The following is a 57671-nucleotide window of genomic DNA, read 5'->3' as shown; positions in this document are numbered from 1 at the left end:
ATCGTGGAACCTACCTCAGTAGAAGAGACCATCGAAATCCTTCACAATATCAAAGGAAAATACGAAGAGCATCACAATGTGACCTATACCGATGAAGCCATCGAATCCTGCGTGAAGCTCACCAACAGATATCTCACAGACCGTTTTCTTCCGGACAAGGCGATCGATGCACTTGACGAAGCAGGTTCCCGTGTACATATCACCAATATGGAAGTGCCGAAGCAGATCCTCGAACTCGAAAAACAACTCGAAGCGGTTAAGGAACTCAAGAATTCTGTCGTTAAAAAACAGAAATACGAAGAGGCTGCTAAATTGAGAGACGATGAAAAACGCCTGGAAAAAGACCTTCAGGTTGCTCAGGATAAATGGGAAGAAGATTCCAAACTTCACAGAGAAACCGTTTCCAGCGAAAACGTAGCCGATGTGGTTTCCATGATGAGTGGCGTTCCGGTAAGCCGAATCGCTCAAGCGGAAAGTTCTAAACTCGCCGAACTGCCTAACCTTATCAAAGGAAGGGTGATCGGTCAGGATCAGGCGGTTGCCAAAGTCGTGAAAGCGATACAACGTAACCGTGCCGGACTAAAAGACCCGGATAAACCGATCGGATCTTTCATCTTCCTTGGACAGACCGGCGTCGGTAAAACCCAGCTCGCTAAAGTATTGGCCAGTAAACTATTCGATTCTGAAGACGCATTGATCCGAATCGATATGAGTGAATACATGGAGAAATTCGCCGTTTCCAGACTGATCGGTGCACCTCCGGGATACGTAGGTTATGAAGAAGGCGGACAGCTTACTGAAAAAGTAAGGAGAAAGCCTTATTCTGTTATTCTGCTGGATGAAGTTGAAAAAGCGCACCCGGATGTATTCAACATGTTGCTTCAGGTTCTCGATGACGGTTATCTGACTGATAGCCTGGGCAGAAAAATCGATTTCAGGAATACGATCATCATCATGACCTCGAATATCGGAGCTCGACAGCTTAAAGACTTCGGTCAGGGTGTCGGATTCGGTACGGCAGCGAAAAAAGCTCAGGCAGACGATCACTCGAAAAGCGTGATCGAAAATGCATTGAAAAAAGCTTTCGCTCCCGAGTTTCTGAACAGGATCGATGATGTGGTGGTCTTCAACCCACTCGAAAGAGAAGATATCCACAAGATCATCGATATCGAACTCGATAAACTATATAACAGGATCAAAGGCCTGGGATACAATCTGGAACTCACCAAAAAAGCTAAGGACTATATCGCAGATAAAGGTTTCGATAAGCAATATGGTGCCAGACCGCTGAAACGAGCGATCCAGAAATATATCGAAGATGCACTTGCTGAAGAGATCATTACTGCTAAGCTTGTAGAAGGCGACAGTATTATGATGGATCTGAACGAAGCAAATGACGAACTCACGATCAATATCAAGAAAGCAGAAGAATCTGCAGAATCCTGATAATGAATCACCATATTTCAATTAAAAGCTGTCTTATTTCAAAGGCAGCTTTTTTTTATTTAATTTAATGTTCAACAATAAGTATTCTGCTTAATTTCGCAACTCAATACACAAAATAATGTCAGATAACAAGATCATAATAGGCAGTGAGGAATGGGTCTCCCTTCCTGAATTAAAGATCCCGGCAATAAAAGTTCGGGTTGACAGTGGAGCGAAAACTTCCGCCCTGCACGCAGTAAATATCCAGCCATTTCAAAGAAACAATGAAACCTGGGTTTCCTTTGATGTGTATCCGTTACAGAACAACGGAAAACATATGATTCACTGCGAAGCCTATGTTATCGACAAAAGAGTGATCAAAAGTTCGACCGGAAATCGCGAGAACCGATACATTATCAGATCTTCCTTTGCAGTTGGCGATGTATCCTGGGATATCGAAGTCTCTCTGACCAATCGTGATTCTATGGGGTATCGCATGCTCTTCGGAAGAGAAGCGATGAAAGGAAGAATGCTGGTCGATCCGGATCACAGTTTTATGCTCGGCAACCTGTCTAATGACGAACTCGAACAAAAATATAAGGCTCCGGTAAAGAAATCTAACGGACTTAAGATCGGACTCCTCGCGAGTAATCCTGACCTCTATAGCAATCGTCGTATCATTGAGGCAGGCGAAAGCATGGGCCACGAGATCGAATTCTACAACCTCAGACAATGCTACATAAAACTGGACGCACAATCGCCCGAAATTCATTACCGGGGAGGAAAACTCCTGAATGAACTCGATGCAGTTATTCCACGTATCCGCCCCAGCATGACCTATTACGGCTGTGCACTGACCCGGCAATTCGAATCGATGAATATATTCTGTCTGAACAAAGCAACTGCGATCAGTAACTCCAGAGACAAACTTTACTCCCTGCAGCTTTTATTACAACAGGGCGTTGAAATTCCAACTACCGGGTTTGCCAATTCACCGCTGGACACCAACGATCTGATCAAAATGGTAGGCGGCTCACCACTCATCATCAAGTTACTGGAAGGTACTCAGGGTAAAGGTGTCGTTCTTGCGGAAACCAAAAAGGCGGCAGAAAGCGTAATTAATGCCTTTAAAAGCCTTAACGCCAACATTCTGGTACAGGAGTTCATCAAGGAGGCGAACGGTAAGGATATCCGCTGTTTTGTGATCGATGGCAAAGTTGTAGCTGCCATGCAAAGAACCGCACCTCCCGGAGAATTCCGGGCAAACGTACACCTTGGTGGAGTGGCCTCTCTGGTTAAGGTTACTTCTGAAGAAAAAAGAATCGCTGTTAAGGCAACAAAAGCCATGGGACTGCATGTAGCAGGCGTTGACATTATCCGCTCTTCCAAAGGTCCCCTTTTACTGGAAGTGAATTCGTCTCCGGGATTGGAGGGAATCGAATCTGCCACAGACAAAGATATTGCAGCTTTAATGATACGTTCTATCGAAAAACACCTGAATTGGAAAGGAATATCTGAGTAATTTTTAGAGTTGTATCTAAAATTTTATACCTTAGGGTATTGAAAAACGAACTGAAAAGTTCCGAATCGGTATCGGAACATAAATGAATTATGAACACAACTCCCCCAATTCTCGAAAACCTTATAAAGACTTATAAGACAGATTTTGGTATCTTTCATATTTACCCGGATTATGTAGTCGGGCAATTCTATGAAGGTACCGCATTGGAGATCGATCAGATCTTCGAACTATCAACTATCGCAGAAGTCCATTATGAAAATAAGGACTATGCATATATATCCTATCGCGTCAATAGTTACGCCCTTGATCCAACACTTTATTCACACATCAAGGAATTAGAAAACCTCAAAGGAATCGCCATTGTTACCAAGCGGGAAAATGACCGGCACAATTTTAAAATTGAGCAGTATTTTTACGCTAAAAATATGGAAATTTTTTACAACTTAAGTGAGGCAATTGACTGGGTATATACCATTATCGATTAAATTAACCTGATATTCGAATTCATTTTACACAATCGATTTAAACACAGACATTTGCCTGATTTAATTCCTCCAGAATCCTATGTCTAAAACGATAAATCTCGGCTTTTGTAAACTATGCTGTCATGACGACTATGTAGTAAGTGAGATCAACGAAGGTGTGGATATGACTAAAGAACAACATGTGCATATCCTTGAGGCTCTCACAGAATGCTACAAGGATCGCCCGTTTGGCTATATATCCAACAGAAAATATTCATTTTCCTTAAACCCTATCCATCTGACTGAATATGTAAATCTGGCAGAGAACCTGATCGTTTATGGTGTTGTCGCCAATAACCCGGCACAACGTTTAAGCTATGCGATCGAAAAGATATTCTTCTCCAAACCCCTGCACTATTTTACGTCATATGATAACGCGGTGAAATGGGCTAAAGAATCGGTTCAAAAATATAAGGATAGTGACTTGAAAGCGCAAAAGTCTGCCTGACTCCTAAAACCAACGCCATATCTCGGGAAGCCCTAGGCTGTCTGCCTGATAAATTCAGAACGACCCGCCATGTACTATATACTGCTTTTCTGCGAACTGCGTTTTATCAATCCTGGAACATTTCCGGAGTGAATTCGATGGAATGCATGAATGCTTTGGTAGCTTCTATATCATCGTGTAATACCCGGTCTTTTTCCACAAAGGGAACTTTTTCCACAAAAGCCGCATAGAAATCCTCCAACACAGGCGATGTCTTCAAAGGTCTTCTGAAATTCAGAGCCTGCGCTGCATTCAGCAACTCGATCGCGAGAATAGATCTTAAATTCTCAACGATCCGGTACGTTTTAGTAGCTCCATTCGCCCCCATACTTACATGATCCTCTTGTCCGTTGGAAGAAACAATACTATCGATGCTCGCCGGTGTAGCCAACTGCTTGTTCTGACTCGCGATACTGGCAGCGGTATATTGAGGGATCATAAGACCGGAATTAAGCCCGGGATCATTTACAAGAAATGCAGGCAATCCGCGAAGTCCGGCGATTAACTGGTAGGTGCGCCTTTCCGAGATACTACCCAGCTCAGATAGGGATATTCCCAGAAAATCCAAGGCCAGCGCCAAAGGCTGCCCATGGAAATTACCTCCTGAAATGATCATATCTTCATTTTCAAAGATATTCGGATTATCCGTAACCGAATTTATTTCTGTCTTGAATACTTTCCTTACATAACACAAGGCATCCTTGGATGCTCCATGAACCTGTGGTATACAGCGGAATGAATAAGGATCCTGAACATGTTTTTTCTCCTGAACTGCCAATTCACTGCCTTCGGTAAACTTAAGAATACGCTCGGCAGTCTTTACCTGTCCCCGATGCGGTCTGATCAAATGTATCAGCTTATTGAAAGGCTCGAGTCTACCGTCGAAGGCCTCCAGCGAAAGCGCCCCGATCATATCAGCAAGCCAGGATAATTTATAGGATTGAAGAATACACCATATTCCATAGGCACTCATGAACTGAGTTCCATTGAGCAAGGCTAGCCCTTCTTTCGATTGTAACGTAATAGGATCCCATTGAAAACGTTCATTAACTGCAGCAGCAGCACAAACCTCCCCTTCGAAAGATACCATGCCCTTACCGATAAGCGGAAGTGCCAGATGAGCCAGTGGCGCCAAATCTCCTGAAGCCCCTAAAGATCCCTGCGTATAAACGATCGGGAAGACCTCATGATTATAGAAATCTATAAGCCGGTTCACCGTTGCCAGCTGCACTCCTGAATGTCCGTAACTCAAAGACTGTATCTTTAGCAACAACATTAGTTTAACCACCTCATTAGGCACCGTCTCACCTGTACCACAGGCATGCGACATAACGAGATTTTCCTGTAGTTGGCTCAGATTATCACCCGATATCTTAATATTGCAAAGTGATCCAAACCCCGTATTGATCCCATAAACCGGTGAGGCATCGGCTGCGATCTTACGATCGAGATAACTTCTGCAGTTCTCGATATTTACCCGCGCTTCATCCGATAATTTCAACTTTAGATCATCCTTTAAAATCGAATGTACGGTTTGCAGATCCAGTACATCTGACGAGATGTAATAATATTCACTCATGTAATTATTATTTCAATGTGGAATCTCTGCCGGGCCTGATCATAACAGCCTCCACTACATTAAACTATATATTATTTCCGGTTCGAAGCCGGAATTCAATTTTTCAGGCTGCGAAATAAAGAATAATAGTGAATAAAATCAAGGTTAAATTTATGATTATTAAATTTCGAGGCTGTTTTTTATCTGTTTTCAAAAAATTCCTTCAATTCTACTAATAATCATCAATTAACAGATCGATGAATGCCTCACCGAGATGTGCTATTATGTCTGTAGCTACCATCGCCTCCTCCCCCTGCCTTTCGGCAGCAAAATCTCCTGCAAGTCCGTGAAGATATACACCGAGCATCGCCGCCTGTTTCCCCTTATAACCCTGCGCAATAAGTCCGGCGATCACCCCGGTAAGAATATCACCGCTGCCACCGGTAGCCATTCCCGGATTTCCCGTAGAATTGAAATATAACTTTTTACCATCTGTAATCATGGTATGCGCTCCCTTAACAACGACCACCACTGCATAGTTCTTGCTGAACTCTTTGACTTTTGAGATCTTTTGCAGGTCGTCATCCCAATTCCCTATCAGCCTTTTCAGCTCTCCTGGGTGCGGTGTCAGTACCGACCCGGCAGGGAGCTCTCTTAATAATTCCGGATGAGTGGCAAGTATATTGAGTGCATCTGCGTCGATCACAATTGGTTTATTCAAAGTTCTTATAAAATCAGCAAACGCGACAGCCGTTTTCTCATCGGTGCCCATCCCCGGACCAATAGCCACAGAAGAATATGCTGAGGCAGGGATTATCGAAGTGATCTTTTTAGAATCTTCGTCGGTAAAGACCATAATCTCCGGAATCGCGATCTGAAGTACCAGATAACCACACTCGGGGACATAAGCACTTACCAGCCCGGAACCACTGCGCAAAGCAGCCTCTCCCGTCATTCGTATAGCCCCCATTTTACCGTAACTTCCCCCTACTACCAGGGTGTGTCCCTGGTCTCCTTTATGCGAGAATCGGTCGCGCTCATGAAAAACACGCTTCAGATATCCTTTATCGACATAGAATGCCAAAGGCTCAGTTTCTTCTATATAGCGTTCATCGAGTCCGATCGGAACTATTTCCCAGGAAAGGCAATATTTCCCAAAACCCGGAAGCAAAAAAACCAGTTTAGGAAATTGAAAACTAAGACAATGATCAGCACGAATCACCTGATCATCAAAATCCGGCACTCTGTCGAGGTAGAGTCCGGAAGGAACATCGATTGAGATCACCTCTGCCGGATGCTTGTTCACCAGGTCAAAGATCTCCCGGATCCAGGATGCCGGAGGTCGGCTCAATCCTGAACCAAAAACGGCATCGATAATGAATTCTGTAAATAATGGAAATTCAGGTCGCTCCCCTTCAGCGATAGTGACCGGATTTACCCCAAGCCTTTTTAAACGTTCGAGATTTCGTGTAAAATCATGCGAATGATCTTTTGAGAATTCAAGAATGAATATATAGGCATCATAACCTTCTTCCAATAAATAACGACCGATTACCAATCCGTCACCACCGTTGTTCCCTACTCCACAAATGACCACAACCCGGGATTTCTTTGAAGGAATTCTTGTCAGAATACGTTCAAATGCATGTTTTGCAGCTCTCTCCATAAGGGAAAGACTGGTGATACCCTGTCGCTCAATTGTTAATTTATCAGCGGTTCTGATCTGTTCCGTGGAGAAGACCTTCATTTTTTAACAAATCTTACAAATTAGTGTGAAATCGATAATTATTTAATAATTGTTTGATTAATAAATCTATTACTCCTACATTTGACCTTCATTATTGAAAATGCACCAGGATCAAAAGTACATATCTGCACTTACTAACTTCTCAACCGGGAAGGATCTTGCTATTTGCATTACCATTATCTCTACCATTATTACCCCTTTTGGGGTTTAATTATTTCATATCGTCCGCATACCATATCCTGTTTGAAAATTTAACTAGGAGCTAAAAACACATCATTTCAAACCGTCATATTATCATTTATGAAAGTATTAAAATTTGGTGGAACTTCCGTTGCCAACTCAGAAAATATAAATAAAGTTAAGGCTATCGTTAGTGAGGCCGCCAAGAAAGACAAACTGGTCGTTGTAGTATCCGCTCTCGGCGGCGTAACCGATAAACTGGTAGAAGCCAATAAATTGGCTTCCTCTCAAAACGAATCCTACCTTACCGTACTGAAGGAGATCGAAGAGCGTCACCTCAATACGATTCAGGCGTTGTTACCGGTACAGTCTCAAAGTGGTGTGATCAGCGCTGTGAAACGAGAGCTCAATGTTCTGGAAACGCTACTCGAAGGTGCATTTCTTATCGGTGAAACTACACCCCGATTATTGGATAAGATTTTGGGATACGGTGAATTATTGTCATCCTACATCGTAAGCGAATATTTTATCGCTGAAAAACTGAACAGCGTTCTTAAAGACGGAAGACTTTTGATTCGTACCGATGAAAACTTCGGTCGGGCTGCAGTTGATTTTAAACACACGAACGAGATCTGCCAGAATTATTTCGGAACAGTCAATTATGATGTGGTAGTGGTACCCGGTTTTGTAGCTTCTTCTGAACGACAGAACTCAACCACACTGGGACGCGGAGGATCAGATTATACTGCTGCAATTATCGCCGCAGCAGTGAATGCTTCAATACTTGAAATCTGGACCGATGTCAGTGGAATGTACACAGCAAATCCGAAACTTGTAAAACAGGCTTTTGCCATCCCGCACATCTCCTATGAAGAAGCTATGGAGCTTTCACATTTTGGAGCCAAAGTTTTATATCCGCCTACCATTCAACCGGTACTTACCAAACATATTCCTATCCTGATCAAAAACACCTTTGCTCCGGAGGAAGAAGGCACGCTGATCACCCGAAACACCAATGGACAAGAACGTGCAGTACGGGGAATCAGTCATATTGAAAACATGGCATTGCTTTCATTGGAAGGAAGTGGCATGGTTGGTATCCCCGGAATTTCAAAGCGATTCTTCGAAGTACTTTCAGAGGCGAAGGTTAGCGTTGTTTTCATCACCCAGGCATCTTCCGAACATTCGATCTGCATCGGTATTGCTGAAAGTGATGTATTGAAAGCCAAGGCTGCTCTCGAATCAGCCTTTGAATATGAAATGCAACAAGGAAAGATCAATCCTGTCTCTATCGAAACCCATATGGCTATCATCGCTCTGGTGGGTGACAATATGAAAAGTCACCAGGGACTTAGCGGAAGGATGTTCAGTGCACTCGGAAAGAACAATGTTAATATCCGAGCTATCGCCCAGGGAGCCTCAGAAAGAAACATTTCTGCCGTGATCGACAAGAATGACGTAAAAAAAGCACTTAACACGCTTCATGAGCAATTCTTTGAGGAGCACATCAAACAGCTGAACCTCTTTGTAATGGGTGTTGGAAATGTCGGAAACAAGTTCCTGAAGCAGATAGAACAACAACAAAAATTCCTCAAAAAACACCTGAAATTAAATTTACGTGTTATCGCGCTTTCCAATTCCAGAACCATGGTCTTTGAACAGGGCGGTATGGATCTGAGCAACTGGGAAGAACAACTTAAGCAAGGAGAACCTGCCAATCCGGATGAATTCTTTAAGAAGGTAATGAACCTCAACCTGAGAAACAGCATCTTTGTAGATAATACGGCAAATGAAAAGATCGCCGCCACTTATAAGAATTACCTCAAGGAAAGTATCTCCGTAGTAACCTGTAACAAGATCGCTGCTTCTTCAGATTATGGCAATTATAAAGAGCACAAGGAGCTCTCCAGAAAATACAATGCACCCTTTTTATTCGAAACGAATGTAGGGGCAGGATTACCGATTATCGACACGCTCAAGAACCTTATCGCTTCCGGAGATAAGGTTAATAAGATACAGGCAGTGCTATCGGGAAGTCTGAACTTCGTTTTTAACAACTTCGATCTGGATACACCCTTTGACAAAGTGGTGCATCAGGCAGGGGTTGAAGGATACACTGAACCGGACCCTAAGATCGATCTGAGTGGTATAGATGTTATGAGAAAGATTCTCATCCTTGCCCGTGAAAGCGGCTACACTATGGAACTTTCGGACATTAAAAACGAGTCTTTTCTTCCTCAGGAATCTCTGGACACAGATAACGTAGCGGATTTCTTCAATAGTCTGGTAAAACACAAAGACCACTTTGATGCATTGTATAAAAGTGCCAGCGAGAAAGGATGCAGATTAAAATATGTCGCTTCCTTTGAAAATGGAGAAGCCAGCGTTGGCTTACAGGAAATACCGGAAGGTCATCCGTTCTACAACCTGGAAGGAAAAGACAATATCGTTTTGTTCTTTACCGATCGTTATGTAGACCAGCCATTACTTATCAAAGGTGCCGGTGCCGGTGCTGATGTAACGGCATCAGGAATTTTTGCAGATATCATCAGGATCGGTAATTTTTAAATATGAAAGAAATAAGAATATTCAGTCCGGCTACCATCGCCAATGTTTCCTGCGGGTTTGACGTTCTCGGTCTTTGTCTCGATAATACCGGTGATGAAATGGTTATCCGAAAAGTTACCGAACCCGGTATCAGGATCACAAAAATTGAGGGGCAGCAACTTCCGATGGAAGCGGAAAAGAACGTAGCCGGAGTTGCAGCAATAAAGCTGTTACAAGCCGTGGAACACACTGGTGGATTTGAGATCGAGATCTATAAAAAGATAAAACCGGGAAGCGGAATCGGTAGTAGTGCGGCAAGTGCAGCCGGAGCAGTATTCGGAATCAATAAATTACTGAACGAACCCTTCAACGCCAATGAACTGGTAGGTTTCGCGATGGAAGGAGAGGCGCTTGCGAGTGGTGCTAAACATGCTGATAATGTCGCTCCTGCCCTTTTAGGCGGTTTTACACTGGTAAAGGGTTACGAACCTTTGGAAACCTTAAAATTAAATACCCCTTCTGAATTGTATGCAGCAGTCATACATCCACAGATCGAAGTAAAGACTGCCGACGCCCGTTCGGTACTAAAGCAAACGGTTAGTCTGAAACTGGCTGTAAAGCAATGGGGAAATCTGGCTGCTCTGGTAAGCGCCCTGTATACAGAGGATTATGACCTGATCAGCCGAAGCCTTACCGATGAGATCGTCGAACCTATGCGTAGTCCGCTTATACCCGGCTACAGCAAGGTCAAGGAAGCTGCAAAACTTGCCGGAGCACTGGGTAGTGGTATCTCAGGTTCCGGACCATCGATATTTGCTCTCACCAAGGGACGTAAGTCAGCTGAAGCGGTTGCCGCTGCCATGGGAGAAGTCTACCAGGAGATCGGTGTCGATTTCGATCTCCATGTATCAGCGATAAATCAGGAAGGAATTAAAATATTAGCAACAAAATAGAAATGAAATATTACAGCTTGAATAACCCCGAATCTAAAGATGCTGCAAATACGAGTTTTCGGGAAGCAGTGATCAATGGCCTTGCGCCTGACCGTGGACTATATTTCCCGGAAAAGATCACGCCATTGGATAAGGATTTCATCGAGCATCTGGAATTATATGAAAATGACGAGATCGCCTTCAGAGTCATACAACAATTCGTGGGCGGGGAAATTCCCGACGATGAGCTTAGAAAGATCGTATCAGAAACACTTTCATTTGACTTCCCCCTGAATAAGGTTGAAGAAGACGTCTATGCACTGGAACTCTATCATGGTCCAACCATGGCCTTTAAGGACGTCGGAGCAAGGTTTATGGCAAGATGTCTCGGTTATTTCAACAAAGACAAGGATCAGGAGACGGTACGTGTACTGGTTGCAACTTCGGGCGATACCGGTGGAGCTGTAGCCAGTGGATTCCTCGGGGTGGAAGGTGTCGAAGTGATCATTCTGTACCCATCCGGAAAAGTAAGCGATATTCAGGAAAAACAACTCACCACACTCGGACAAAATATTACGGCTCTTGAGGTAGATGGAGTTTTCGATGACTGTCAGGATATGGTAAAGACCGCGTTCCTCGACCCAGAACTGAATGCATGCAACCTGACTTCGGCAAATTCGATAAATGTCGCACGATGGTTGCCACAGATGTTCTATTTCTTCATCGCTGCAAGGGAACTTAAGAAACAAGGCAAAGAACCCGTATTTGCGGTTCCAAGTGGAAATTTCGGAAATATATGTGCAGGTATTATGGCGTACCGTCTGGGACTGCCGATCAAACATTTTGTGGCTGCAACCAATATAAATCGCACGGTACCCGATTTTATGAATTCAGGGAAATATGAACCCCGACCTTCAAAAGCGACCATATCCAATGCAATGGATGTCGGTAATCCGAGCAACTTCATCAGGATTCAAACCTTGTTCGAAAATGATTTCGATCTTCTGAAAGCCATGTTCACTTCAGAAAGTTATACCGATGAAGAAACACGGACAGCGATGAAAGCCATCTATGATCGTTCGGAATATATCGCAGATCCCCACGGAGCTGTTGGATATCTCGGCCTAAAAGATTACCAGAAAAATGTACCCGGCACCACCGGGGTATTTCTGGAAACCGCCCATCCAGTAAAGTTTCTGGATACGGTGGAGGAAACACTCAACACAAAAATCACGATCCCTGAACAGATCGTTTCCATAATCGATAAGCAGAAAAAAAGTGTACTTATCAGCAATTATGACCAATTGAAAACTTTCCTTTTGAAAGACAGTCATTAAAATCTAAGACCCCGTCAAGGCCATTACAGCCGTAAGACGGGGTTTTCTTCTCCTTATTCTCTTTACTTTCCTTTCTTTCTCCTGATATTTTGAATAATTTTGCGCGAAACCAAGTAAACACAGGATGAAGAATACAGCATTAACTGAAAAGCATATCGCTTTGGGTGCCAAAATGGTACCATTCGCAGGGTATAACATGCCCGTTCAATACGAAGGGGTGAACATCGAACATGAGACCGTTAGAGAAAAGGTCGGTGTTTTTGATGTAAGCCACATGGGAGAGTTTTTTATCAGTGGTCCCAAAGCACTGGACCTTATACAAAAGGTAACCAGTAATGATGCTTCTAAACTCACTATTGGAAGAGCGCAGTATTCTTGTCTTCCAAACGCTGAGGGAGGGATTGTAGATGATCTGATCGTTTACAAGCTCGAAGAGGAGAAATACCTTCTTGTGGTTAATGCTTCCAATATCGAAAAAGACTGGAACTGGATCTCATCTCATAATGAAGTTTTCGGAGCGGCGATGACCAATGTTTCTGATGATTATTCCTTATTGGCGATTCAGGGACCAAAGGCGGTGGAAGCGATGCAATCCCTGACACAAACCGATCTTTCGGCAATCAAGTTCTATCATTTCGAAGTCGGTGAATTTGCCGGGGTCTCAGACGTGATCATATCCGCTACCGGATATACCGGAAGCGGAGGATTTGAGATCTATGTAAAAAATGAGGACGCAGCAGTGGTTTGGGACAGGGTTTTCGAAGCAGGAGCTGCCTTTGGAATCAAACCTATCGGACTCGCAGCACGGGATACCTTGCGACTGGAAATGGGTTATTGCCTGTACGGAAACGATATTGATGACACTACCTCTCCCATCGAGGCAGGCTTAGGATGGATCACAAAGTTCACCAAGGACTTTGTTAATTCAGAGGCGCTTAAAGCCGAAAAAGAAGCAGGCGCTGCACGTAAACTTATAGGATTCACAATGAGTGAGCGTGGAATTCCAAGAAAAGGTTACACCATCCTGAATGAAAATGATGAAGAGATCGGAGAGGTCACCAGCGGAACCATGGCACCTTCACTCGGTCAAGGGATCGGTATGGGATATGTTAAAACTGAATTTTCCGGAGAAGGTACTTCTGTGAAGATCAGCATAAGAAACAAAGCCATCCCTGCTACCGTTGTTAAATTCCCATTTTACAAACAATAATTAACCGCTGATATAGTTTCAGCTATATAGATTGAAAAGGAGATTATTTGAATAGGATATTAATTTTAGGAGCCAGTGGGTTTATCGGTGGAGCACTTTATAAAGAGCTTTGCAATTACTTTGATACCTATGGCACTTATCACACCGGTAGGATCTATTCAGGAAATAAACATTTTTTCCATTTCGATATGGAAACAGATGACGTTTTCAGTTTACTGATCAAATTACGTCCCAATCTGATAATCTCCTCCCTTAGGGGAGACTTCGATGCCCAGGTAGAAACCCATGAGCTCATCGCTGAATATTGCAAAGCAACCGGAGCCAAAGTAATCTTCCTTTCTTCTGCAAATGTTTTTGATGCTTTTAGCAACTACCCCTCCTATGAATACGACAAAACGCTTTCCGAGAGTCCTTACGGCAAACTGAAAATCCGTATTGAAAATATGTTCATGCGCCTCCCTGAAAAGCAATTCACCATTGTTAGATTGCCGATGGTTTTTGGAAGTAAATCACCACGGATAAAGGAACTCAGATATTTTCTTGAAAATAAAGAAGCTTATGAAGTATTTCCGGACCTGGTGATGAACGTCACCAATGTCGATATGTTAACCCGACAAATTCACTACATCATCAACCGTAAAAGAAGAGGTATTTTTCATTTGGGTTCTTCCGATCTGGTTCATCATGATGAGTTCATATTCGAAGCCTGTCTTAAAATGGGCTATGAACATCCTTTGTTCAAAAATGTATACACTTCAAATTTCGACCGCTTTCTGGCAGTGCTTCCCAAAGACAATAAATTACCCAAACATCTGCAATTTACACAATCGGATATTATCGAAGCATTATAGGCTTATTACCAACTTAATTTTTATATATTTAAGTATCTGTTAAACTGTTATCCCCCGGACAAATCTTTTTTACAAAAGGTACGAACTGAGGGGTTTCATATAACCGCTAAAAGAGTAAACATGTGTGAAATGAGCTATAGCGATCAGGATGAACCTCACCCCGTTCGTTACATGGCGAATTCCATCTGATCTATTAAAAACAAATAAATCAAAACAGATGAAACTTACCAAAGAAGAAATCGAAGAACAACTCAAAGAATTGCAATACTGGGATCTTGAAGACAATATGCTCGTGACCTCCCTCGACTTCAAGAATTTTGTGGATGCATTTTCTATGATGACGAGAATTGCTTTCGAAGCAGAAGCGATGAGTCATCATCCTGAATGGAGTAATGTTTACAACAATCTTACGATTCGCCTGAGTACGCATGATGCGGGAGGAATTACGATCAAAGACTTCAAGCTCGCTAAAAAGATCGAACAAATAATCACCGGCAACTAATCTTTGCTTTTTTTGAAAATTACCTATTTTTGCGGGTAAATCAAACTTATTAAATCGTATGGGAAGAGCTTTCGAATTCAGAAAGGCCAGAAAACTTAAACGTTGGTCAACTATGGCCAAAACTTTTACACGTATTGGCAAAGACATTGTAATGGCTGTAAAAGAAGGTGGTCCTGATCCCGAAGCAAATGCGAAGTTAAGAGCTGTTATTCAGAATGCGAAGACCGCTAATATGCCTAAAGAGAATATCGAAAGGGCTATAAAACGAGCTTCTGACAAGAACACAGAAAACTACAAAGAGGTATTGTTTGAAGGATATGCACCACACGGAATCGCAATTCTGATCGAAACTGCTACGGATAACAACAACAGAACTGTCGCGAACATCCGAAGTTATTTCAACAAATGCAACGGAAGCCTTGGCACCAGTGGATCGGTTGAATTTATGTTCGATCACACCTGCAATTTCAGGATCAGCAGTGAAGGTATCGATCCGGAAGAACTCGAACTTGAGATGATCGATTTCGGTGCAGAAGAGATCTTCGTTGACGAAGACGGCGTATTGATCTATGCCCCGTTTGAGAATTTCGGAGCTATTCAGAAGGAATTAGAGAACCGGGGTATTGAAATACTTTCCTCCGGATTTGAAAGAATACCACAGGTCACCAAAGAACTCAATGCCGAAGAAGTGGCCGACGTTGAAAAACTACTCGAAAAGATCGAAGAGGACGATGATGTGCAGAACGTATATCACTCCATGAAAGAAAATGAAAGCGAAGGCTAACTCTCAAAAGAGTTTGCCTTCACTTTTCCTTCTACGCCTTTAAACCAGGCATAAAGATATCTTATATCCTTATCCGAATCAGCTGTCGGATAAAAAGGTTCAGATAGCCGCACTTCTTTTCTCCCGTAATCAAAGGCAGCCATAATAATAGGCACCCCTGCTCCTTTTGCGATGTAATAGAAGCCTGTCTTCCAGGAAGACACCTTTTTTCGGGTACCTTCCGGAGCCAGAGCCAGACGGAACTCTTCACGCTTTTCAAAGATATCAACCACTGCATCCACGGTATTGGAATTCTTGCTTCGGTCAACACCTTCTCCTCCCATCCAACGGAAATACCATCCAAACGGAGAATTGAATAATTCCTTTTTACCCACAAAGTTCATGGGAATTCCCACCATACTTCTTACCAGCACTCCGATATAAAAATCATGCCAGCTCGTATGCGGAACCACAATAATGATATATTTCTTAAGATCAGGGAATTCCCCTATTAACCTCCAACCGAGTATCTGGTTAAATATAAAACGGGACAGACCTTTCATCTTTTACATTTTCTCGTACATTCCCCTCAGTTTCTCCGGCGTGATCACCTGCTGCCAATCCTTACCCAAAGCATTCTCCCATAAAGGCACCATCCCCATAGAAACTCTGATCATGGTATCGAAATCTGCATCTGTAAGAGCTGCACATAACCCTTTGGCAAGTTCGATTTCATGAATATCCTTCATAGCCTTGAACAATTTCACCCCGTCAGGATAGAATTCCTCCAGATGATCAAATACGATACAATTCCCTTCTCCATGATGCGTACCCAAGACATAGGAAAGTCCATAACTCATGGCATGAGCAACCCCTACTTGTGAATATGCAATACTCATTCCTCCATGCCATGAAGCCATCATGAGTTTGTCACGAGACATCTCTTCATCAAGACTCTGGTCATAGAAGACCTCTTTACACAATTCATAGGATTTCTCTCCATAGCTCTGACTGAACGCATTAAGATAGGTACCGTTGAGTGATTCTATACAGTGAATATAACAATCCATTCCGGTATAGAACCATTGATGCTTAGGCACTCCTGCCGTGAGTTCAGGATCGAGTAATACCTGATCGAAAGGTGTATAATCAGAATTGATCCCCAGCTTCATAACCGGACCGGTAAGTACGGTGGTACGACTTACTTCCGCACCAGTACCACTGATGGTAGGGATTCCTACATGATATACAGCATCTTTTTTAACCAGATCCCATCCCTGATACTGATCTGCAGTTCCTTTGTTATTGAGCATGATCGCTACGGCCTTCGCCAGATCGAGCAATGTTCCTCCTCCTATCCCGATGATTCCGCTAGGTTTTTCATCAAAAGCTTCATTGATTCTGGAAACCAGGGCATCGACCTGTACGGTCTTGGGCTCTGTATCTGAAGAGATAAAGATGATCTGATCATCGAATATAAGAGGAATACGGGAAATTATTTCCGGATTATTCTCAAATACATCATCGATCAGAAATATGAATGGTGCTTTGTCGTTCCGGCGTTTCGGTAACAGGATTTCGTTGAGTTGATCAAAACTTCCTCTTCCGAAGACCACCCTTGGAACCATTGGAAAATTTTTGAATTTCATTTATGCTTTTTGAGTTAGTAAATTATGCGGTCGTTTCCAACCGGGGTGTCAGACTATTAAACAGCCGACTTCATTTCTTTGTTTTTAAGACACCAATAGATGCTGCCTGTAGGGTTCATCGATTACAGATACTTCAAAATCTCCCGGATATTATCCAGCGTATGATAACCACCGTTATCATCATTTTCCTTTACTTGCTCGTGAGCCCAGGTCGTATGAAAGGGCACATGGACTGCAGAGGCTCCGATATTGATCAGAGGAAGCACATCTGACTTCAGAGAATTCCCAATCATCAGAAATTCATCTACCGGAATTTCAAGATGACTCAGCAGATTACTGTAATTTTCTTCCTTTTTATCGCTGAGTACCTCGATATGATGAAAGTACTTGGATAATCCGGAACGATCAAGTTTTCTTTCCTGATCCAGCAGATCCCCTTTAGTGAGCAATATCAATCGATATTTACCGTTTAAACTTTTTAAAACCTCCTCCACACCATCCAGAATTTCGACAGGCTTAAGAATCATCTCCTTACCCATGTCCAATATTTTGGAAATGGTCTTGCTATCGATTTTACCATTGCTGAGATCTATAGCACTTTCGATCATCGACAACATAAAACCTTTGATTCCGTAACCATAGATTCCAAGGTTCTGCATCTCCATTTTGAAAAGTTCCTGATCGATCTTGTTTTCGGTCTCATAGGCCGAAAGCAGTCGGGCAAATTCATGCTCGGTATCCCTGAAATAGGTTTCATTGACCCAAAGTGTATCATCGGCATCGAAACCGATCACCCGGATATGACTCAAATCTATTTCCATATCTTGTTTGCTTTTACCAGGTCTTCAGGAGTATCGATCTCGATTCCTTCAGTATAGGTTTCCACCATTTTTATCTTTTTACCGTATTCCAGAAAGCGAATCGCCTCTATCTTCTCAGTAGCTTCCAGTGGGAGCATCGGTAATCTGGTGAAATCCAGAATGGCATTCTTACGAAATGCATAGATGCCTTTATGTTTATAATAATGTACTCCGGTGTCCTTGGCACGCGGGTACGGGATGGGTGATCTCGAAAAATACATGGCAAAATTTCGATTATCCACGATCACCTTTACCGTGTTGGGGTCACTGATTTCTTCCCAGTCGGTAATCGGAGTCATCAGCGATGCCAGATCGATCTCCTTTTCGGCATCATCCCTGAACACCTCGATCACCTTGGCAAGACTATCCCTATCGGTCATAGGCTCATCCCCTTGCACATTTACGACGATATCTATATCCAGGTCTGCTACAGCTTCAGCAATACGATCACTCCCACATTCATGAACAGCCTTGCTCATGATCGCCTTCCCTCCATTTGATGTGATCGTCTGATAGATCTCATCACTATCGGTAACCACAAAGACCTCATCAAAAAGTCCAGTATTTACCGTAGCCTCATAAGTTCTTAAAATAACCGGTTTCCCCTGAAGGTCTTGCATTAACTTCCCGGGAAAACGGGAAGCAGCATAGCGTGCCGGTATCATTGAAATTATTTTCATGAATCGTATTTATCTTCTATAGAAATAACAAAAGTAGTGCTAAAATTTTAGAAATCAACCGCGTCTCGGACGCAGTTTCCGGTAAAACCAATAGACAAATATTAAGACTATGATTACCAGTATCATCGCCAGAACAGGGACAAAAATGGAAGCAGCGCTCATCACCATAGCACCACCGGTTTCTACGGTGGAAACAACCGGATTACCAAGTCCTGCGGTAGAGACTGAAGAGGTAAGTCGGCTACCTGCTGAAGCTCCTTTAACCACCATTGCGGTTCCTCCTCCTGCAATAATGGCAAGTGACCAGGTTACTAAGGGATCCAGATTTGCTGCCGTGGATACCATCACAGCCGTTCCGGCAATAGCTGCCAGCGGTATCGCAATCGTATCGAGAAGATTATCGATAAACGGAATATAATACGCAAAAATTTCGAGCACCATGGCTATTCCCAGTGTGATCAAAGCCGGCATCGAGCCGATCCATTGCCAGTTAGGATTCAGGTCCCATAAGCCGAACCAGGCAGCAAGACTTAAGGCGAACAATGGCAAAAACACGCGCATACCAGCAGAGGCTGCCAATCCGATTCCTAAAAATATACTCAATATAGTGGTTGAATCCATATTATTTAAATAAGGTTTCCTATAAGCGTTATAAAAATACTAAAAATCTGAATTCACACCCCGGTTTGGAATACGATCACTGAAAAAACTCATTCTTAAAGCCAATGAGATACAATTTCTTACGCGCCCGGGTCACCGCGGTATACAACCACCTGAGGTATTCCCGATCAACACCGTTTGGTGCATAGGGCTGTTCGATAAATACCGTACTCCATTGACCACCCTGACTCTTATGTCCGGTTACCGCATAAGAGAATTTGACCTGTAAGGCATTGAAGAATTTATTATTCTTGACACTGAGGAATTTCTTATAATTCGAAGTCTCATCTTCATAATCCTTCATAACCTCCTGATACAAACGATTGCTATCTTCATAGGTAAGTGCCGGAGTATCGGCGGTAAGTGTATCGAGTAAAAGCACTGTTTCAAAGGGCTGCATTTTAGGATAATCGACCATTCGCACCTTTACTTCTGCAAATCTGAAGCCATACAATTCTTTAAAAGCGAAGATCTCGAGTACTTCGATGATATCACCATTAGCGATAAAACCGGCATCTGAAGTAGTTTTAAGCCAAAAATAATTATTGCGTACGACCATCAGAAAATCACCGGTGGCGAGTTCATTCTCCAGGAAAAGGATCCTGCCACGAATCTGCTGATTGTAAAGGTTTGCCCTCTTATTCGATCGCACAACGATGGCGGTCTCCTCGAGTCCGTCATCACTGAATGCCTGATTGATAGCATCCTGAATCTCATACCCATCGGTCAGCCGTACAATATCATCATAACCCCTGATATCAAATTGAAACGCCTCATGATATTCGGACTGAATTTGCTCTCTGAGAAGGGTAGCATTAAGGAGAATTCCGGAATCCAGCTGTTGACGCATCACTTCGTCGAGCTCTATTTGTTTCACCTCCTTATTATAATTAAGGTATAGGGTATCTTCATTCAATGCAGGAGATAAACTCAGGTTCACCGGTGGTAACTGAGCGGTATCCCCGATGAGAATAAGTTTACACCGATGCCCGGAATACACATATTGCATCAGGTCATCGAGCAGTGATCCATTCTCAAAAAGTTTGGAATCCGCCGGGGAATCAGGAATCATCGAAGCTTCGTCCACAATGAAGATCGTATCTTTACTTTTATTTGGAGAAAGGACGAACTTAACCGCACCGCCCTTTTGCTTACGCGGCACATAAATATGCTTGTGAATCGTAAAAGCTGTTCTTCCGGAATAACCAGAGATCACTTTTGCTGCCCTACCGGTGGGTGCAAGGAGCACAGATTTCTTCATAGTTTTCCACAAATTATTAACAAGTGTGCCTATGATGGTGGTTTTTCCGGTCCCTGCATACCCTTTCAAAATGAAAATATCATCTCTGGTATCCGACAATATAAATTCAGAAAGCTGCTGTAAAACAATATCTTGCTTCAGCGTTGGCTGGTGAGGAAAATTATTTTTCAGTAAATTGTAAAAAGAAACAGCGTCCATGGAGTCCTATTCTGATTCAAAAATAGGAATGTTTTTTCAGGGCAGAACTTTCGTGAAAGAAAAAAAATTGTAGATTTGCGTAAAACCACTTTAATTCAAAAAACAAACAATGAAGACAGTAATACAGATTGTTCTTTGGGCTTTAAGCATCTTCTTTGCTTATAAGATCTACACCTCCATCATGGAGCCTATAAAGTTTGATAAAGTTAAGAAGGAGCGTTATACGGCAGTAATCAATAAATTAAAAAAGATTAGAGATGCTCAGGAAGCACACCGTATAATCGATAATTCTTATGCCAAAGACTTCGAATCATTAGCGAAATTCCTGGATACTGCTCAGTTCACCATACTGGAAAAAAGAGATTCTTCCTTTATGCGTTATAACAGAACCTACCGCATCGATATGCCTGTAGATACTGTTGTGGTTGACACCCTTGGATTCATCCCCGTAAAGGATTCCCTGTTCAAAAACACGAATATCAATTATAAGGATTTGGGAACTATTCCTTATGCACAGAATAATGCTAAGTTTGATATGAAGACCGATATCCTCGACAAAAACGGATTCAGAGCTCCTGTATTCGAAGTTAAGGTAGACAAATCTTCACTACTGTATGATCAACCAGCGGACCTCGTAGCTAATGAGAAACAAATGATCGACGTAGAAGAAGTAAACGGTCCTGAAATCAAAGTTGGTAGTCTTACAGACGTAAGTACCAGCGGTAACTGGCCTCCATACTATGATACAAAAGGAGAAAAGTAATATATTACAAAAAACATTTTTGGAATTGTCCATTCAGGTTAGCTTGAGTGGACTTTCTTTTTGTATACTGGATACTGCTCATGATAAGATCCTGGAACTGGGTTCAACAGAATTCCCTCAGGCAGTTACTCCGGATATACAACTTCGAAGGCTTCGGGAATTGCTCGATACTGAGGTGTTCGAACAATATAGTTTCAGGGATATCAGAGTTATCCATGAAAATGAATTATCTTCATTTGTACCCCGATCACTCTTCAATGAGAGTCAGCTTCCGGATTACCTTAAATACAACGTCAAGATTCTTGAAAATGATTTTATCAATTATGATGAGATCAAAAGTCATGATATGGTAAACGTATACATTCCTTTTACCCATATCAACAATTATCTGTTTGAATCCTTTGGAAGTTTCGAGTACAAACATGCCTCAACGGTTCTGGTGGAAACCCTGATCAATAAAAGCCGAAATGGTATTGACAAAAAGGTATTCATCAACATATCGAAGAATCATTTTGAAATCGTCGTTACCCATCAGAAACAATTGTTGCTCTATAATCAATATCATTATCAGACTGCAGCAGATTTCATCTATTACCTCATGTTCACAATCGAGCAGTTACAACTGAATCCTGAACTCACAGACGTGATTTTATTAGGAAATACAGATCGTGACGATGAGCTCTATAAATATGCTTACAAATACATTCGCAACGTTCATATCGGAAATAACTTCAACCCTTATAAAGTTGGAAAGCAAGCCAGAGAACACTATGCGGATCATAAAAATCTAATTCTGTTAAATAGTTTCTGATGCGCATCATTTCGGGAAAATATAAAGGTAAGCGGTTGACCGCTCCATCAAAGTTACCGGTAAGACCGACTACTGATTTTGCAAAAGAAGCGTTGTTCAATGTATTGAATAACCACTACTATTTCAACGAACTTACAGTGACTGATCTTTTTGCAGGCACTGGAAATATTTCTTTTGAATTTGCCAGCCGCGGATGCGAACATCTTAAAGCGGTCGATGCGCACTCCGGATGTGTACAATACATCCGAAAGATCTCGGAAGAACTGGAGTTCAATATTCAATGTATCAAAAGTGATGTCTTTGTTTATCTTGAGAAAGCTACCGGAGAATCGGATATCATCTTCGCAGATCCACCTTACGACATGCCAGCAGAAAAACTGATGGAAATGGCAGATCTGGTCTTTAAAAATGAATTACTCGGTGAAGAAGGAATGCTGATCATTGAGCACAGCAAGCACGTCGCTCTCGAAACGCATCCATATTTCAACAATGCCCGTAAATATGGCGGGAGTGTCTTCAGTTTCTTTGAATGGCCTGATGAAGAATCTTAAAAAAGGCAGGCCATAAGCCGGATTCTGTCGAGCCTTATCATTTATCTAGTCTGAACATTACTGTAAAGATCAATCCGCCTACCCTCCAGCATCAGACGCGCAATCCTCTGCGCTGGTATACATGGCGTTTCACCGCATAGAGTTTACCTGGTTTCACTACAGCATTACCTGTACATACTTTCTGTTGCACTTGTCCTCGCCTTTCGACGGACGGCCGTTAGCCGCTATGCTGCGCTGTGGTGTCCGGACTTTCCTTCTCCGAAGAGACGATAAGGTAGCCTGCCGGCGGCAAAAATACTATTTTAATTATGAATTATAGATTATGGATTATGGATTATTGAGGAACGGTAAAAATGCCAAAATTCTTACGGAGGGTTACACTGCGATAACAAAACAGAGTAACAGCGTAACCCCGTAACAACGTTGTTAATAAAAATGTACAATTCGCTTTTTTAAAAAGGACATATTAGTGCGCAATTTTTATCTTTGTCCTGTATGGAACATTTCGTAGTATCAGCTAGAAAATACAGGCCAAAAACCTTCAGAGATGTGGTGGGACAACAAGCGATCACCAATACATTACTGAACGCGATCGAGAACAATCATCTCGCTCAGGCACTGCTTTTCTGTGGTCCTCGCGGGGTAGGCAAAACCACTTGTGCACGTATTCTGGCAAAGAAGATCAACGAAGAAGGCAATGAAAGAGAAGATGAAGATTTTGCGTTCAACATCTTTGAACTCGATGCTGCTTCCAACAATTCAGTAGAAGATATCCGAAACCTGATCGATCAGGTGCGGATCCCGCCTCAGGTAGGCAAATACAAAGTCTATATCATCGATGAGGTCCATATGTTATCTTCATCGGCATTTAATGCCTTCCTGAAGACGCTGGAAGAACCGCCGAAACATGCGATCTTCATCCTCGCTACTACAGAGAAACACAAGATCATCCCTACGATCCTATCGCGTTGTCAGATCTTTGACTTTAAACGAATCACCGTCGGAGATGCCAAGGAATATTTGAAATACATCGCAGAAAGTCAAGGCATCAATGCAGAAGATGACGCATTGCACATCATCGCTCAAAAAGCAGATGGCGCCATGCGTGATGCACTGTCTATATTTGACAGAGTGGTGAGTTTTTCCGGAAAGGAACTGACCAGACAGGCCGTTACCGAAAACCTGAACGTTCTCGATTACCAGACCTATCTGGAAGTGACTGATCTCATTCTTAAGAATGATATCCCGTCCTTACTGCTCTATTTCAACAATGTGCTCTCCATAGGTTTTGACGGCCACCATTTTATCAGTGATCTCGCATCACATTTCCGGGATCTGATGGTTTGTACCAATCCGAATACCATTCAATTACTGGAGGTAGGCGATGATACCAAAGCAAAATATCTGGAGCAAAGCAACCATACTTCCTTACCCTTTCTCCTGAAGGCACTGGAAATCGCCAATGAGTGCGACCTAAAATATAAGAGCAGCAAAAATCAGCGTTTGCTGGTTGAATTATGCCTTATGCAGTTAGCCTCCATCAATTACGATGGAGAAAAAAAAAATGACCCATACTTCATAATTCCACCGAATTATTTTCGGGAAAGCACGACCGAAAGAATTGACAGCACCTTAGCACCGAAGAAAGAAGTACGACAACCCGCTCCTGTTGCAGAAGTTGCAGTTGCAGAAACTAAAACTACGGTCAAGGCTGAAACGACAGCGCCTTACACTGATAAGCCATCAATTCAATCTACTCCTACTCCGTCCGGAACACCTAGAAAACCGATCCTGGAGATGAAAAACGCTCCCGTTTCCGGAACTTCCTTAAAATCATTAGCGGAACAAAGAAAACATAAGGAAAAAAAGGATCAGCAAAAAAGAGTGTATACTGAAGAAAATCTCCCTTCCGATGAATTCACTGAAGCTGAAATGCAAAAAATCTGGACGGATTATGTCAACATGATCGATAAGGATGGTAAGAAAATCATGAGCTCGAATCTTACAACAGGTACGCCTACTCTTAAAGACAAGCATACGATCTATATCGAATTACCCAATGACACTATGAAAAAAGAGGTGGAAAGAGACAAGAATCCGCTCATGACCTACATGAAGGAAAAGCTCAACAATTTCCACATCGAATTGTTCATACAGGTGAATGAAGCTACTGAAAAGGAATATGCCTTTACACCTCAGGAAAAATACGAGAAATTATGCACTCGAAATCCGTATCTGGAACTGCTCAGGAAAGAATTTGATCTTGATGTTTAATGCGCTTTGCGTTTCTGATCCGCAAGGCCAGTAACAACATCACAAATGCGATAATAAAAAGTCCGAGCGACTCCCTTCCTTCTTCGATATTCCTGATGTCACCATCGCCTATCTGCACCCCTTCGAAAGTTTCAGGCCAGGCGAAGATTCCTCCGATTATAAAACCTACCGCCGCCAGTGTTGCAAGCCAGAATGGAAGCTTTCCAAAGATGAACAAGACGCATAATACTGCAGCAAACAGATAAATTGCATACCAGAAATAAGGATCCGGATCGTTGTATTGTAACGCCGCAGAAACGATAAAAAGTAAAGCAAAGATCGAAGCAAGAATTTTAAAGAATGGTTTCATGGATTTTAGAATTGGTTATATGTTGTTTTATAATATCATAAACTTCAACACCGCTAACGGATTCTCCCGCAGCACCATCCTTTACATTGGAAACCAATACCGGGTAATCTAATTTACTTTCCGGGATTCTTCCGTGTGACCCTTTAACAAGTTTGGCATCCAATGGAATAACATCCATAAGTACCCGGAAACCCAGTTTCTTTTTAAACAATTTCCACAGAACCCTTGCCATTATAAAAGGCTTCCCGGGGTCTGTGAACATCTCTACGGGATCATATCCCGGTTTTTTATGAATGTCGACGATGCGTGCAAAATCCGGTGCTTTGGAATCATCCAGCCAGAAATAATACGTGAACCATGAATTTTCATCAGAAACTAACACAAGGTCTCCACTTCTTTCATGAGAAATATGATTCAATTGCTGATCATGTTTTCCCATGATCTCCTTAATTCCGGTCGTTTTTCGAAGCGCTGAAATCACAGCATTCTTGATCTTTGGATCATTAAGGTACACATGACAAACCTGATGATCGGCAACTGCAAAAGCTTTGGAAGCACCTGCATCCAGCAATTCCAACCCTCTTTCCTCCCGAATAGCCAGCCAACCGTTCTCTCTGAGGATACGATTGACATGTACCGGATTTGAAACATCTGTGATCCCGTATTCCGACAATAAGATAACATTTGCATTCTTACGCTCATAATAAGTTACCAACTCTTCCACCACGGCATCGATCTCCTGAAGGTCTGAGGCTATCTTTTCCATATCATGACCATAGCGTTGCAGATTATAATCAAGATGCGGTAAATAGACAAGAGTGAGTGTTGGATCATATTTCTTATCGGTAAGGATACTGGCATCGGCGATCCATTTACTGGATTTGATCGAGGTACGCGGCCCCCAGAAATCAAATAAGGGAAAAGTCCCTAATTCCTCCTGTAACTCGTCCCGAAGACCTGCAGGGAAGGAATAAATATCCGGTAATTTCCTGCCGTCAGCCAGATAATTAGGTCTGGGAGTTACACTATAATCGGCCGTGGAATACATATTATACCACCAAAACATATTAGCACAGGTAAATTCAGGATCCTGCTTTTTTAATTCATCCCAGATTTTCGGACTTTCCACCAATCGGTTTGACTGACGCCAGAACTTAACCTCAAGTTCATCCTTAAAATACCAACCATTTCCCACTACACCATGGGTTTCGGGCCACTTACCAGTCAGGTAGGTAGATTGAACCGAGCAGGTTACCGCCGGTAATACCGGCTCAATAATCGTTGATTTTCCGCGTTGAACAAATTTCTGAATAAAAGGTGTGTCCCTGCCTATCAGTCTGGGGGTAAGACCTACGACATTAAGAACTACAGTCTTCTTCATATACATTGAGTAAATTAGTTTTTAGCCAGGTTAATTCCCGATGGATCGATTCGGTAAGTTCCAGTTTCAGATCCTGGGGAAGAACTTCCCAGGTATAGGTTTCCACCTCGATATGCTCACATAATCCAGGGTGAGCCGCTAAATATTTTATCGTTTGCAATATCTGTTCCTGAGTTGACATGAGATTTCCATACTTTTCGAGAAATATCGGAACATGAAAATGTGCCCTGAGCTCTTTAAATTTTCTTTTTGAATTCACCACCGCCGGCAGATCAGAATAGGTTCGCACCCCATTATCAGTTTTTTCGGTTACCTGGTGAAGGTACACCGGCTCGATGAATTTAGACAATTCCTCCATTAATTGTCTGTCATTATCCCCGCTAAACTGTACTTTAAGGGCCGAACTGATCTGAATTTTACCAATGCGTATTCCGGTTTGTGCAAATCGCTTAAAGGTTCGGTCCGGATTTTCATACGCCAGCGCAAAATGACAAGTATCGTAGCAAACCTGAATATAACGCAAGACCATTTCCTCCGCTTCTACCGGATTCTTATCGAGTTCCTTTCTAAGATATTCCGCAGCAGCAGGAATCAGGTATGCCCGATAATAATTGATCAACTCGAAGCTATTCTCTATGAGTCCGTCTGGCTCCGGTTCAATATCGAGATGCATATATTTACCAGTCACACATTCGAGGTCATAAAGACGGTGAACGACTCTGGCCATATTAAATGCAGCTTTTTCAAAGCTCTTTTCCCGCAACTCCTCTGTTGTATGCCAGTGCTTATAACTTACGGGAGAAGTCGAGATTCCACCAGATACTCCTTTAGGTAAAAGATAATTGAGCTGATCGAACAAACGCAGTGTATACTCAAGCCGATCTTCCTTAGTCCAGTCAGGAGCATGTACAAGATCTTTGACTTCGCTGAAATGAAAATTACCATACGGAAATCCGTTCATGGTAAAGACATACATATCATTGGCTTCCAGCCATTGTTTAAACCGGTACAGATTGGTTCCGGTATGGAGTTCTTCACTTGCCTTGTTCGACAGACGTAACCCTATTCCAAACGGGGTTTCCGGAGACATTTTCTTTTTGACCTCCGGAAGGTAGATCCTTAGATTCGCAAACGTCTGAGCCCAATTCTCACCCGGGTGAATATTGGTACAATACGACAAATGATACTTATCGTTAATTAACATTCTTTCTACTTTAACTGTGGTAACTCTTTTAACATTTTCATAGCTACAGTCATAAGTTCGGGGTCGATATGGTGAACGTCTTTGCGCTCTCCGATCCCGGTAAGTAAAGGAATGGTCAACTTTCCACCGAGATGTTCTCTGAATTCGTCTAGTCCGTTTAACAGATCGGACTCTCTTACCCCTTCGGGTATTGAGATATCAAAACCTGCATTCAGTAAGGTCTGTTTTATGTCCTTCATTACGTCTTCCTCCAACATACCGCAAAGATGACTGTAGGTTACATCCAGAGCGATCCCTATGGCAACAGCTTCACCATGCCGGCATTCAAATTCAGTGATTTGTTCTATTTTATGTGCAGCCCAGTGTCCGAAATCCAATGGTCTGGAAGAACCAGACTCAAACGGATCCCCCTGTTCTGCAATATGTTCCATATGCAATTCAGCACAGCGGTAAATAAGTCTTTTCATCGGTTCCCATTCCCGGTTCTTCAGGGCATGGGCTTCCTTCCTTAGAAAAGAGTAAAATTCGGCATCTCTGATCAATGCTACTTTAACCGCCTCTGAGATTCCGCCCCTCCAGTCACGATCTTCAAGTGTTGAAAGGAAATTCCAATCATTGATCACTGCAAAAGGGGGTGCAAAGGTTCCCAGAAAATTCTTTTTTCCCAGATAATTAAAACTGTTCTTAACCCCAACTCCCGAATCATTCTGTGATAATACGGTAGTAGGGATCCTGATAAAGCGAACACCCCTGTGCGCCGTTGCCGCTGCAAAACCAACCATATCCAAAATAGCTCCTCCACCGATAGCGATCACAAAGGAATGTCTGCAGATACTATTCTTTTCGATCGCTTCCAGGACTTTATTCAAATGCTTACTATCGTTCTTACATTGTTCTCCACCCGGAATTACCAGTTTTTGGGTAAGCCGGATCACATCGCTGAACTTTTTACAATAAGCGTTGATCTCATCTGATAAGTATTCATGACTTTGATAAACATTCTCATCGATCACAAACATCACCTTTTTAGGGAATTCTCCTTCAGACCGAAGCAAAAGATCCTTTAAAAGGTCATTGCTGAAATCAAAAAGACTATCGGTGAAAAGCAATGAATATTCATAGCTTACCTTAAATGACTTAGTAATGGTTCCGAAATTTTTCATAACAATAGTTTCAGGTTACTGCAAATTGTTTAGACAGTACAAAGGATAAGGGAAGCAGCAAAAGCATACCCAGACTAAACCACCATTGAGAAAAGCCTGCAGCGATACATGCATCCATCACGATCAAGGCGATGACACCTGCTTTTACAGCTCCCTTGATATTCAAGGGCGAATTATCTTTAAAAGCCTTCAAAAGAGGCTTGTATATCATGACAGCGAACACCACAATAAAAGGTATAACCTGTAGGATGTGATGTTTTCCGAAAATTGCCAGTTGCAGGATCATCAGGATCACAAGTCCGTAAATAATACTAGCCAGCGCAATATTAGACCGATTATTTCCATGAACCTCACCTCTGCTGATCATGGTAATTGCCGCGATATAAAAGACCGGGATCACCATGATCCACCATTGTTCGAAATGCCCCAGAATGGCCATTCCCAGCAACAGATTCAGTCCGCGGCATAACCCCATATTCAGAGGTCCGAATAGTTTATGATGTTTTGCCCATGCATCATAAGACAGGATACTGCAAACCAACAAAATAGAAATAATACCGCATTTGTTATTCACCAGAAAGCTCAGTACCACTCCTAAAAAAAGCAACAGGTTTCCAAAAAGCATAGCACCCTTCAAAGAAACCTTTCCGGAAGGTATGGGCCTTTCGGGGCGCTCTTTAAGGTCAAGCTCGAAATCGAATACATCGTTGAGCACAACGCCACCGGCATACAGGCAGATCGAGGCCAGAACTAAAAAAAGTAAAGGTTTCAAGATCAGAACCGGTTCTGTGTCTGATGAAAGAAATAAATCGGCAGCCCCTGCCACAGTAGCTCCGGCCAAAATATCAGCCATTGCCGTGGGAAGATTTGCCGGCCTCATCAACCGAATGTACCCTAAAACGGTTTCCTTTTTCATCAAACTATTTTTTCCTGGTCGATACGAGGCTGCTGACCTCGTAACACGCTGTTATCATTAAAAAGTTCACGCTGATCGATACCTCCGGCACCCAGCCAATCACTTTCTTTCATTCTTCCATTCTTACCAAAAGCATCGAGTGCATTCTGATAGCATGTTTTTATAACATCTTCGCGGGCAATACCGCTTCTCAACATCAATCCAGCTGTTTTTGGCACTGCGAGAGGATCGCTAACCCCCCAATCTGCAGAGCTGTCAACAATTATATTATCGCTTCCGAAACGCCTAACCACTTCTACCATCCGTTCATTTCCCATTTTTGTTTTGGGATAAATGGTAAATGCTGCGATAAAGCCGCGATCAAGCACTTCCTTAACAGTTTCTTCATTGTTATGATCGATTATCACCATAGACGGATCCAATCCGTGCTCCAGACACACCTCCATACTTTTAATCGTTCCGGCTTTTTTATCACGGTGTGGCGTATGTACCTGAACGACCATATTGTACTCCCGGGCCATCTCCAGTTGCATACGGAAATATTTATCCTCTGTAGGGGTTTGATCATCATATCCGATCTCTCCTATCGCTACAACATTTTCCTTAAAAAGATAAAGGGGCAATAAATCCATCACTTGTTCAGCAAGAGCTTCATTATTCGCCTCTTTTGAATTCAGACCTATGGTACAATAATGTTTGATTCCGAACTGACTGGCACGAAAAGGCTCCCAGCCAACCAGGCTGCTGTAGTAATCCTGAAAAGACCCTACCTGGGTTCTCGGTTGTCCAAGCCAAAAAGAAGGCTCGATTATCGCAACAACACCTGCTGCAGCCATCGCTTCATAATCATCCGTGGTGCGGGACGTCATATGAACATGCGGATCAATGAACATTAATTTTTCTTCCATAATTAAGTGTTTAGGTTATTCCAGTTAATACTTTCCGATCGTAAACGTTCCGGATCGGGGCTGTGTAAAACAAGTAATTCGGCTGCCTCAGGAGTATCAGCTGCAGCACAAACCAGTAATGCCGCCTTGTTTTCTGCGGGATCATCACTGTTTATCAATCTTTTTATATCATTCAGAATTGTCGGATCCAAAAATTTCGCAACGGGTCTCCATATCATCGGATCGATAGTTCTACCCGCCGCCCAACGTTCATGAGCATAATCGGAGATAATACGGGTAAGTTCAGCATTAGCCCGATCCTCTACATACATAATCTTCTGTAATGGTCGTTGCATAAAGGCCGCTTTGAGATACATCTGATTCCATTGCTGCTCATTGAAATACAAAGCAGGATACGGATTTTCCAGACTGATCGCATCGAATATATCTGAAATATTCGTACGCAAAGCCTCCACCGCGGTAAACCTGTATTCTTCAGGATTAGGTAAAAGCACCAGAAACTTCAAAAAGCTTTCCAACTCCTTTCGGTCTGCCACCTCGATCAGATGCTGCACCTTGTCTCTGAAAAATTCCGGGTCCGCATCAAGAACAAAATTCAACAACAGGATACGGGCCACTTCATAGGCTTTCGCATCGTGCGTATACAGGTACTGATCCAGCTTGTCATCAGAAGTAGAAAGCAAGGCAGGAGTATCAGAAAATCGTTGTCGAATAAGCGTATAGGTCAGATAGAAATCACGGGTAGACTGTTTTTCTACAAGGTCTTCCATCTGTATTTGTAACCATAGAACTTCCTTATCGGAAGCCACGGATTTCAGAATTTCCTCCAGATGAGAAACAGCATTTTTGTTCAATATGGGATTGTTTGCAATCATGGTGTTGGTTTATCTGCTGGTTTACTGTCCCATATCAATTTTAGGAACAGAGGGGTATTTAAAATTATAGATTATGCTGTATGAAGCTTTTTAACATCGACAAAAACTATATATAATCGTTATAACACTTTTGCACATGAAACACCAACAGGGAGAATCCATGAGGAAGTTAAAAACATTGAAATTCCTTACCTTTGCGGCAACATTAAACCTTCAAAAAATGCTGGGACTCAAACTTCCTACCGATCCGAGATGGGTGAATATCGTGGAAAAGAACATCGAAGAAATCCTTACCGATCACGCCTACTGCGAACAAAAAGCGACCAGTACAGCGATCTCTATGATCGTGCTCTTTCCTGAATATACAGAATTGGTTCAGGCGATGACCGCATTGGTAAAGGAGGAGATCAGTCATTTCAAAATGGTTCACGAAAAGATCATCGAACGCGGCTGGGTATTGGGACGCGATCGCAAGGATGAATATGTGAATCAGCTGATGAAATTTTTCCCGAAAGGAGGTAGTCGCGTCACATTCATGGTTCATAAATTATTGTATGCAGCCCTGATTGAAGCCAGGAGTTGCGAACGCTTTCGTCTGCTTTCTGAAAATATCGCCGATAAGGAACTGGCAGAATTCTATCGGAACCTCATGGTCAGTGAAGCGAATCATTATACAATGTTTCTGGGATTTGCCCGAAAATATGGAGATCGCGAAGAAGTTGACAAAAAATGGCAGGCGCTTTTGGAGTATGAAGCCCAGATCATGAAAGATCTCGGCAAAAAAGAAACTATACACGGTTAGTGTTGCTCCAATTCTTCCTTTTCTCGATTATATAATAATTTAATGATCCCATCAGACAACCCTATCTTCGGCACATGGATCTTTTTGGCTCCGCTCCATTTGGAAGCGTTCAGATAGATGCGTGAAGCCGGTATGATCACATCTGCGCGATCTGGATTCAATCCGAGTTCAGAGATACGTTCATCATAGGAAAGCTCCTGAAGGAATTGGTACTGGGCATTCAGATAAATATAGGAAAGCGGTTCTCCGGGTTTTCTTCCGGACATCTTAAAAAGCTTATTGATATTCCCTCCGGATCCGATGATTGCTATACTCTTGTATTTTCTGGCCTGAGCCTTGATCCATTTCTCGATATCCTTCCAGGTCTCCGGAGTTATCATTTCATTTAGGAGTCTTACCGTCCCTATTTTGTAGGATCTGGAATTTACGATCTTACCATCACTGAAGATCGTAAACTCGGTACTACCACCTCCCACATCCACATAGAGATAGTTCTTATTTTTATCGATGAGTTCATTGAGATCGGTAGATGCGATGATCGCAGCTTCTTCTTTTCCATCGATGATCTCGATATCGATGCCCGATTTATTTTTTACCATTTCCACCAGGTCTTCACCATTAGAAGCCTCCCGCATCGCGGAAGTAGCGCAGGCCATATATTTCTCTACGCCCTGTACCTTCATCAGGTATTTAAAAGCTTTCATGGTATCGACCATACGAGACATGTTATTGGGGGAGATCCTGCCCATGGTAAAAGAATCCTGTCCGAGACGTACAGGCACCCTCACCAGGGAACTCTTTTTGAACTGTGTTTCCTTTCCCGGGTTTTCTATGACATTATTGATCAATAATCTCACGGCATTGGACCCAATATCGATCGCTGCAAATTTCCGTATTCTCAATGTGCGTCTTCTTTAATTTACAACTGCTTTCTTTAAATAATACTCATAGGTTGCGAACTGTGATCTGACCTTAGCGAGATTGTTCTTCTTATAGGCATTATCATGCTTTTCAGAAAATACTCTGGCTTTCACGTTATCCGACCAACAGATCTCATAAGTATCCATCAATTCCTTTTTAATATCCGGATCGTAGATCGGAACCCCTACTTCTACCCTAAAATCCAGGTTACGCGTCATCCAGTCCGCAGAAGATATGAACACTTTCGGATCGTTGTTATTACAGAAGATGAAAAGTCTCGTGTGTTCCAGAAAACGGTCAACAATACTTATTGCTTCTATATTCTCGCTCATTCCCGGCACCCCCGGAATAAGACAACAGGTTCCGCGGATGATCATCTGAACCCTCACACCTTCACGACTCGCCTCATACAACTTATCAACCATCTTATAGCTGGTAAAGCTGTTCATTTTAATCTTAATATAGGCAGGTCGTCCTGCTCTGGCATTATCGATCTCCCTTTGGATCAACTTACCGAATACGCTTTTCGTATAATGAGGAGACACGATCAAATGCTTGTATTTATTGATCTTATAATTGGTTTCAAAGAAATCAAACACCCTGATCAGCTCCTTTAAGATCGACTGATCAGCCGTAAACAATGTATAATCGGTATAGATCCTGGCAGTGGCTTCATTGAAGTTTCCGGTACTGATAAATCCGTAACGCTGTAATCTACCGGCCTCCTCTCTTTCGATCACGCAGATCTTACTGTGCACTTTCAGTCCTTGGACTCCGAAGATCAGTTTTACGCCTTCCGATTGCAATTGTTCGGCGTACTGAATATTCGCTTCTTCATCAAAACGTGCCTGTAATTCGATCTGCACGGTCACGTCCTTTCCGTTCTTTACCGCATTGATCAGTGAACTAGCGACCTGTGAATTTTCAGCCAGTCTATACACTGTAATCTTGATAGATTTAACCGCAGGATCGATGGCTGCCTCCCTGAGAAACTTAATTACATAAGAAAAAGTATGGTAGGGTGCATACTGAAGAAAGTCCTTATTCGCTATCTGTGAAAACAGACTCACCTCCATGTTCAGTCCTTTAATCGGTAATGGAGGAAAGCGCTTATACATCAGATCCTGACGTCCCAGGCTTGGGAAATTCATATAATCACGACGGTTGTGATACCGCCCTCCGGGGATCACACTATCGGTATCATCGATCCTCAGTTTATGTTTCAAAAAGGAAAGCGTATCCTTATCGATACTCTTATCATAAACGAAACGAACCGGTTCACTGATCTTTCTTCCTTTTACGCTGGAAGATATCTTTTCGATAAAACTCTTACTAAGGTCACTGTCGATATCCAATTCGGCATCCCGGGTAATCTTGATCATGTGGGCCGACAACGATTCATATGGGAATATGTTGAAAATACTGCCCAGACAGTATCGTATCAGGTCGTCGAGAATTATGATATAATGTTTTTCTCCCTGGTCCGGCAATACGACAAAACGATCCACAGTTTTAGGAATCTCCACTAAAGCGTAGCGTATCTCCCTTTTAGGCGGTGCGATAAAATTCCGAACTCCTTTAGCCTCCTTCTCCGGCTTCAACACCATCTTTACTGCCAGGTAGCCGGCGCTATCCCTTAAATTTGGCATACTGGTAAGGTCGTTAAGCATGATCGTCGCCAGTGCGGGACTCACCTTTTCCATAAAGTAAGTTCTGATGAATTCACTCTGTTCAGGTGTAACTTCCGTTTCATTGATCATATAGATATTCTCACCTTCCAACTCCTGTTCAATGGCACTCAGGATCTTCAGACTTTCTGTTTGCTGATTGATTACGATCTGAGTAATGTCATCCATCAGATCAGTAGCCTTGGCACCACCAAGCACACTTTTACCTGTTTTCCCTGACAGTGCAATACGCTTAACGGTAGCATAGCGCACTTTGAAGAATTCATCCAGATTATTGGAAAAAATACCGAGAAAACGAAGTCTTTCAATAAGTGGAACCGATATATCGGCAGCCTCCTGCAGAACGCGAGCGTTGAAGTGAAGCCAGCTGATCTCACGGTTGATGTACTGGTTTTTTATTTCATCCATTTAACGAAGTAGCTTTGGAAATACTGTTAATTCTGTCTCCCCTCTTTTAAGATCTCTCCAGCTCTCGGCTTCAAACCGAATATGGACCAATCCTGCGGTGGGAAGATTATCGATCATTTCATTCCCAAATATATTAGAAATTGAGGTGAATGCATCATTATGACCAAAAATCATTACACTTTCAATCCCGTCATCGATACTTCGTATAAAACTTTCCACTTTACTCCCGCCGAAATCATACAATTCATCTTCCAGCAACAGATGCTCAAACGGCAGGTGCAGGGTACGCATCATAATTACGCACGTATGTAACGCCCGGTTTGCCGGACTGGAATATACCTGCTGAGGCATTGGAATCCTGTCTTTCACATAGGCTCCTACACGGGCAGCATCTAAAATTCCACGCTCCTGAAGCGGGCGGTCAATATCATTAACATGGGCATCCCAGGAAGATTTCCCGTGACGCATCAGAGTCAGCGTACGTTGGTTCATAGACTGTGATTTATATTCTATACTCCTTAAAGTTAATTTGTTTATGAACGATAAAAAATACTTTTCGACAATTTTTTTTGTGGGAATTTCCTCCTGTTTGTTCTTTTACATCGGATTTTAATAGCACTTATGATCCTTATCCCTGACTGATTAAATCCCGACAGCTCCCAAAGCTTTCAGACATTCTACTTGCTATAGGTAAAAGCAACCCTAAACTATGTTATATGATTAAACTTTTACCTTTACAACTTTTGTTAGTGGTTTTCGTAGGTGTACTTTCACTTACTCCCGGGATTGCGTTGGGTTCAGTACTTTCAAGCACAGAATTTCAAGCCATAGCCCAGGAACCAGTTACGAATGTAAAAGCCATGGATCCACAAAAAGACACAGCGATCCAGGCACCGGAAGATGTCAGTTTTCAATGTGCAGCCGATTTTCTACCCTGCATGGATTTTGAAAACGTGACCGACCCTTCAGCCATCGGACTTGCCGGTAAGACCGTCTACGTGACGGCAGGCTCAAAAGGTGGTACAAGATTTCCCAACATTTTCGATTCTTCAAATCCGGCATCACTGGATACAGACCTGGGAACTCCAAATTCTGATTTTGGAGGAAATGGAATCGGTATTGGAGGGAATGCTGGCTCAGCACATCCTAATTTTATTCCTCAAGATAATATTATTGTCGTTCAGGATCCTAAATACGACTATCCTAATGACGTTGCCGAATTTGGCACGTTCATAGAATTCGATTTCAGCGAGTTCGGAGGTGTCGATCTGGGATATCTGGCACTGGTTGATATCGAAGAAGATCAGCATACCAGTGTTCAGGGTTTTGATATCGACGGGAATATTATCAAAGAGATCCCTTTGATCGAAACCGGCGATAATGGTGCGACCACCCTTACCCTTGAAGGTTTCGATAATGTCTATCGTTTAAGGATCGTATTGAACGGTTCAGGAGCGATCGCTTCAATTTGCTTTGAAAATTCAGAATTCTACTCGGGTGAACCGGAAGTTGCCATCGATGAGGAAGATCTTGCCGGCGTATATTTCTCCGACCAAAAGATCTACGGTGATTGTGGTTTATCACAAATAATCAGAACCTGGGTAGCAGTCGAGAATAACGGAACTACGCATTCCGATGTACAGACCATAACTTTCGCCGATACCACGGCTCCCGTTTTCAATGAAACTTTACCTGAGAATCTGGAATTATGTTGTGAAACCATTCCGGACCCAGTGGTGCTTACCGCAACCGACAATTGCGATTCGGAAGTGGAAGTGGTTTATACCGAAGAGATCACCTGGAGTGAGGAATGCGAATGGAATCGCGTCATCGAACGCACCTGGACAGCCACCGATTGTGCCGGAAATGAAACGGTTCATCATCAGACAGTCAATGTATTTGATACCATGAAACCGAAATTCCGTGGACAGTTACCGGAAGATATCACCGTGAGTTGTAATGCGATCCCTGAGGCTCCGCAATTGGTAGCAGAAGATCTTTGCAGTGAAACTGTGACGATCACTTTGGAAGAAACCATGATCGATATCGATGAGGCTTGTCCTAACAACTATACCCTGGTTAGAACCTGGAGCGCGACCGATTGTAGCGGAAATACTAAAACACATACACAACATATCTATGTTAAAGATGAACAAGCGCCAGAATTCGACGTATTGCCAGAGACTACATTGAATGCAAGCTGCGGAAATATTCCGGAACCTGCGGTGCTTACAGCAACAGACAATTGCGATCTGCAAACGATCGAAGTAACCTTTGATGAAAAGATCAACACCTCAGGTAGTGAATGCCCGGGAACCTATACGATTATCCGTACCTGGAGTGCTTCGGATTGTTCAGGTAATGAAGCGGTATTCACGCAAACCATCAACGTTATTGATGATACTGCGCCTGAATTTGTAGAAACCTTACCTCAGGATATCACCGTAAATTGTAGCGAAGTACCGGAGGCCATTGAGCTGACCGCAACCGATGGTTGTGACAGTACTCCGGAAGTCACCTTCGAAGAAACGGAAGGCACCTTCTCCGACTGCAGTGCCGGGAAGACCCTTGTTCGTACCTGGACCGCAAAAGATTGCTCAGGAAATACAGTTTCGCATACACAAACGATCACAATCATAGATAATGTTCCACCAGTACTTATTTCAGAAACTCCTGCCGATGCAGATGTATTCTGCTCTGAAGTACCTTCCATACCCTCACTGGAATTCAGTGATGATTGCAATGGCAATGTAGAAGTGGCATTTGAGGAGATCAGTAATTACACAACTTCTGATGCAGATTATGAGATTACCCGTACCTGGACTGCTACCGATGTTTGCGGAAACGAAACTATCGTTACACAGAACATCTTTGTGGTGAATGATCCTGAAAAGATCACTGCTGCTCCGGTTAGTATCTGTATTGAAGATCAGGCGATCGATCTGATCGCACAGGCAGGTATGGACCTTGGCAGTAATGGAACCTGGGAAATGAATGGAAATCCCGTTACACTGGAAAACGGTTATATGGACCCATTCGATTATAATGTTGGCGAGTACATATTCACCTATAGAAGCACTGAGGGTGATTGTGGAACCATAGTCACCTTTAGTGTAAACATTCATGACGAATGTGTGGTACTCCCCTGTTCATCTGCTTCGGATATTTCTATTTCCAAAGCGGTAACCCCGAATGGTGATAGTTACAACGAATATTTCACTGTAAAAGGTGTGAATCAGGATTGCGGATTTACGTTGAAAGTAAGGATCTACAATCGTTGGGGAACGCTGGTTTACTCTTCAGACGATTACCGAAACGACTGGAATGGTCTCACGACCAACGGTTCGGTAGGTAGCGCAGATCGAGTTCCTGCAGGAACCTATTATTATGTAGTCACTTTATTGAACAGTGGCATTGACCCAATCACCGGATACCTATTAATGGGAACCGGATCCAACTAAACCAAAACCTGTGATGTTATGAAAGCAATGAATCGTATTTTGATTACAGGACTGCTCTTATTGTCTTCCTATGCGGGAGCGCAGCAATTACCGCAGTTCACTCAGTATATGTACAATACCATCTCTATAAATCCAGCCTATGCAGGATCAAGAGAGACCTTAAGCGTAGTCGCTTTATACAGAAGTCAATGGACCGGCTTTGAAGGGAGTCCACGAACCCTGACAGCGTCCATTCATTCACCTATGCGAAATGATAAGGTAGGACTAGGACTTTCCTTTATCAACGATAAACTCGGGTACGAGAATTTCTCGTATGTATATGGAGATTTCTCCTATACCATCAACACTGGCGTTGACAGTAAATTATCTTTCGGGTTGAAAGGTGGATTCACCCAATACACCCTGGATCAGGAATTTTTGAATGACCCATCGATCATCGATGATCCGTATTTCAATCAGAATTCCAATCGCATCAATCCGAATTTCGGAGCCGGAATTTACTGGCATACCTATAAATGGTATGTTGGATTATCCTCTCCAAGAATTCTGAACAGCGATTATAATGATGGGTCCGGATCCGATTTTGTACAATCAGAACGCTCCAGTTATTACCTTACCGGAGGTTACGTTTTCGAATTAAGCGATGCGGTGAAATTCAAACCAGCCACCCTTTTAAAAATGACCAATGGAGCTCCCCCTTCACTGGATCTGACAGCTAATTTCCTGTTCTATGAAAAATTCTGGCTGGGTGCATCCTATCGTTGGGATGATGCCATGGCTGCGATCGCCGATTTTCAGGTAACACCTTCATTGCGTATTGGATATGCATATGATTTTGCCACCTCGGAGATCCGCACCTATAACAAAGGTACCCACGAATTCTTTCTATTGTTCGATCTCAATCTGAACAATTCGAAATTTAAATCACCGAGATACTTTTAAATCCAGTGACCATGAAAACAAAACTAATAGTACTACTCATAGGTGCATTGCTTTTTCAAGGGTATGCACAGGCTCAGTACGGGCGACAAAAAAAGGCTGATGCCCTTTTCAATAAGTTCTCGTTTATCGAAGCTGCCGACACGTATAAAGAACTGATCGCAAATGATTATAATACGGATTACGCCTATAGAAAGCTTGCCGATTGTTATTTTATGATGCGTGATGCTGCCAATGCAGAAAAATACTATGCAAAGGTCGTTCAACAGGAAAACATTCCGATCGAGTACTACTACAATTACGCGGTAGTACTTCGGGGCATGGGAAAATATGAAGCCTCTGAAGAATGGGCAAAAAAATACAGAAAAGCCGGAGGAGACGGTAAACTGGTACGTGAATTAAAAGACGGAATCCAGCAAACCAACCTTATGGAATCATCGACACAGTATGAGATCGAAGAGGCTCCTTTCAATACCAAATACAGTGACTTTGGAGCCTATGTGCACGGTGGACAAGTTTATTTTGTTTCAGCCCGGCCAACAGCGGAAAATTCCAAAAAGATCTATAGCTGGAATCAGCAACCATTCCTGGAAATGTTTACCAAAGATGCCGACGGTACCATCAGTCCGGTGCAGGGAGATATCAATAGCAAATATCATGAAGGTCCGTTGAGTATCAGTCCTGACGGAAAGACCATGTACTTTTCGCGAAACAATTATCTGAACAAAAAGACCGGAAAGGATGACGATGGGGTCAGCAACCTGAAAATATACCAGGCAAAACTGATCGACGGAATGTGGCAGCAGATCACTGATCTGCCTTTCAACAGTGATGATTATTCGGTATCCCATCCTTCGTTAAGTCCGGATGGAAAAACATTGTTCTTTTCTTCCGATATGCCAGGTGGATACGGGAAGGCGGATCTGTATAAGGTGGCGGTACATTCCGATGGTAGTTTTGGCGAACTCATCAATCTGGGAGAAACCGTGAATACCGAAGGCAATGAGGTATTTCCTTTTGTTAACAAAGAACATAAACTATTCTTTTCATCCGACGGGCATCCCGGATATGGTTTGCTCGACATATTTGTAGCGCTATCAGATAATGATGGTGGCTACACGGAAGTACTAAATCTTGGAAAACCGATTAATAGCATCAAGGATGAGATCTCCTTTTTTATGGCTGATGACGGTTATTCCGGATACTTCTCTTCCAACCGTAACGAGGAACCCCAGAATGATGATATCTACACCTTCGAAAAGATTCTTCCGCTGATGTTAAGAGGGCACGTACGTGATTCGGTAAATTCTCAACCGATCGCGAATGCACGGGTAGCCTTACTTAAGGAAGACCAGGAGATCGCTTATCTGGAGACTGACGAGAACGGCTATTACGAGATCAATATCGATCGTGATTCCGATTACAGTCTTGCGGTCACCCATCCGAAATACAACAGTAATCACAAAGTGTTTACTTCCAAGGGAATCTCAAAAAGAACTACTGAAATCGTGGTTGATGTATTGTTATCACCGGTATTGGATCTGCATTTACTGGCAGACCTGAACACGATCTATTTTGATTTCGATCGTTACAATATCCGTGAGGATGCTGCTAAAGAATTGGACAAGGTCATTCGCCTTATGAACGACACCTATCCTAATATGGTTATGCGTCTTGAAGCACATACTGATTCCAGAGGTTCTGCAAGCTATAATGACAAACTTTCCATCGACCGTGCAAATTCAACCTATGACTATCTGGTCTCTCACGGACTTAGCAGGGACAGAGTGATCGCGCACAAGGGGTACGGAGAGACCAGACTCACCAATGGATGTGTGGATGGTGTTCATTGTGAGGAACCTCAACATCAGAAAAACAGGCGTACTGAATTCATAATCGTGAGTATGGACGGACAAGAGATCAGCGCCACAAACAAATAAACAAACCTGCCTTTATACAGCTGATAATAACATGTTCGCTAAATCAGAAAAGGAGTGATCAGGAACTAATTCCGTGCATCACTCCTTTTTGATTTTATGGATACAGATGATCAGATCTTCACGAAAATATTCGTGTAATAGACCTTACCATCTTTATTCTTCATCGCGCAAACCGTCATATGTGTATAGTCACCCTCGATATTGATACGGTGACTCTCGCTTTTAAGCCAGGCATTTACCACACCTTCGGCAGTACTGTAGGCATAGGCCACGTTCTCGGCAACTTCAGCCGCTCCCGCATTATCAACGAGATAAGCTTCCCGCTGAAAGAAAAAATCATGGTTCACTTTCCCGACACTGATCATGTAGTTCGTATGCTCTTCCGCCTTTAAATAAGCAACATCCAAAACCTTTAAAGGCTCCAGACCGACCTCTTCGCGGTGTGCATTTAAAAGGGAAACAATATCGCTCTGCAATGATGCTACGACATCTCCATCAGAATCTTTAGTGGGCATGTTTTCGGAAATATCTTCCGTTGTACAGGAAATGAGCGTGAGTATGCTCAGGAAAAGGATACAGATGAGGCTTCTGTCCTTTATAGCAAAAGTTTTCATAAGTTAGGTATAAGAATTAGGGACTACTAAAATAGAAGGCAATTCTTACCTAATATGTTAAAGAAATGTTAAAATAGATGAAATGCAACTTCTAACCTGTTAGGGAGCAAGTCGTTCCATGATCCAATTCCATTCAGCATCCAGTGTAAACCTTATTCTGTCATGCAGACGATTCGGTCTCCCCTGCCAGAATTCTATAGATATGGGTCTTATGAGATAACCGCCCCAATGCTCCGGACGATCGATAGGCTTCCCTTCGTAGGCATCTTCGAGTTTTTGAAGTTCAGATTCCAGAAACTCCCGAGACGGAATGACACTACTCTGTTCCGAAGCATGAGCGCCGAGCTGACTTCCCCGTGGGCGCGATTCAAAATAGCCATCAGAAAGATTAGGAGCCACCTTTTCCGCCTCTCCTTTAATGATGATTTGTCGTTCCAGCACAGGCCAGAAAAATGAGAGACAAACGTGATTATTCGCAGCGATCGCCTTTCCTTTTTCACTGTTATAATTCGAATAGAAGATAAACCCTTCTTCATTGTAGCGCTTTAGCAATACCACCCTGCTTTTCGGAAATCCATCTGCACCTATCGTAGAGACTGTCATGGCATTTGCTTCATCCACACCATCTTCAGCTTCTGCTTCGCAGAACCAGGTACGGAACAACTGCATCGGATTATCGGAAATGGTATTTTCCGTAAGCGCACTCTTCTCGTAAGTTTTTCTGTAATTACCAAGGTCCTGTTCTTCGTTCATCGTATTATGATTTAAGGTTCCAAAGTGATCTCCACACCGTCATCGGCAAGGATCACGTCCGAAAATTCAGTTTCAGCTTCATCCCTGAAAGCATTCAGATTGTCATATCGAGTTGAATAATGTCCGAGCACCAATTTTTTAACGCCCGCCCGAGAAGCAATCTGAGCCGCTTGTCGTGCCGTTGAATGTCCGGTAACTCCAGCAAGGTCACTGTGCTGCTCCAAAAAAGTAGATTCGTGATACAACAGGTCAACGCCGCTGATAAGCGGAATTATCGCTTCGCTAAAAGCCGTATCACTGCAAAAGGCATAGGATCGTACCGGTTTAGCATCAAAAGAAACGTCTGCATTAGGAATCACATAGCCATCATCCATAACCACGTCCTTTCCGAGTTTGATGTTTCTGAAATAACATTTATCGACATTCAACCGGGTGACTGCCTCCACATTAAGTCTTCGTTCACCGGGCTTTTCCTTAAAGAGAAAGCCATTGGTATAGATCCTGTGAGCCAGCGGGATGGTAGTGACAGCGATCTTTTCATCCTCAAAGATGAGCTCGGGTTCTGTGGATGTCAGTTCATGAAAGACCAGCGGAAAGTTTGTCCAAGATTTCCCAACCTTGAGCATGATGGTCAGTGCCTCCTTAATACCTTTGGGACCATAGATATGTAGTGGGGCTTCCCTTCCCAACAATCGAAAGGTTGATACCAATCCGGGTAATCCGAAAAAATGATCTCCATGAAGATGGGAGATGAACACATGACGGATTCTCGAAAATTTGATCTTCTGTTTTCTGAGTTGCACTTGAGTACCCTCACCGCAATCGATTAGAAACAGATGATTTCTGATTTCCAATATCTGAGCAGTGGGATTGGTAAGCGTGCGCGGAGTAGCACTATAACATCCCAGAATCGTTAATTTCATTTAAAAAGATATTCGGATCTCCCGGCCGGTGATTCCTGTATAAAATCGTCAGGCATCAAGATCCCGTTCAATTTCTTCCATTTCTATCAGGTCATAAGCCTCTTTGAGGGTAGGCACTACAACCAGATCGCCATTCACATCGTTGTAATTCACAGAATCGGTGACGATAACAAAGGATTTAGAATTACCGAGGTGTTCGACAACTATTTCGTGAAATTCCATAAGGTCATTAGCCTTAAGATCGGTCAGTGCCATCAGATTAAGAATGATATTATCCTTCTTATATTTACTGTAAGCCTCACTGAATCGATTCACAAATTTATTGAACTCAACACATTCCTGTGTGATCAACGTGGTGTTTTCCTGCCTGTCAACTATCATAATCCTATTGTTTAATTTTAGATGCTAATAAATAAACTACAGCCATTCTGACGGCGACACCGTTCTCTACCTGATTTAGAATAATCGCCTGCTTTGAATCGGCAACATCACTGGTGATCTCGACACCTCTGTTGATAGGTCCGGGGTGCATGATAACGATCTCTTTGTCCAGCGAATCGAGCAGAGCTTTACTTACCCCGTATTGCTGGGTATATTCCCTTGTGGAGGGAAAATAACTGATATCCATTCTTTCGTTCTGAACCCGCAGCATGTTAGCCACATCACACCATTCCAGTGCTTTCCTCAGATCGGTTTCCACTCCAACACCCAGATTCCCTATATATTTCGGAATCAGTGTTTTCGGGCCGCATACCTTAACATTGGCACCCTGTAATTGCAGGGCGAATATATTAGACAATGCGACTCTCGAGTGAAGAATATCTCCAACGATCACAACATTCTTTCCTTCCACATCTCCAAGTCTTTCTCTGATGGAGTAAGAATCCAGTAGCGCCTGGGTAGGATGCTCATGAGCTCCGTCACCGGCATTGATGATACTGGCTTTCACATTTTTGGAAAGAAATACCCCGGCACCCGGATTCGGGTGTCGCATCACCACCATATCCACTTTCATGGACAGGATATTATTTACCGTATCGATAAGGGTTTCCCCTTTTTTCACAGATGACTGTGCAGCCGAAAAATTGATAACATCGGCTGATAATCTCTTTTCGGCAAGTTCGAATGATAATCGGGTTCGGGTACTGTTCTCAAAAAATAAATTGGCAATGGTAATATCTCTTAAAGAAGGTACTTTCTTGATCGGACGATTGATAACCTCTTTAAAATGGTCGGCGGTTTCAAATATCAGTTCAATATCCTCTCTTTTCAGATATTTGATCCCCAGTAAGTGATCTACACTTAATTCACTCATTCTTTAAATACTATTTTATTACGAGATAAACCTTGTCTTCGCCTTCCTGTTCTTCCCACATCACCCGGACCTTTTCCTGATTGATGGCATCAACCTGGCGGCCGCGATAATCGGGTTGAATCGGTAAATGTCTGCTGAATCGTCTGTCGATCAGGGTCAGCAGTTCGATCTCACTGGGCCGTCCGAAACTCTGGATAGCAGTCAGTGCGGCACGAATGCTTCTTCCTGTGTATAACACATCATCCACGAACACTACTTTTTTATCTTCCACAACGAAATCGATCTTGGTCTTATTCGCTTCCAGTGGTTTGCTTCCTCGTCTGAAATCATCCCGGTAAAAGGTAATATCAAGATATCCCAGTTTTACTTCTGAGATATTATATTCCTCGACAAGGATCTTTTTGAGGCGCTCGGCAACGAACGTACCTCTCGGTTGGATCCCGATCAATACGGTATCTTTAAAATCAAGATGATTTTCAATGAGTTGACACGCCAATCGATGTAAGATGATGTTTATTTCTTTGGCCGAAAGCAGGACTTTTTGACTCATATTTAATGGCGAAAGTATATGCGTTGTAAATGTACATATTTTTAAGGAGAATAAAAGAAGAAATCATACGAAAAGGGGTTGGCGGTTACCTGAACACAGATAACCGCCAACCCCTTAATCGTTTATATTTCTAAAATTAATCCACGCGAACGATGTGGGCACCTATCGCTTTCAGACGTCCGTCGATATTCTGATAACCGCGGTCTATCTGTTCAATGTTATGGATCGTTGAGGTTCCTTTGGCAGAAAGTGCTGCGATGAGCAGGGAAACTCCGGCACGTATATCCGGCGATGTCATCGTTGTCGCCTTCAGAGTCGATTTAAAATCATGCCCGATCACGGTTGCACGATGCGGATCACATAGAATGATCTTAGCCCCCATATCAATCAGCTTATCGACGAAGAACAACCGGCTTTCGAACATCTTCTGATGGATCAGAACACTTCCTCTTGCCTGAGTGGCAACGGTGAGTACGATACTCAGCAAGTCAGGTGTAAACCCTGGCCATGGTGCATCAGAGATGGTCAGTACCGACCCATCTATGAAATTTTGGATCTCGTATCCGTCGGCATGTTCCGGAATCACGATATCATCCCCCTCTTGTCTCAGGGATATTCCGAGTTTTCCAAACACTGAAGGAATCAGTCCGAGATTATCCCAGCTTACATTTTTAATGGTGAGCTCGCTACGGGTCATTGCCGCAAGGCCGATCCAGCTACCGATTTCGATCATATCCGGAAGCATGGTATGTTCGGTTCCTTTCAATTTCTTCACCCCTTCGATAATAAGAAGGTTGGATCCGATACCATTGATCTTAGCGCCCATTCTGTTTAGCATCTTACACAACTGCTGCAGGTAAGGCTCACAGGCCGCATTATAAATAGTTGTTGTACCTTTTGCCAGTACGGCAGCCATCACGATGTTGGCGGTTCCGGTTACGGATGCCTCGTCGAGCAGCATATACGTTCCTTCCAGGCTGTCTGCTTCCACACCGTAGAAATATTCTTCACGGTTATAGCGGAATTTAGCCCCAAGTTTTATAAATCCTTCGAAATGCGTATCCAGTCTTCTTCTTCCGATCTTATCACCTCCCGGTTTAGGAATATATCCCTTCCCGAATCTGGCGAGTAACGGCCCTACCATCATGATCGAACCGCGAAGGCCTCGGCCGTCGGTTTTGAATTGATCTGACTGCAGGTATTCCAGATGCAGGTCATTTGCCTGGAAAGTATAGGATGAAACACCGATCTTCTGAATGGTAACCCCCAGATTTTCCAACAGGTCGATCAGTTTATTGACATCAACGATGTCAGGAATATTATGAATAGTTACCTTTTCATCGGTCAGTAAAACAGCACAGAGTATCTGTAGTGCTTCATTTTTGGCTCCCTGGGGTGTAATTTCGCCTTTCAGGCGATGTCCGCCTTCAATTTTAAATGTTCCCATATCAAAAGTGGAATGCGGTTAATAACGTTTTTTACCTCGTCCTTTGTTATGATGCTTACGTGGGTTCCCGGTATTTCTAGGCTTCGCAGGTCTGTTTCGAACCAGGTTCTTGCTTTCAGCCAGATCCTCATCCCATTTGGCAAGATTGATCTTTCCGTTACTCAACTCATAGAGATGTTCAAAGATCGCTTCATCTTCTACTGTATCTTTATTCCAGTTGAGATAACTCTTCTTCATGTGATTGGCAATGGTAAACTTCAGGGCATCTTTAAGATCTCCGTCTTCCCAACTCACACACACATCGATCATGCGTTTTATGTTATTTCCATAAAAGCGATACTTCGGATGATTCTGAGGGTAGTCGAGTTTTTGCGGGCGCTCTTCCAGCATCTCCCGGGTAGGTTTGGGATACGGTGAATCCACATCCAGATTGAAATCTGCGATGATGAACAACTGATCCCAGAGCTTATGCTGAAAATCAGGAACATCTCTTAAATGCGGGTTCAGATTCCCCATTACCCCGATGATTGCATTGGCAACTTTATTGCGTTCTTCGCGGTCTTCGATCGCTACGGCGAAATCGACCATTTTCTGAATATGACGTCCATATTCAGGAATGATCAGTCGCGGGCGCTCACTGTTGTATTCTAAATTATCGATCAAAATAAAATGATATTATAATGTAGTCATGCTGTCATGCAGCATCTAATGATTTGCGAAATATACTAAAAATAAGTTCGAATATGGTATTTAGAGTGAAATTACACCCTCAACCTTTCCAACCTCCTTGTATTTTTCGATAACGGCATCAGCGCTATCCATCATGATCTCGATAGACAAGCTGGTGTATTTACCGTTGGATGAAGTCTTTTTATTGATAACAGCTCCTGAATTATCGAAAGCCGATTCGATCTGTCCGATCTTTGATTCATCGGTTGGAACGATGAATTTATAGAGATACATCGACGGCCATGAAGTACTTTCATCAAGCTCGTTTTTCAGTCTGTCATAGAATTCTTCAACCTCTTTTTTATCTTTCATATGCTAATTTCCGGATTTTTTACAAAGATAGGATATAGAATTGTATTTTATATTAAAGGATCATTTAGTTATTTTGTGGTTTTGATGTTATGAAAGATGTTGTTAAGAAAATAATCATTACGGGAGGCCCCGGAACCGGAAAATCAACCCTTGTCAATCACCTTACCGATAAAGGCTATACCTGTATGGAAGAGATCTCCCGACAGGTAACCATCGAAGCCCAGGCGCAGGGAATCGGACAACTGTTCTTAAAAGACCCTTTACAGTTCAGCAATAAATTGCTGGAAGGACGTATCGGACAGTTCCTGGATGCCGACAAAATGAAGGATTCACACGTCTTCTTCGATCGTGGCATTCCGGATGTACTGGCTTATATGAACTATAAAGGGGATCCGTATCCGCCTTCCTACGACGAACATTCACGCCTGTATCGATATGACAAGGTCTTTATCCTACCTCCCTGGGAGGCTATCTATATATCGGATTCCGTACGTTATGAAAATTTCGATCAGGCAAACAGCATTCATGAACATTTGGTAAGCACTTATGAAGATTTCGGCTATAACCTGCTGGAAGTACCGGTTGGAACTATTGAAACCAGAGCCGACTTTATATTAAATCATCTGAAATTATGAATTCCGCACAATCGCCGGAGTCACTTTTACTGAAACACTGGGGTTTTCCAAACTTTCGCCCACTTCAGAAAAAGGCGATCGATGCCGCTTTGAATGGCAGGGATACCCTGGTAGTATTACCTACCGGCGGAGGCAAGTCGATCTGTTATCAGATCCCTTCCCTATGTCAAAACGGTATTTGCATTGTGATCTCCCCATTGGTAGCCCTTATTTCGGATCAGGTGAACAGCCTGAAGAAAAAGGGGATCAAGGCTATCGGACTCACCGGCGGAATGTCTTTTGAAGATGTGAGTGCCGCACTCGATAATTGTATCTATGGGAATTACAAGTTCCTCTACCTCTCCCCTGAAAGGCTGAATCAGGATATCGTAACCGAGCGAATCCGAAATATGGAGGTAAATCTGATCGCGATCGATGAGGCACATTGTATATCGCAATGGGGTCATGATTTCAGACCCGCCTACCGGGAATGTCATCGGTTAAAAGAATTACAGCCCGGAGTACCGGTCATGGCACTGACGGCAACAGCGACTCCCGAAGTCGCCACAGATATCCGAAAGAACCTCGGCATCGAAGACAGCGACCTGATCAAAGGTAGTTTTCAACGCCCGAACCTGGCCTATTGGATTCGTGAAACCGAAGACCGGTATCATGAGATCAACCGGATCTTAAAGCGGAGAAAAGGACCTTCCATCGTGTATGCGAGAAGTCGCAAAGCCACGATCGATTGCAGTAATTACCTCCGTAATAATGGAATCACCGCAGGATTCTTTCACGGCGGATTGCTCGCGGGAGAAAAGCAGGACCGACTCGAAGCATGGCTTTCCAACAAGATCCAGGTCATGGTCGCCACGACAGCTTTCGGTATGGGGATCGATAAGCCCGATGTGGAAACCGTAATTCATTTGAACTATCCGGAAAGTCTTGAAAGTTATTACCAGGAAGCCGGGCGTGCAGGACGAAATGGTGAACGTGCCTGGGCCATTCTGTTAAAGGCTCCGGGGGATGAAGAATTATTACAGCAACAATTTATAAACGCATTACCCGATACCGATTTCATCAGACAACTCTATCGGAAACTCTGTAACTATTTTCAGATCTCTTATGGCGAAGGCACTCAGGAACTATTTGATTTTAACTTCAATGATTTCTGTCACCGCTATGAATTTCCTTCCGGTCAGGCATACAATGCACTGAAGGTACTGGACCGAAATTCTGTCATCGCTTTGAATGAGAATTTCAACCTCAAGACGGAGCTCATGTTCATTTGCAGCAACCATCAGTTGTTCTATTATCTGGAAAAGAATTCGGGGATCGAACATATCTGTCAGGTACTTTTACGGAGTTACGGGGGGCTTTTTGATATGCGAACGACGGTGAATACCAAACTGGTGGCAGATAAAGCAGGAACTTCAGAAGCAAAGGTGATCGCAATGCTGAAGCAACTGGAAAAAGACGGACTCATCGAATTATATATACAGGAACACGATACGAGGATCGCCTTTCTGGTCCCCAGAGAAGATGACCGGACGATCAATGTGATTGCCCGGGATGTGAAAGCACAACAGCAAGTGGTTCGTGACAAGATCGAAAGCGTAATAAAGTACACCCGCAATGACAAAGTCTGCAGATCGGCTCAATTGTCTTCCTATTTTGGAGAAAAGGACGCCAACCCCTGCGGTATCTGTTCGGTCTGCTTTGAAAAGCGGAAGGAGGTTCCGAAATTTGAACCGGGAGAGATCCAGCGTGCGATCATAAAGATCCTTGGCAGCCAGGAAGTCACTTCCAGGGAACTTCATGACATACTTCCCTTTGACCTGCCCTTATTGCTGGAGGCTGTCGAAGAGCTGATGACGGAAGAGATCATTGGCATCAACATTAAAAATGAATATTACCTGATAAACAGGAAGAATTAAAAGTAAAGAAGATCATGGAACATACGTTGCGAATAGTATTTATGGGAACCCCGGATTTTGCGGTTGCCACACTGGACAGGATCATCACTTCAGGATATGAAGTGGTGGGAGTGATCACGGCACCGGACCGGCCGGCGGGAAGAGGACGAAAACTCAATGAATCGGCCGTAAAGAAATATGCAACGGAGAAAGGTCTGACCGTTCTGCAACCTACCAACCTAAAAGATCCTGATTTTCTGGAATCATTACGGTCTTTAAAGGCCGATGTTCAGGTGGTGGTAGCTTTTCGCATGTTGCCGGAAGCCGTTTGGAAAATGCCCAAACTAGGCACCTTCAATCTTCATGCTTCCCTCCTGCCGGACTACCGGGGAGCAGCACCGATCAATTGGGCGGTGATGAATGGAGAAGCAACCACCGGAGTCACCACCTTCTTTATCGACGAGAAGATCGACACCGGCGCGATCATCATGAATGCGGAAACTCCAATCGGTGCATCAGAATCTGCCGGAGAGTTGCATGACCGACTGATGGAGATCGGAGCCGATCTGGTAGTGGAGACCCTGGATAAGATCGAAACGGGAACGATTACCACACAAAAACAGCCGGAAAGCGACACCCTGAAGACCGCACATAAGATACATCGTGATACGTGCAAAATAGACTGGAATTTACCTACACAGGAAATCTATAATAAAGTAAGAGGATTAAGTCCGTACCCGGCAGCATGGACCACTCTCATATCCGGTAGTGAAAGTCTTGATATCAAGATCTTTAAAACGACTCCCGAAAAAGTGGCGATCGATCAGAAACCGGGAACCGTGATCACGTCCAGAGACGCTATAAAGGTGGTTACGGGTGACGGAACGTTAAACATTCTTGAAATGCAACTTCCGGGAAAACGAAAAATGTCGGTAAAGGATATTTTGAACGGATTTCAGCCATCAGCCGATGCAGAAATGCGCTAAACCCTTATAAACACTACAATACGGGAATTTTTGAAAAAACAAGCATACGTTATTAACAATGCTCTGAAGTTATCAACAAAAACCGCTATTTCCCTCACTATTACTTGCATGGCTGGGAAATCCGTATAAATTTGTGTGACGATATAAAAAAATGTTTAACCAAACTATTATTAGTTAAAATCTTTAAATTATGAACAAAACAGAATTAATTGATGCAATGGCAGCTGATGCCGGTATTACTAAGGCAGCGGCAAAAAAAGCATTGGAGTCTTTTTTAGGGAATGTAGAAGGTACTCTTAAGAAAGGAAACCGTGTTTCTTTGGTTGGGTTTGGTTCATGGTCAGTTTCTAAAAGATCAGCAAGAGAAGGTAGAAACCCTCAAACAGGTAAGACCATCCAAATCGCGGCAAAGAATGTTGTGAAGTTCAAAGCCGGAGCAGAATTATCTGACGCTGTGAATTAATCTAAAATAATACCATTCTATTCATAAAGACGCCTCATCAGGCGTCTTTTTTTGTACATATCGGTCATTTTTTTGAGATTATTCAGGAATTCGATTAAAATATTAAAACTAAAGTTGTTATATTTATAAATGAATAATCAAAAAAAATCATAGCTTATGGTTGCTTTAACTCCAAAAAAAGGCCATTTGCTAATTGCCGAACCTTCTATAATTGGCGATGTAGCGTTTAACAGGTCAGTAGTATTGCTCGCAGAACACAATACAGAAGGGTCGATTGGATTCATTTTAAACAAACCCCTCGAATTCCGACTCAACGAATTAGTCCCAGATATTAAAAAATCATTTAAAGTATATAACGGTGGTCCGGTTGAGCAGGACAACCTTTACTTTATTCACAAAGTTCCGGAACTTGTACAAAACAGTATAGAAATATCGAATGGTATTTACTGGGGGGGAGATTTTGAAAAGATCATCGACCTAATCAATCAGGGAGACATCAAGGAGAACGATATTCGTTTCTTTTTGGGGTATTCAGGATGGGAAACCCTGCAACTGGAAAAGGAATTAGACAGTAATGCCTGGGTAGTTTCCGAAAACAAGTACAAGAGTAACATCATCCGAAAATCCACCCTTCATTTCTGGAAGGAAAAAATGCTGGAGCTCGGAGGGGATTATGTGATCTGGTCGAATGCACCGGAGAACCCCGGACTCAATTAATTAGATCAGGTAAGACGCACTACAGCGTTCAATCTGCCCAACAATTTTGAAGCAACCGAATTTCCGTATTGTTTTTTACGATAACGGGTAACCGGAGTTATTCCGCTAATAACATTAGTGATGAACAACTCATCTGCCTTTTGCAACTCAAAAGGCGATACGGAAGATTCGGATAATTCGAATTCATCGGTCTTACCTATGATGTCTATCAATTGTTTACGCATGATCCCATTGATGCATCCATCGGTCAACGGTGGAGTCTTGATGGTATTTCCCTTAACGACGAAAAGATTTCCGTTAATGGCCTCGGTCACCTGTTTGTCATGATTGAGCAGCAGACAGTTCTGGTATCCGTTTTCCTGGGCAAATACCCCAGCCAGCGTATTGATGATACGGTTGGTAGACTTAACAGTGCCCAACAGGCCAGCCACGAGATAATGATCTTTAAACAGCTCTACTTCATGATCCTTCTCAGCGATCTGATAGAAACCTGAATCCAGAGCCTTACAATCGATCAACCAGCTCACTTCGTTCGAATCCGGGGTGTAGAGTCCGTTACCATTGCGAAAGACAGTAATACGTACTCTGGCCGCAGTCTGATCGAGATCGTTGGCATTTAGGGTTCGTTCGATTTCCTCTTTCAGGTATTCCATGGTAAAGGTCATCGGGATCTCCATGCGAAGAATACGCATAGAAGCCATAAGTCTCAGGTAATGCGGCTCCCAGAAGAATATCTTTGAATTCACAACCCGTATGGTCTCAAATAAGGCGTCTCCGTAGCGAAATGCCCTGTTATTTCCATCGAATAGTACTACCTCATCACTGTATAACTCACCGTCAAAATTAACCATAAAAAAAGCCTTGAAAATTCAAGGCACAAATATACTGGGTTTGATTCAGATTCCCTAAGCGGATCCTAAAACTTGTTTGAGATCAGCCACCTGATTTTCCCATAACATTTTAGCTTCATCCATTTCATCCTCTTCGGTGAAATCGGTAACTAAAAGCGAGACATCCTTGGTGATCTCATCCACCACAATTTTCATTTCAAAGAAGGTATCATCCTGTCCTTCTTCCCATCGGAATTTGATCAATTCACCGCTTTTTTTGCGGACAACCTTTGCGCGTTCTTCCGACCCATCCCAGATAAAAGTAAAGAGTTCTCCTCTTGAATTCACATTATCCGCAAACCATTCAGACAACCCTGAAGGAGTTGAAATATACTGGTATAATAGCTGGGGTGATGAGTGGATGGGAAACTCCATCTCATATTTGATCTTATCTTGCATATATCTATGTTGATTATTCGGAGACAATATAATTATTTCTGCAAAATAACGTCGGTTTTTCATCAAAAAAATATTTTTTCAACTTTAGTTTGTGATAGGTGAATTTGTTTATATATTTGCACCCGCCTAGCAAAAATTACTGCAGGCAAAAACTCTGGCGAGGTAGCTCAGTTGGTTAGAGCGTCGGATTCATAACCCGGAGGTCACGGGTTCAACTCCCGTCCTCGCTACAAATAAAAAAGGCTTTCGAAAAATCGAAAGCCTTTTTTATTTGTAAATACTGTAAAACTACCTGTGCTACTCCGTGTAAAGGAGTTCTGCAAAACTCCCCAGAAGAACAGTCAGATCATTCCACGATCTTAATATCTATGGAAGTTCGGCCTTGCCAACCGGTTTTGTCGGTTACAGAATATTGGCAATGGTAATCTCCAGTATCAACATCTTCCGGAATTTCAACTGTAACAATAATCTCATACTCGTCAACCCCTCCTTCAATCATGTAATTCTCCATGTAGATCAAAGGGTTTACGGCGGTTTTCACAGCTTCTAATTCACAATTCACACCCTGATCATCATGGGTATGATGATCAAAATTGTGGTGAATATCGATACTATAAGAAGCAAGTTCAAAATTGTCAGTTACCAACGCCCTAAAATCATAGGAAGATCCCCGCTTCAACACTGAGCAGGTCTGGGGAAATCCGTCGATATAGTTCAAGGAAATCGTTGGTTTTTCTTCATCTTTGATTACACTATCATCACCGGAACATGCCAGTAACATCATCCCTATGATGGAAACTATAAAATATTGAATCCTTTTCATATATATATATTTATAGTTTCGCACAAGGTTTTTAAAGAACCTTGTGCGAAAAATTAAAAGCAAATTATGCCGTTATATCAATATGGTTTTCATACTCCAGAATGTTTCCATCCTCATCTTCGATAGTGATCGATAAATGGTATTCACCTGCAGGTGCCGAGGCAGGAATATCAATATGCTCATGGAACTCCACTTCAGTTTCATCATGGTAGCCTTCTTCGAACACTTCTTCATAATCCCATTCCAATTCACCCGCTCCCGGAGTGATATCATGGGCATGAATAGCGATGGTGATCGAATGGATCCCATTGACGGCAGCGATCATAAATTCAGCATGCATATCATCTCCTCGTGCTGCTTCTGAATCAATGGAGATATCACTCATCGTAATAGCATCAATCAGTTCAACTTCACCTTCGATCTCAGTAGTGTTTCCTTCATTATCGGTAACCGTAAGAATCACATGATATTCTCCCACCGGTGCGGTATCAGGTATATCGATATGTTCATGGAAAGTCGGATTGATCACCCTGTATTTACTGTCGGTAAAAGTTTGTTCGAAATCCCATTCTTCCTCCCCTTCTCCTACGGTAACTTCATGACTATGGATCGCTAATGTAATACTGCTAACCGTTGCTTCGGCATAAATTTCTGCTTCCACATGAATATCCGATCCGATATAACCAACCGCATCTGAGCCATGTGAACTTCCTTCCCCGTATTCAAAATCCGAAATCACCGGAGCTTCGGAAACGAGGTTGTTATCATCATCATTGCTACATGATGTTAAAATGATCGCTAAAAGCGTAAAAATTGATAAAAATTTAAAATTCATAACATTGGGTTTTAATTATTACTATTTATTGAAGGATTGATTTATTGATATCGAGAAATTTCTTCCCGGTTCAGGCACATCGATAAGCCTGTAAAAACTGGTATGATTAAAATATTTGGTATTCAAAATATTATTGATATTGAATCGTATACTCATAGATGGTAAACCGCTCAACAGCCCAACCTTCATATTCAGGGAAAAATTCATAACCTGATACCCGTCTGTGATCTCTTCCGGAGGAATGATCTCTTTTTGAGCTGCTGCAATCTTATAATCCATCGACAGCATTGGTTGTTTGAAGAACCACGTATCATCAAATTGAAAGGCAGCCGAGAATCTCCCGCTCAATGGCGGAGAAAAAGGAAGTGTATATCCTTCTTTAGGACCACTGGTCTGTCTCGAATAGACATATTCTCCGGATGCATCCAGCTGTAATCGTTCAAAAAATCTGATGCCCGCTTTCAGCTCTCCTCCGTAGCGAAAGACCTCACTTTGCGTATACTCATAAATTTGGAGGGTCTCATAATAATCCGAAGTGGGATTCAGATAAATATAATTTTCAAAGTAATTTATAAAAGGACTCACTCCCAGATAGTAGTTATCCCTGATGTGATCGACTTCAAGATCAAGCTGCCATGATGCTTCAGCATCAAGTTCTGAATTCCCTTTCTCATAACGATACATGTGATAATTCACACCATCCGAAGCAAGTTCATTTGCCAGTGGCATCCTGAAACTACGGCCTGCATTTACCTTAAAATTGGTATCATCCAGAGTGTAAGCAATCCCTAAAGAGCCGCTAAAGCTTCCAAAATTCAACCGCTTATCCTGAGAACGCTGTAAATACACTCGGGAAGTGGTTCCATCCTCATTATTGATCTGTGATTGAAACCAATCGTAATAAGGTTCCGTATGTATGATCCCAAGATCATAACGTATTCCAGCCTGCAAATGCAGTTGCTGATCGACCTCAACCTGATCATAGGCAAATCCACCTACTGAAAAACGCTGATAAGCTGGAATGAGAAATCCCCAGCCATCGATATCATTGTGCTGATATTCCAGATTGAATCCGGCAACGAGCTCATGTCGATTCAATACAGACATCTTATCATTTAGGTTAAGAGAAAATGTATTT

General features: G+C 42.7%; 56 protein-coding genes, 1 tRNA gene and 1 other RNA gene (2 of these 58 running past the window's edge). 25 read left to right on the top strand and 33 right to left on the bottom strand.

Annotation, left to right across the window (positions count from 1 at the left end):
* The 4 genes from DMZ48_RS12620 to DMZ48_RS12605 form a co-directional block, all read left to right on the top strand.
* Positions 1-1446, top strand: partial view of an ATP-dependent Clp protease ATP-binding subunit gene (locus DMZ48_RS12620; RefSeq protein WP_143955513.1) — the 3' portion only. The gene continues 1107 nt to the left of window position 1, outside the view; only the last 1446 of its 2553 coding nucleotides appear in the window; the start codon falls outside the window, past its left edge; it ends in the stop codon at positions 1444-1446.
* A gap of 118 nt (positions 1447-1564) precedes the next feature.
* Positions 1565-2947, top strand: coding sequence for a 30S ribosomal protein S6--L-glutamate ligase (rimK, locus tag DMZ48_RS12615; protein WP_143955512.1), 1383 nt, complete (start codon positions 1565-1567; stop codon positions 2945-2947).
* Between the two features lie 89 nt (positions 2948-3036).
* Positions 3037-3432 carry an STAS/SEC14 domain-containing protein gene (locus DMZ48_RS12610; protein ID WP_143955511.1) on the top strand — a complete coding sequence of 132 codons (396 nt, stop codon included), beginning with the start codon at positions 3037-3039 and terminating at the stop codon, positions 3430-3432.
* A gap of 79 nt (positions 3433-3511) precedes the next feature.
* Positions 3512-3919 carry a hypothetical protein gene (locus DMZ48_RS12605; RefSeq protein WP_143955510.1) on the top strand — a complete coding sequence of 136 codons (408 nt, stop codon included), beginning with the start codon at positions 3512-3514 and terminating at the stop codon, positions 3917-3919.
* Positions 3920-4025: 106 nt separating this feature from the next.
* Here DMZ48_RS12605 and hutH read toward each other — a convergent pair whose 3' ends face one another.
* A complete protein-coding gene (gene hutH / locus DMZ48_RS12600; protein WP_143955509.1) occupies positions 4026-5537 on the bottom strand; it encodes a histidine ammonia-lyase in 1512 nt (503 codons plus the stop codon).
* A 211-nt stretch (positions 5538-5748) separates the two neighbouring features.
* Complete coding sequence (locus DMZ48_RS12595; protein WP_143955508.1) at positions 5749-7263, bottom strand: NAD(P)H-hydrate dehydratase; 1515 nt, start codon at positions 7261-7263, stop codon at positions 5749-5751.
* Positions 7264-7563: 300 nt separating this feature from the next.
* On the opposite strand from DMZ48_RS12595, the gene thrA reads away from it, so the two are divergent.
* From thrA to DMZ48_RS12560, 7 genes are all read left to right on the top strand, one after another.
* Entirely contained in the window at positions 7564-10011 is a 2448-nt protein-coding gene (gene thrA, locus DMZ48_RS12590; RefSeq protein WP_143955507.1) for a bifunctional aspartate kinase/homoserine dehydrogenase I, read from the top strand.
* Positions 10012-10013: 2 nt separating this feature from the next.
* Entirely contained in the window at positions 10014-10943 is a 930-nt protein-coding gene (locus DMZ48_RS12585; RefSeq protein ID WP_143955506.1) for a homoserine kinase, read from the top strand.
* 2 nt (positions 10944-10945) lie between these two features.
* Positions 10946-12259: a threonine synthase gene (gene thrC, locus DMZ48_RS12580; RefSeq protein ID WP_143955505.1), complete on the top strand. Its 1314-nt coding sequence runs from the start codon at positions 10946-10948 to the stop codon at positions 12257-12259.
* 124 nt (positions 12260-12383) lie between these two features.
* A complete protein-coding gene (gcvT, locus tag DMZ48_RS12575) occupies positions 12384-13469 on the top strand; it encodes a glycine cleavage system aminomethyltransferase GcvT (RefSeq protein ID WP_143955504.1) in 1086 nt (361 codons plus the stop codon).
* Between the two features lie 47 nt (positions 13470-13516).
* On the top strand, positions 13517-14320 hold the full coding sequence (locus tag DMZ48_RS12570) for a sugar nucleotide-binding protein (protein WP_143955503.1): 804 nt from the start codon (positions 13517-13519) through the stop codon (positions 14318-14320).
* Positions 14321-14537: 217 nt separating this feature from the next.
* Positions 14538-14822: a 4a-hydroxytetrahydrobiopterin dehydratase gene (locus DMZ48_RS12565; RefSeq protein WP_143955502.1), complete on the top strand. Its 285-nt coding sequence runs from the start codon at positions 14538-14540 to the stop codon at positions 14820-14822.
* 58 nt (positions 14823-14880) lie between these two features.
* Positions 14881-15606, top strand: coding sequence for a YebC/PmpR family DNA-binding transcriptional regulator (locus DMZ48_RS12560; RefSeq protein ID WP_143955501.1), 726 nt, complete (start codon positions 14881-14883; stop codon positions 15604-15606).
* On the opposite strand, the gene DMZ48_RS12555 is transcribed toward DMZ48_RS12560, so the two are convergent.
* The 6 genes from DMZ48_RS12555 to DMZ48_RS12530 form a co-directional block, all read right to left on the bottom strand.
* Positions 15603-16148 (bottom strand): lysophospholipid acyltransferase family protein, encoded by a 546-nt coding sequence (locus DMZ48_RS12555; protein WP_143955500.1) that lies wholly within the window; start codon positions 16146-16148, stop codon positions 15603-15605. The genes DMZ48_RS12560 and DMZ48_RS12555 overlap by 4 nt on opposite strands.
* A 3-nt stretch (positions 16149-16151) precedes the next feature.
* Complete coding sequence (locus DMZ48_RS12550) at positions 16152-17234, bottom strand: iron-containing alcohol dehydrogenase family protein (protein WP_143955499.1); 1083 nt, start codon at positions 17232-17234, stop codon at positions 16152-16154.
* Positions 17235-17356: 122 nt separating this feature from the next.
* Positions 17357-18055: an HAD family hydrolase gene (locus DMZ48_RS12545; protein ID WP_143955498.1), complete on the bottom strand. Its 699-nt coding sequence runs from the start codon at positions 18053-18055 to the stop codon at positions 17357-17359.
* Entirely contained in the window at positions 18046-18774 is a 729-nt protein-coding gene (gene kdsB / locus DMZ48_RS12540; protein ID WP_143955497.1) for a 3-deoxy-manno-octulosonate cytidylyltransferase, read from the bottom strand. The genes DMZ48_RS12545 and kdsB overlap by 10 nt, the downstream gene beginning before the upstream one ends.
* 54 nt (positions 18775-18828) lie before the next feature.
* Positions 18829-19395 (bottom strand): DUF4126 domain-containing protein, encoded by a 567-nt coding sequence (locus DMZ48_RS12535; protein WP_143955496.1) that lies wholly within the window; start codon positions 19393-19395, stop codon positions 18829-18831.
* Between the two features lie 76 nt (positions 19396-19471).
* A complete protein-coding gene (locus DMZ48_RS12530; protein ID WP_143955495.1) occupies positions 19472-20893 on the bottom strand; it encodes an ATP-dependent DNA helicase in 1422 nt (473 codons plus the stop codon).
* A gap of 109 nt (positions 20894-21002) precedes the next feature.
* Here DMZ48_RS12530 and DMZ48_RS12525 point away from each other — a divergent pair, with 109 nt between their 5' ends.
* From DMZ48_RS12525 to DMZ48_RS12515, 3 genes are read left to right on the top strand one after another with little or no spacing between them, the layout of a single operon-like run.
* A complete protein-coding gene (locus tag DMZ48_RS12525) occupies positions 21003-21656 on the top strand; it encodes a hypothetical protein (protein WP_143955494.1) in 654 nt (217 codons plus the stop codon).
* Between the two features lie 19 nt (positions 21657-21675).
* Positions 21676-22467, top strand: a complete 792-nt coding sequence (locus tag DMZ48_RS12520; protein ID WP_162558711.1) for a DUF3822 family protein — start codon at positions 21676-21678, stop codon at positions 22465-22467.
* A complete protein-coding gene (locus DMZ48_RS12515; RefSeq protein WP_143955492.1) occupies positions 22467-23018 on the top strand; it encodes an RsmD family RNA methyltransferase in 552 nt (183 codons plus the stop codon). Before DMZ48_RS12520 ends, DMZ48_RS12515 begins: the two co-directional genes overlap by 1 nt.
* On the opposite strand, the gene rnpB is transcribed toward DMZ48_RS12515, so the two are convergent.
* Positions 23017-23304: RNase P RNA component class A (rnpB, locus tag DMZ48_RS12510), an RNA gene on the bottom strand. The genes DMZ48_RS12515 and rnpB overlap by 2 nt on opposite strands.
* A 209-nt stretch (positions 23305-23513) precedes the next feature.
* Between rnpB and DMZ48_RS12505 the strand changes: the two genes are divergently transcribed.
* Positions 23514-25292 carry a DNA polymerase III subunit gamma/tau gene (locus DMZ48_RS12505; protein ID WP_143955491.1) on the top strand — a complete coding sequence of 593 codons (1779 nt, stop codon included), beginning with the start codon at positions 23514-23516 and terminating at the stop codon, positions 25290-25292.
* On the opposite strand, the gene DMZ48_RS12500 is transcribed toward DMZ48_RS12505, so the two are convergent.
* The 7 genes from DMZ48_RS12500 to DMZ48_RS12470 are packed head-to-tail and all read right to left on the bottom strand — an operon-like array spanning position 25264 to position 32088.
* A complete protein-coding gene (locus tag DMZ48_RS12500; protein WP_143955490.1) occupies positions 25264-25641 on the bottom strand; it encodes a transmembrane 220 family protein in 378 nt (125 codons plus the stop codon). The two genes, DMZ48_RS12505 and DMZ48_RS12500, sit on opposite strands and share 29 nt — an antisense overlap.
* Complete coding sequence (locus DMZ48_RS12495; protein ID WP_143955489.1) at positions 25625-27022, bottom strand: alkaline phosphatase family protein; 1398 nt, start codon at positions 27020-27022, stop codon at positions 25625-25627. The genes DMZ48_RS12500 and DMZ48_RS12495 overlap by 17 nt, the downstream gene beginning before the upstream one ends.
* Positions 27000-28226 (bottom strand): metabolite traffic protein EboE, encoded by a 1227-nt coding sequence (eboE, locus tag DMZ48_RS12490; RefSeq protein WP_143955488.1) that lies wholly within the window; start codon positions 28224-28226, stop codon positions 27000-27002. The genes DMZ48_RS12495 and eboE overlap by 23 nt, the downstream gene beginning before the upstream one ends.
* A gap of 5 nt (positions 28227-28231) precedes the next feature.
* On the bottom strand, positions 28232-29389 hold the full coding sequence (locus DMZ48_RS12485; RefSeq protein ID WP_143955487.1) for a 3-dehydroquinate synthase: 1158 nt from the start codon (positions 29387-29389) through the stop codon (positions 28232-28234).
* Positions 29390-29399: 10 nt separating this feature from the next.
* Positions 29400-30305 carry a UbiA-like protein EboC gene (gene eboC, locus DMZ48_RS12480; RefSeq protein WP_143955486.1) on the bottom strand — a complete coding sequence of 302 codons (906 nt, stop codon included), beginning with the start codon at positions 30303-30305 and terminating at the stop codon, positions 29400-29402.
* Positions 30305-31213, bottom strand: coding sequence for a TatD family hydrolase (locus DMZ48_RS12475; protein WP_143955485.1), 909 nt, complete (start codon positions 31211-31213; stop codon positions 30305-30307). Before DMZ48_RS12475 ends, eboC begins: the two co-directional genes overlap by 1 nt.
* A gap of 2 nt (positions 31214-31215) precedes the next feature.
* Positions 31216-32088 (bottom strand): EboA domain-containing protein, encoded by an 873-nt coding sequence (locus DMZ48_RS12470; protein ID WP_143955484.1) that lies wholly within the window; start codon positions 32086-32088, stop codon positions 31216-31218.
* 220 nt (positions 32089-32308) lie between these two features.
* Here DMZ48_RS12470 and DMZ48_RS12465 point away from each other — a divergent pair, with 220 nt between their 5' ends.
* Complete coding sequence (locus tag DMZ48_RS12465) at positions 32309-32890, top strand: MiaE family protein (RefSeq protein WP_143955562.1); 582 nt, start codon at positions 32309-32311, stop codon at positions 32888-32890.
* On the opposite strand, the gene DMZ48_RS12460 is transcribed toward DMZ48_RS12465, so the two are convergent.
* The 3 genes from DMZ48_RS12460 to DMZ48_RS12450 are packed head-to-tail and all read right to left on the bottom strand — an operon-like array spanning position 32887 to position 36399.
* A complete protein-coding gene (locus tag DMZ48_RS12460; RefSeq protein ID WP_143955483.1) occupies positions 32887-33792 on the bottom strand; it encodes a Ppx/GppA phosphatase family protein in 906 nt (301 codons plus the stop codon). The genes DMZ48_RS12465 and DMZ48_RS12460 overlap by 4 nt on opposite strands.
* Before the next feature lie 12 nt (positions 33793-33804).
* The gene (gene ppk1, locus DMZ48_RS12455) at positions 33805-35907 is read right to left on the bottom strand and encodes a polyphosphate kinase 1 (RefSeq protein WP_143955482.1); all 2103 of its coding nucleotides are present in this window, start codon (positions 35905-35907) and stop codon (positions 33805-33807) included.
* The gene (locus DMZ48_RS12450; RefSeq protein WP_143955481.1) at positions 35908-36399 is read right to left on the bottom strand and encodes a SixA phosphatase family protein; all 492 of its coding nucleotides are present in this window, start codon (positions 36397-36399) and stop codon (positions 35908-35910) included.
* A 224-nt stretch (positions 36400-36623) separates the two neighbouring features.
* Between DMZ48_RS12450 and DMZ48_RS12445 the strand changes: the two genes are divergently transcribed.
* From DMZ48_RS12445 to DMZ48_RS12435, 3 genes are read left to right on the top strand one after another with little or no spacing between them, the layout of a single operon-like run.
* The gene (locus DMZ48_RS12445; RefSeq protein ID WP_143955480.1) at positions 36624-39368 is read left to right on the top strand and encodes a T9SS type B sorting domain-containing protein; all 2745 of its coding nucleotides are present in this window, start codon (positions 36624-36626) and stop codon (positions 39366-39368) included.
* Between the two features lie 18 nt (positions 39369-39386).
* On the top strand, positions 39387-40310 hold the full coding sequence (locus DMZ48_RS12440) for a PorP/SprF family type IX secretion system membrane protein (protein ID WP_143955479.1): 924 nt from the start codon (positions 39387-39389) through the stop codon (positions 40308-40310).
* Positions 40311-40321: 11 nt separating this feature from the next.
* Positions 40322-42247, top strand: coding sequence for an OmpA family protein (locus DMZ48_RS12435; protein WP_143955478.1), 1926 nt, complete (start codon positions 40322-40324; stop codon positions 42245-42247).
* A gap of 110 nt (positions 42248-42357) precedes the next feature.
* On the opposite strand, the gene DMZ48_RS12430 is transcribed toward DMZ48_RS12435, so the two are convergent.
* From DMZ48_RS12430 to DMZ48_RS12390, 9 genes are all read right to left on the bottom strand, one after another.
* Positions 42358-42861 (bottom strand): CAP domain-containing protein, encoded by a 504-nt coding sequence (locus DMZ48_RS12430; RefSeq protein WP_143955477.1) that lies wholly within the window; start codon positions 42859-42861, stop codon positions 42358-42360.
* 99 nt (positions 42862-42960) lie between these two features.
* Positions 42961-43614, bottom strand: a complete 654-nt coding sequence (gene pdxH, locus DMZ48_RS12425; RefSeq protein WP_143955476.1) for a pyridoxamine 5'-phosphate oxidase — start codon at positions 43612-43614, stop codon at positions 42961-42963.
* Between the two features lie 11 nt (positions 43615-43625).
* Positions 43626-44537, bottom strand: a complete 912-nt coding sequence (locus DMZ48_RS12420) for a ribonuclease Z (RefSeq protein ID WP_143955475.1) — start codon at positions 44535-44537, stop codon at positions 43626-43628.
* 48 nt (positions 44538-44585) lie between these two features.
* The gene (locus DMZ48_RS12415) at positions 44586-44918 is read right to left on the bottom strand and encodes a ribonuclease Z (protein WP_143955474.1); all 333 of its coding nucleotides are present in this window, start codon (positions 44916-44918) and stop codon (positions 44586-44588) included.
* A gap of 4 nt (positions 44919-44922) precedes the next feature.
* Positions 44923-45852 (bottom strand): aspartate carbamoyltransferase catalytic subunit, encoded by a 930-nt coding sequence (locus DMZ48_RS12410; protein WP_143955473.1) that lies wholly within the window; start codon positions 45850-45852, stop codon positions 44923-44925.
* Positions 45853-45862: 10 nt separating this feature from the next.
* A complete protein-coding gene (gene pyrR, locus DMZ48_RS12405; protein ID WP_143955472.1) occupies positions 45863-46402 on the bottom strand; it encodes a bifunctional pyr operon transcriptional regulator/uracil phosphoribosyltransferase PyrR in 540 nt (179 codons plus the stop codon).
* Between the two features lie 136 nt (positions 46403-46538).
* Entirely contained in the window at positions 46539-47849 is a 1311-nt protein-coding gene (murA, locus tag DMZ48_RS12400; protein WP_143955471.1) for a UDP-N-acetylglucosamine 1-carboxyvinyltransferase, read from the bottom strand.
* A gap of 18 nt (positions 47850-47867) precedes the next feature.
* A complete protein-coding gene (locus DMZ48_RS12395) occupies positions 47868-48512 on the bottom strand; it encodes a DUF4290 domain-containing protein (protein WP_143955470.1) in 645 nt (214 codons plus the stop codon).
* 87 nt (positions 48513-48599) lie between these two features.
* Entirely contained in the window at positions 48600-48890 is a 291-nt protein-coding gene (locus tag DMZ48_RS12390) for a DUF493 family protein (RefSeq protein WP_143955469.1), read from the bottom strand.
* 89 nt (positions 48891-48979) lie between these two features.
* Here DMZ48_RS12390 and DMZ48_RS12385 point away from each other — a divergent pair, with 89 nt between their 5' ends.
* From DMZ48_RS12385 to DMZ48_RS12365, 5 genes are all read left to right on the top strand, one after another.
* Positions 48980-49525, top strand: a complete 546-nt coding sequence (locus DMZ48_RS12385) for an AAA family ATPase (protein ID WP_143955468.1) — start codon at positions 48980-48982, stop codon at positions 49523-49525.
* Positions 49522-51441, top strand: a complete 1920-nt coding sequence (locus DMZ48_RS12380) for a RecQ family ATP-dependent DNA helicase (RefSeq protein ID WP_143955467.1) — start codon at positions 49522-49524, stop codon at positions 51439-51441. Before DMZ48_RS12385 ends, DMZ48_RS12380 begins: the two co-directional genes overlap by 4 nt.
* 14 nt (positions 51442-51455) lie before the next feature.
* Positions 51456-52406: a methionyl-tRNA formyltransferase gene (gene fmt / locus DMZ48_RS12375; protein WP_143955466.1), complete on the top strand. Its 951-nt coding sequence runs from the start codon at positions 51456-51458 to the stop codon at positions 52404-52406.
* A 190-nt stretch (positions 52407-52596) separates the two neighbouring features.
* Positions 52597-52869 carry an HU family DNA-binding protein gene (locus DMZ48_RS12370; protein WP_143955465.1) on the top strand — a complete coding sequence of 91 codons (273 nt, stop codon included), beginning with the start codon at positions 52597-52599 and terminating at the stop codon, positions 52867-52869.
* Positions 52870-53025: 156 nt separating this feature from the next.
* Positions 53026-53586, top strand: a complete 561-nt coding sequence (locus DMZ48_RS12365) for a YqgE/AlgH family protein (protein ID WP_143955464.1) — start codon at positions 53026-53028, stop codon at positions 53584-53586.
* A gap of 5 nt (positions 53587-53591) precedes the next feature.
* On the opposite strand, the gene DMZ48_RS12360 is transcribed toward DMZ48_RS12365, so the two are convergent.
* Together DMZ48_RS12360 and DMZ48_RS12355 are read right to left on the bottom strand one after the other, a co-directional pair.
* Positions 53592-54437 (bottom strand): aminotransferase class IV, encoded by an 846-nt coding sequence (locus DMZ48_RS12360; protein WP_143955463.1) that lies wholly within the window; start codon positions 54435-54437, stop codon positions 53592-53594.
* A gap of 54 nt (positions 54438-54491) precedes the next feature.
* Positions 54492-54875 carry an START-like domain-containing protein gene (locus DMZ48_RS12355; protein ID WP_143955561.1) on the bottom strand — a complete coding sequence of 128 codons (384 nt, stop codon included), beginning with the start codon at positions 54873-54875 and terminating at the stop codon, positions 54492-54494.
* 156 nt (positions 54876-55031) lie between these two features.
* Between DMZ48_RS12355 and DMZ48_RS12350 the strand changes: the two genes are divergently transcribed.
* A tRNA-Met gene (locus tag DMZ48_RS12350) sits at positions 55032-55105 on the top strand.
* Positions 55106-55221: 116 nt separating this feature from the next.
* On the opposite strand, the gene DMZ48_RS12345 is transcribed toward DMZ48_RS12350, so the two are convergent.
* The 3 genes from DMZ48_RS12345 to DMZ48_RS12335 all read right to left on the bottom strand — a co-directional run.
* Positions 55222-55698, bottom strand: coding sequence for a DUF4625 domain-containing protein (locus DMZ48_RS12345; RefSeq protein ID WP_143955462.1), 477 nt, complete (start codon positions 55696-55698; stop codon positions 55222-55224).
* A 64-nt stretch (positions 55699-55762) separates the two neighbouring features.
* Positions 55763-56533, bottom strand: coding sequence for a DUF4625 domain-containing protein (locus DMZ48_RS12340; RefSeq protein WP_143955461.1), 771 nt, complete (start codon positions 56531-56533; stop codon positions 55763-55765).
* 21 nt (positions 56534-56554) lie between these two features.
* A protein-coding gene (locus DMZ48_RS12335; RefSeq protein WP_143955460.1) for a TonB-dependent receptor crosses the window boundary here: on the bottom strand, positions 56555-57671 show its 3' portion. The gene runs 1265 nt beyond the window's last position; only the last 1117 of its 2382 coding nucleotides appear in the window; its start codon lies off the right edge, out of view — the gene reads right to left on this strand; the stop codon is at positions 56555-56557.

The sequence above is a fragment of the Robertkochia solimangrovi genome (assembly GCF_007279655.1).
GTDB classification, from domain to species: domain Bacteria; phylum Bacteroidota; class Bacteroidia; order Flavobacteriales; family Flavobacteriaceae; genus Robertkochia; species Robertkochia solimangrovi.
This window is presented reverse-complemented; position numbering and strand designations above follow the sequence as displayed.

What these genes read in the sequence shown, in the direction of transcription:
- DMZ48_RS12595 (WP_143955508.1), bottom strand. Translation starts at nt 7,263, where the DNA reads ATGAAGGTCTTCTCCACGGAACAGATCAGAACCGCTGATAAATTAACA.
- DMZ48_RS12450 (WP_143955481.1), bottom strand. Translation starts at nt 36,399, where the DNA reads ATGAACCAACGTACGCTGACTCTGATGCGTCACGGGAAATCTTCCTGG.
- DMZ48_RS12410 (WP_143955473.1), bottom strand. Translation starts at nt 45,852, where the DNA reads ATGAGTGAATTAAGTGTAGATCACTTACTGGGGATCAAATATCTGAAA.
- DMZ48_RS12565 (WP_143955502.1), top strand. Translation starts at nt 14,538, where the DNA reads ATGAAACTTACCAAAGAAGAAATCGAAGAACAACTCAAAGAATTGCAA.
- DMZ48_RS12545 (WP_143955498.1), bottom strand. Translation starts at nt 18,055, where the DNA reads ATGGAAATAGATTTGAGTCATATCCGGGTGATCGGTTTCGATGCCGAT.
- DMZ48_RS12560 (WP_143955501.1), top strand. Translation starts at nt 14,881, where the DNA reads ATGGGAAGAGCTTTCGAATTCAGAAAGGCCAGAAAACTTAAACGTTGG.
- DMZ48_RS12500 (WP_143955490.1), bottom strand. Translation starts at nt 25,641, where the DNA reads ATGAAACCATTCTTTAAAATTCTTGCTTCGATCTTTGCTTTACTTTTT.
- DMZ48_RS12605 (WP_143955510.1), top strand. Translation starts at nt 3,512, where the DNA reads ATGTCTAAAACGATAAATCTCGGCTTTTGTAAACTATGCTGTCATGAC.
- DMZ48_RS12525 (WP_143955494.1), top strand. Translation starts at nt 21,003, where the DNA reads ATGAAGACAGTAATACAGATTGTTCTTTGGGCTTTAAGCATCTTCTTT.
- DMZ48_RS12535 (WP_143955496.1), bottom strand. Translation starts at nt 19,395, where the DNA reads ATGGATTCAACCACTATATTGAGTATATTTTTAGGAATCGGATTGGCA.
- pdxH (WP_143955476.1), bottom strand. Translation starts at nt 43,614, where the DNA reads ATGAACGAAGAACAGGACCTTGGTAATTACAGAAAAACTTACGAGAAG.
- DMZ48_RS12610 (WP_143955511.1), top strand. Translation starts at nt 3,037, where the DNA reads ATGAACACAACTCCCCCAATTCTCGAAAACCTTATAAAGACTTATAAG.
- DMZ48_RS12530 (WP_143955495.1), bottom strand. Translation starts at nt 20,893, where the DNA reads ATGGACGCTGTTTCTTTTTACAATTTACTGAAAAATAATTTTCCTCAC.
- DMZ48_RS12390 (WP_143955469.1), bottom strand. Translation starts at nt 48,890, where the DNA reads ATGAAAGATAAAAAAGAGGTTGAAGAATTCTATGACAGACTGAAAAAC.
- DMZ48_RS12345 (WP_143955462.1), bottom strand. Translation starts at nt 55,698, where the DNA reads ATGAAAAGGATTCAATATTTTATAGTTTCCATCATAGGGATGATGTTA.
- DMZ48_RS12370 (WP_143955465.1), top strand. Translation starts at nt 52,597, where the DNA reads ATGAACAAAACAGAATTAATTGATGCAATGGCAGCTGATGCCGGTATT.
- DMZ48_RS12485 (WP_143955487.1), bottom strand. Translation starts at nt 29,389, where the DNA reads ATGAAAAATTTCGGAACCATTACTAAGTCATTTAAGGTAAGCTATGAA.
- murA (WP_143955471.1), bottom strand. Translation starts at nt 47,849, where the DNA reads ATGGGAACATTTAAAATTGAAGGCGGACATCGCCTGAAAGGCGAAATT.
- DMZ48_RS12465 (WP_143955562.1), top strand. Translation starts at nt 32,309, where the DNA reads ATGCTGGGACTCAAACTTCCTACCGATCCGAGATGGGTGAATATCGTG.
- DMZ48_RS12585 (WP_143955506.1), top strand. Translation starts at nt 10,014, where the DNA reads ATGAAAGAAATAAGAATATTCAGTCCGGCTACCATCGCCAATGTTTCC.
- hutH (WP_143955509.1), bottom strand. Translation starts at nt 5,537, where the DNA reads ATGAGTGAATATTATTACATCTCGTCAGATGTACTGGATCTGCAAACC.
- thrC (WP_143955505.1), top strand. Translation starts at nt 10,946, where the DNA reads ATGAAATATTACAGCTTGAATAACCCCGAATCTAAAGATGCTGCAAAT.
- DMZ48_RS12550 (WP_143955499.1), bottom strand. Translation starts at nt 17,234, where the DNA reads ATGAAATTCAAAAATTTTCCAATGGTTCCAAGGGTGGTCTTCGGAAGA.
- DMZ48_RS12340 (WP_143955461.1), bottom strand. Translation starts at nt 56,533, where the DNA reads ATGAATTTTAAATTTTTATCAATTTTTACGCTTTTAGCGATCATTTTA.
- DMZ48_RS12430 (WP_143955477.1), bottom strand. Translation starts at nt 42,861, where the DNA reads ATGAAAACTTTTGCTATAAAGGACAGAAGCCTCATCTGTATCCTTTTC.
- pyrR (WP_143955472.1), bottom strand. Translation starts at nt 46,402, where the DNA reads ATGAGTCAAAAAGTCCTGCTTTCGGCCAAAGAAATAAACATCATCTTA.
- DMZ48_RS12415 (WP_143955474.1), bottom strand. Translation starts at nt 44,918, where the DNA reads ATGATAGTTGACAGGCAGGAAAACACCACGTTGATCACACAGGAATGT.
- DMZ48_RS12495 (WP_143955489.1), bottom strand. Translation starts at nt 27,022, where the DNA reads ATGAAGAAGACTGTAGTTCTTAATGTCGTAGGTCTTACCCCCAGACTG.
- DMZ48_RS12515 (WP_143955492.1), top strand. Translation starts at nt 22,467, where the DNA reads ATGCGCATCATTTCGGGAAAATATAAAGGTAAGCGGTTGACCGCTCCA.
- kdsB (WP_143955497.1), bottom strand. Translation starts at nt 18,774, where the DNA reads ATGAAAATAATTTCAATGATACCGGCACGCTATGCTGCTTCCCGTTTT.
- fmt (WP_143955466.1), top strand. Translation starts at nt 51,456, where the DNA reads ATGGAACATACGTTGCGAATAGTATTTATGGGAACCCCGGATTTTGCG.
- gcvT (WP_143955504.1), top strand. Translation starts at nt 12,384, where the DNA reads ATGAAGAATACAGCATTAACTGAAAAGCATATCGCTTTGGGTGCCAAA.
- DMZ48_RS12360 (WP_143955463.1), bottom strand. Translation starts at nt 54,437, where the DNA reads ATGGTTAATTTTGACGGTGAGTTATACAGTGATGAGGTAGTACTATTC.
- DMZ48_RS12470 (WP_143955484.1), bottom strand. Translation starts at nt 32,088, where the DNA reads ATGATTGCAAACAATCCCATATTGAACAAAAATGCTGTTTCTCATCTG.
- eboC (WP_143955486.1), bottom strand. Translation starts at nt 30,305, where the DNA reads ATGAAAAAGGAAACCGTTTTAGGGTACATTCGGTTGATGAGGCCGGCA.
- DMZ48_RS12505 (WP_143955491.1), top strand. Translation starts at nt 23,514, where the DNA reads ATGGAACATTTCGTAGTATCAGCTAGAAAATACAGGCCAAAAACCTTC.
- rimK (WP_143955512.1), top strand. Translation starts at nt 1,565, where the DNA reads ATGTCAGATAACAAGATCATAATAGGCAGTGAGGAATGGGTCTCCCTT.
- thrA (WP_143955507.1), top strand. Translation starts at nt 7,564, where the DNA reads ATGAAAGTATTAAAATTTGGTGGAACTTCCGTTGCCAACTCAGAAAAT.
- DMZ48_RS12365 (WP_143955464.1), top strand. Translation starts at nt 53,026, where the DNA reads ATGGTTGCTTTAACTCCAAAAAAAGGCCATTTGCTAATTGCCGAACCT.
- DMZ48_RS12555 (WP_143955500.1), bottom strand. Translation starts at nt 16,148, where the DNA reads ATGAAAGGTCTGTCCCGTTTTATATTTAACCAGATACTCGGTTGGAGG.
- DMZ48_RS12385 (WP_143955468.1), top strand. Translation starts at nt 48,980, where the DNA reads ATGAAAGATGTTGTTAAGAAAATAATCATTACGGGAGGCCCCGGAACC.
- eboE (WP_143955488.1), bottom strand. Translation starts at nt 28,226, where the DNA reads ATGTTAATTAACGATAAGTATCATTTGTCGTATTGTACCAATATTCAC.
- DMZ48_RS12355 (WP_143955561.1), bottom strand. Translation starts at nt 54,875, where the DNA reads ATGCAAGATAAGATCAAATATGAGATGGAGTTTCCCATCCACTCATCA.
- DMZ48_RS12435 (WP_143955478.1), top strand. Translation starts at nt 40,322, where the DNA reads ATGAAAACAAAACTAATAGTACTACTCATAGGTGCATTGCTTTTTCAA.
- DMZ48_RS12420 (WP_143955475.1), bottom strand. Translation starts at nt 44,537, where the DNA reads ATGAAATTAACGATTCTGGGATGTTATAGTGCTACTCCGCGCACGCTT.
- ppk1 (WP_143955482.1), bottom strand. Translation starts at nt 35,907, where the DNA reads ATGGATGAAATAAAAAACCAGTACATCAACCGTGAGATCAGCTGGCTT.
- DMZ48_RS12445 (WP_143955480.1), top strand. Translation starts at nt 36,624, where the DNA reads ATGATTAAACTTTTACCTTTACAACTTTTGTTAGTGGTTTTCGTAGGT.
- DMZ48_RS12440 (WP_143955479.1), top strand. Translation starts at nt 39,387, where the DNA reads ATGAAAGCAATGAATCGTATTTTGATTACAGGACTGCTCTTATTGTCT.
- DMZ48_RS12475 (WP_143955485.1), bottom strand. Translation starts at nt 31,213, where the DNA reads ATGGAAGAAAAATTAATGTTCATTGATCCGCATGTTCATATGACGTCC.
- DMZ48_RS12380 (WP_143955467.1), top strand. Translation starts at nt 49,522, where the DNA reads ATGAATTCCGCACAATCGCCGGAGTCACTTTTACTGAAACACTGGGGT.